The sequence below is a fragment of the Streptomyces albireticuli genome, assembly GCF_021228125.1.
Lineage (GTDB): Bacteria > Actinomycetota > Actinomycetes > Streptomycetales > Streptomycetaceae > Streptomyces > Streptomyces albireticuli.
Map to the genome: position 1 here is coordinate 1 of NZ_JAJQQS010000014.1, position 53344 is coordinate 53344.

Annotated in this window: 64 protein-coding genes (1 of these 64 cut by a window edge); 21 read left to right on the top strand and 43 right to left on the bottom strand. The window is 71.6% G+C overall.

The features are described from left to right. Positions 1–509 precede the first annotated feature (509 nt). From LUZ64_RS23850 to LUZ64_RS23860, 3 genes are read left to right on the top strand one after another with little or no spacing between them, the layout of a single operon-like run. The gene (locus tag LUZ64_RS23850) at positions 510–662 is read left to right on the top strand and encodes a hypothetical protein (RefSeq protein ID WP_170116844.1); all 153 of its coding nucleotides are present in this window, start codon (positions 510–512) and stop codon (positions 660–662) included. A 10-nt stretch (positions 663–672) separates the two neighbouring features. After that, a complete protein-coding gene (locus tag LUZ64_RS23855; RefSeq protein WP_095582910.1) occupies positions 673–1635 on the top strand; it encodes an MvdC/MvdD family ATP grasp protein in 963 nt (320 codons plus the stop codon). Continuing rightward, positions 1620–2771, top strand: coding sequence for a methyltransferase domain-containing protein (locus LUZ64_RS23860; RefSeq protein WP_232398703.1), 1152 nt, complete (start codon positions 1620–1622; stop codon positions 2769–2771). Before LUZ64_RS23855 ends, LUZ64_RS23860 begins: the two co-directional genes overlap by 16 nt. A gap of 274 nt (positions 2772–3045) precedes the next feature. Here LUZ64_RS23860 and LUZ64_RS23865 read toward each other — a convergent pair whose 3' ends face one another. Further along, a complete protein-coding gene (locus tag LUZ64_RS23865; protein ID WP_143593327.1) occupies positions 3046–3396 on the bottom strand; it encodes a hypothetical protein in 351 nt (116 codons plus the stop codon). Positions 3397–3458: 62 nt separating this feature from the next. Between LUZ64_RS23865 and LUZ64_RS37230 the strand changes: the two genes are divergently transcribed. Beyond that, positions 3459–3584 carry a hypothetical protein gene (locus tag LUZ64_RS37230; protein ID WP_267897193.1) on the top strand — a complete coding sequence of 42 codons (126 nt, stop codon included), beginning with the start codon at positions 3459–3461 and terminating at the stop codon, positions 3582–3584. Positions 3585–3631: 47 nt separating this feature from the next. Next, positions 3632–4063 carry a lamin tail domain-containing protein gene (locus tag LUZ64_RS23870; protein WP_095582908.1) on the top strand — a complete coding sequence of 144 codons (432 nt, stop codon included), beginning with the start codon at positions 3632–3634 and terminating at the stop codon, positions 4061–4063. Between the two features lie 58 nt (positions 4064–4121). On the opposite strand, the gene LUZ64_RS23875 is transcribed toward LUZ64_RS23870, so the two are convergent. The 28 genes from LUZ64_RS23875 to LUZ64_RS24005 all read right to left on the bottom strand — a co-directional run bounded on the left by LUZ64_RS23875 (position 4122) and on the right by LUZ64_RS24005 (position 18987). Then, positions 4122–4361, bottom strand: coding sequence for a hypothetical protein (locus LUZ64_RS23875; protein ID WP_095582906.1), 240 nt, complete (start codon positions 4359–4361; stop codon positions 4122–4124). Then, positions 4358–4660: a hypothetical protein gene (locus LUZ64_RS23880; protein ID WP_095582905.1), complete on the bottom strand. Its 303-nt coding sequence runs from the start codon at positions 4658–4660 to the stop codon at positions 4358–4360. The genes LUZ64_RS23875 and LUZ64_RS23880 overlap by 4 nt, the downstream gene beginning before the upstream one ends. A 60-nt stretch (positions 4661–4720) precedes the next feature. Beyond that, entirely contained in the window at positions 4721–5188 is a 468-nt protein-coding gene (locus tag LUZ64_RS23885) for a hypothetical protein (RefSeq protein ID WP_170116843.1), read from the bottom strand. A gap of 86 nt (positions 5189–5274) precedes the next feature. Beyond that, positions 5275–5496 (bottom strand): hypothetical protein, encoded by a 222-nt coding sequence (locus tag LUZ64_RS23890; RefSeq protein WP_095582904.1) that lies wholly within the window; start codon positions 5494–5496, stop codon positions 5275–5277. A 49-nt stretch (positions 5497–5545) separates the two neighbouring features. Continuing rightward, positions 5546–5935 carry a hypothetical protein gene (locus tag LUZ64_RS23895; RefSeq protein WP_143593325.1) on the bottom strand — a complete coding sequence of 130 codons (390 nt, stop codon included), beginning with the start codon at positions 5933–5935 and terminating at the stop codon, positions 5546–5548. A 36-nt stretch (positions 5936–5971) separates the two neighbouring features. Continuing rightward, complete coding sequence (locus tag LUZ64_RS23900) at positions 5972–6673, bottom strand: DUF7341 domain-containing protein (RefSeq protein WP_095582903.1); 702 nt, start codon at positions 6671–6673, stop codon at positions 5972–5974. A 431-nt stretch (positions 6674–7104) separates the two neighbouring features. Continuing rightward, positions 7105–7233, bottom strand: coding sequence for a hypothetical protein (locus LUZ64_RS37235; protein WP_267897192.1), 129 nt, complete (start codon positions 7231–7233; stop codon positions 7105–7107). Further along, positions 7230–7595, bottom strand: coding sequence for a DUF4326 domain-containing protein (locus LUZ64_RS23905; RefSeq protein ID WP_095582902.1), 366 nt, complete (start codon positions 7593–7595; stop codon positions 7230–7232). Before LUZ64_RS23905 ends, LUZ64_RS37235 begins: the two co-directional genes overlap by 4 nt. A 19-nt stretch (positions 7596–7614) precedes the next feature. Next, on the bottom strand, positions 7615–7800 hold the full coding sequence (locus LUZ64_RS23910) for a hypothetical protein (protein WP_095582901.1): 186 nt from the start codon (positions 7798–7800) through the stop codon (positions 7615–7617). Then, positions 7797–8105 carry a zinc finger domain-containing protein gene (locus LUZ64_RS23915; RefSeq protein ID WP_232398705.1) on the bottom strand — a complete coding sequence of 103 codons (309 nt, stop codon included), beginning with the start codon at positions 8103–8105 and terminating at the stop codon, positions 7797–7799. Before LUZ64_RS23915 ends, LUZ64_RS23910 begins: the two co-directional genes overlap by 4 nt. After that, on the bottom strand, positions 8102–8389 hold the full coding sequence (locus tag LUZ64_RS23920; RefSeq protein WP_232398706.1) for a hypothetical protein: 288 nt from the start codon (positions 8387–8389) through the stop codon (positions 8102–8104). The genes LUZ64_RS23915 and LUZ64_RS23920 overlap by 4 nt, the downstream gene beginning before the upstream one ends. Further along, positions 8386–9126 carry a zinc finger domain-containing protein gene (locus LUZ64_RS23925; protein ID WP_232398709.1) on the bottom strand — a complete coding sequence of 247 codons (741 nt, stop codon included), beginning with the start codon at positions 9124–9126 and terminating at the stop codon, positions 8386–8388. Before LUZ64_RS23925 ends, LUZ64_RS23920 begins: the two co-directional genes overlap by 4 nt. Next, positions 9123–10247, bottom strand: a complete 1125-nt coding sequence (locus LUZ64_RS23930; RefSeq protein WP_232398711.1) for a hypothetical protein — start codon at positions 10245–10247, stop codon at positions 9123–9125. Before LUZ64_RS23930 ends, LUZ64_RS23925 begins: the two co-directional genes overlap by 4 nt. Before the next feature lie 64 nt (positions 10248–10311). Beyond that, complete coding sequence (locus tag LUZ64_RS23935; RefSeq protein ID WP_095582180.1) at positions 10312–11991, bottom strand: DNA cytosine methyltransferase; 1680 nt, start codon at positions 11989–11991, stop codon at positions 10312–10314. Beyond that, positions 11991–12155, bottom strand: a complete 165-nt coding sequence (locus LUZ64_RS23940) for a hypothetical protein (protein WP_170116797.1) — start codon at positions 12153–12155, stop codon at positions 11991–11993. Before LUZ64_RS23940 ends, LUZ64_RS23935 begins: the two co-directional genes overlap by 1 nt. Further along, entirely contained in the window at positions 12152–12520 is a 369-nt protein-coding gene (locus tag LUZ64_RS23945) for a hypothetical protein (protein ID WP_095582179.1), read from the bottom strand. Before LUZ64_RS23945 ends, LUZ64_RS23940 begins: the two co-directional genes overlap by 4 nt. Continuing rightward, positions 12517–12903, bottom strand: coding sequence for an ASCH domain-containing protein (locus tag LUZ64_RS23950; protein WP_095582178.1), 387 nt, complete (start codon positions 12901–12903; stop codon positions 12517–12519). The genes LUZ64_RS23945 and LUZ64_RS23950 overlap by 4 nt, the downstream gene beginning before the upstream one ends. Continuing rightward, positions 12900–13367 carry a hypothetical protein gene (locus tag LUZ64_RS23955; protein ID WP_095582177.1) on the bottom strand — a complete coding sequence of 156 codons (468 nt, stop codon included), beginning with the start codon at positions 13365–13367 and terminating at the stop codon, positions 12900–12902. Before LUZ64_RS23955 ends, LUZ64_RS23950 begins: the two co-directional genes overlap by 4 nt. Further along, positions 13364–14236 carry a recombinase RecT gene (locus LUZ64_RS23960; protein ID WP_170116796.1) on the bottom strand — a complete coding sequence of 291 codons (873 nt, stop codon included), beginning with the start codon at positions 14234–14236 and terminating at the stop codon, positions 13364–13366. Before LUZ64_RS23960 ends, LUZ64_RS23955 begins: the two co-directional genes overlap by 4 nt. Then, complete coding sequence (locus tag LUZ64_RS23965; RefSeq protein WP_095582176.1) at positions 14233–15234, bottom strand: YqaJ viral recombinase family nuclease; 1002 nt, start codon at positions 15232–15234, stop codon at positions 14233–14235. The genes LUZ64_RS23960 and LUZ64_RS23965 overlap by 4 nt, the downstream gene beginning before the upstream one ends. Positions 15235–15638: 404 nt before the next feature. Beyond that, positions 15639–15785, bottom strand: a complete 147-nt coding sequence (locus LUZ64_RS23970; protein ID WP_170116795.1) for a hypothetical protein — start codon at positions 15783–15785, stop codon at positions 15639–15641. Positions 15786–15894: 109 nt separating this feature from the next. After that, positions 15895–16551 carry a hypothetical protein gene (locus LUZ64_RS23975; protein WP_211305059.1) on the bottom strand — a complete coding sequence of 219 codons (657 nt, stop codon included), beginning with the start codon at positions 16549–16551 and terminating at the stop codon, positions 15895–15897. Between the two features lie 100 nt (positions 16552–16651). Then, a complete protein-coding gene (locus LUZ64_RS23980; protein WP_095582175.1) occupies positions 16652–17038 on the bottom strand; it encodes a phiSA1p31-related protein in 387 nt (128 codons plus the stop codon). Beyond that, entirely contained in the window at positions 17035–17373 is a 339-nt protein-coding gene (locus tag LUZ64_RS23985) for a hypothetical protein (RefSeq protein ID WP_095582174.1), read from the bottom strand. Before LUZ64_RS23985 ends, LUZ64_RS23980 begins: the two co-directional genes overlap by 4 nt. Beyond that, positions 17370–17546 carry a hypothetical protein gene (locus tag LUZ64_RS23990; protein WP_170116794.1) on the bottom strand — a complete coding sequence of 59 codons (177 nt, stop codon included), beginning with the start codon at positions 17544–17546 and terminating at the stop codon, positions 17370–17372. The genes LUZ64_RS23985 and LUZ64_RS23990 overlap by 4 nt, the downstream gene beginning before the upstream one ends. After that, positions 17546–17800: a hypothetical protein gene (locus tag LUZ64_RS23995; RefSeq protein WP_095582173.1), complete on the bottom strand. Its 255-nt coding sequence runs from the start codon at positions 17798–17800 to the stop codon at positions 17546–17548. Before LUZ64_RS23995 ends, LUZ64_RS23990 begins: the two co-directional genes overlap by 1 nt. Further along, positions 17800–18612: a phage antirepressor N-terminal domain-containing protein gene (locus tag LUZ64_RS24000; protein ID WP_095582172.1), complete on the bottom strand. Its 813-nt coding sequence runs from the start codon at positions 18610–18612 to the stop codon at positions 17800–17802. The genes LUZ64_RS23995 and LUZ64_RS24000 overlap by 1 nt, the downstream gene beginning before the upstream one ends. 87 nt (positions 18613–18699) lie before the next feature. Beyond that, positions 18700–18987, bottom strand: a complete 288-nt coding sequence (locus LUZ64_RS24005; protein ID WP_095582171.1) for a helix-turn-helix transcriptional regulator — start codon at positions 18985–18987, stop codon at positions 18700–18702. A gap of 532 nt (positions 18988–19519) precedes the next feature. On the opposite strand from LUZ64_RS24005, the gene LUZ64_RS24010 reads away from it, so the two are divergent. After that, entirely contained in the window at positions 19520–19981 is a 462-nt protein-coding gene (locus LUZ64_RS24010; RefSeq protein WP_095582169.1) for a hypothetical protein, read from the top strand. 373 nt (positions 19982–20354) lie between these two features. Then, positions 20355–21587: a tyrosine-type recombinase/integrase gene (locus tag LUZ64_RS24015; RefSeq protein WP_095582168.1), complete on the top strand. Its 1233-nt coding sequence runs from the start codon at positions 20355–20357 to the stop codon at positions 21585–21587. Between the two features lie 129 nt (positions 21588–21716). Here LUZ64_RS24015 and LUZ64_RS24020 read toward each other — a convergent pair whose 3' ends face one another. Together LUZ64_RS24020 and LUZ64_RS24025 are read right to left on the bottom strand one after the other, a co-directional pair. Then, a complete protein-coding gene (locus LUZ64_RS24020; RefSeq protein ID WP_095582167.1) occupies positions 21717–24242 on the bottom strand; it encodes a bifunctional lysylphosphatidylglycerol flippase/synthetase MprF in 2526 nt (841 codons plus the stop codon). Continuing rightward, a complete protein-coding gene (locus LUZ64_RS24025) occupies positions 24239–25555 on the bottom strand; it encodes an alpha/beta hydrolase (RefSeq protein WP_211305058.1) in 1317 nt (438 codons plus the stop codon). The genes LUZ64_RS24020 and LUZ64_RS24025 overlap by 4 nt, the downstream gene beginning before the upstream one ends. A 264-nt stretch (positions 25556–25819) precedes the next feature. On the opposite strand from LUZ64_RS24025, the gene LUZ64_RS24030 reads away from it, so the two are divergent. Next, positions 25820–26779, top strand: a complete 960-nt coding sequence (locus LUZ64_RS24030) for a 2OG-Fe(II) oxygenase (RefSeq protein ID WP_095582166.1) — start codon at positions 25820–25822, stop codon at positions 26777–26779. 77 nt (positions 26780–26856) lie between these two features. On the opposite strand, the gene LUZ64_RS24035 is transcribed toward LUZ64_RS24030, so the two are convergent. Then, on the bottom strand, positions 26857–28341 hold the full coding sequence (locus tag LUZ64_RS24035; RefSeq protein WP_095582165.1) for an amino acid permease: 1485 nt from the start codon (positions 28339–28341) through the stop codon (positions 26857–26859). A gap of 614 nt (positions 28342–28955) precedes the next feature. Between LUZ64_RS24035 and LUZ64_RS24040 the strand changes: the two genes are divergently transcribed. After that, complete coding sequence (locus LUZ64_RS24040) at positions 28956–30050, top strand: PP2C family protein-serine/threonine phosphatase (RefSeq protein WP_095582164.1); 1095 nt, start codon at positions 28956–28958, stop codon at positions 30048–30050. 179 nt (positions 30051–30229) lie between these two features. Here the strand turns inward: LUZ64_RS24040 and LUZ64_RS24045 are convergent, their stop codons facing one another. The 3 genes from LUZ64_RS24045 to LUZ64_RS24055 form a co-directional block, all read right to left on the bottom strand. After that, positions 30230–31564 (bottom strand): lanthionine synthetase C family protein, encoded by a 1335-nt coding sequence (locus tag LUZ64_RS24045; protein ID WP_170116793.1) that lies wholly within the window; start codon positions 31562–31564, stop codon positions 30230–30232. Beyond that, complete coding sequence (locus tag LUZ64_RS24050) at positions 31561–31764, bottom strand: hypothetical protein (protein WP_095582162.1); 204 nt, start codon at positions 31762–31764, stop codon at positions 31561–31563. Before LUZ64_RS24050 ends, LUZ64_RS24045 begins: the two co-directional genes overlap by 4 nt. A 166-nt stretch (positions 31765–31930) precedes the next feature. Continuing rightward, the gene (locus LUZ64_RS24055; RefSeq protein ID WP_095582161.1) at positions 31931–32830 is read right to left on the bottom strand and encodes an AraC family transcriptional regulator; all 900 of its coding nucleotides are present in this window, start codon (positions 32828–32830) and stop codon (positions 31931–31933) included. A 237-nt stretch (positions 32831–33067) separates the two neighbouring features. Between LUZ64_RS24055 and LUZ64_RS24060 the strand changes: the two genes are divergently transcribed. Continuing rightward, complete coding sequence (locus tag LUZ64_RS24060) at positions 33068–34003, top strand: MBL fold metallo-hydrolase (protein WP_095582160.1); 936 nt, start codon at positions 33068–33070, stop codon at positions 34001–34003. A 78-nt stretch (positions 34004–34081) separates the two neighbouring features. Here LUZ64_RS24060 and LUZ64_RS24065 read toward each other — a convergent pair whose 3' ends face one another. The 3 genes from LUZ64_RS24065 to LUZ64_RS24075 all read right to left on the bottom strand — a co-directional run bounded on the left by LUZ64_RS24065 (position 34082) and on the right by LUZ64_RS24075 (position 38167). Next, positions 34082–35179 (bottom strand): COG1361 family protein, encoded by a 1098-nt coding sequence (locus tag LUZ64_RS24065; protein ID WP_095582159.1) that lies wholly within the window; start codon positions 35177–35179, stop codon positions 34082–34084. 356 nt (positions 35180–35535) lie between these two features. Then, positions 35536–36798 carry a cysteine desulfurase gene (locus LUZ64_RS24070; protein WP_095582158.1) on the bottom strand — a complete coding sequence of 421 codons (1263 nt, stop codon included), beginning with the start codon at positions 36796–36798 and terminating at the stop codon, positions 35536–35538. After that, positions 36785–38167: a family 2B encapsulin nanocompartment shell protein gene (locus LUZ64_RS24075; protein WP_095582157.1), complete on the bottom strand. Its 1383-nt coding sequence runs from the start codon at positions 38165–38167 to the stop codon at positions 36785–36787. Before LUZ64_RS24075 ends, LUZ64_RS24070 begins: the two co-directional genes overlap by 14 nt. 380 nt (positions 38168–38547) lie before the next feature. On the opposite strand from LUZ64_RS24075, the gene LUZ64_RS24080 reads away from it, so the two are divergent. Next, positions 38548–39516 (top strand): DUF4331 family protein, encoded by a 969-nt coding sequence (locus tag LUZ64_RS24080; RefSeq protein ID WP_095582156.1) that lies wholly within the window; start codon positions 38548–38550, stop codon positions 39514–39516. A gap of 197 nt (positions 39517–39713) precedes the next feature. Beyond that, positions 39714–40373, top strand: a complete 660-nt coding sequence (locus LUZ64_RS24085; protein WP_232398714.1) for an IclR family transcriptional regulator — start codon at positions 39714–39716, stop codon at positions 40371–40373. 124 nt (positions 40374–40497) lie between these two features. On the opposite strand, the gene LUZ64_RS24090 is transcribed toward LUZ64_RS24085, so the two are convergent. After that, entirely contained in the window at positions 40498–41217 is a 720-nt protein-coding gene (locus LUZ64_RS24090) for a DUF998 domain-containing protein (protein ID WP_095582155.1), read from the bottom strand. A 64-nt stretch (positions 41218–41281) separates the two neighbouring features. Continuing rightward, the gene (locus tag LUZ64_RS24095) at positions 41282–42343 is read right to left on the bottom strand and encodes a DUF6777 domain-containing protein (RefSeq protein ID WP_232398716.1); all 1062 of its coding nucleotides are present in this window, start codon (positions 42341–42343) and stop codon (positions 41282–41284) included. 511 nt (positions 42344–42854) lie between these two features. Between LUZ64_RS24095 and LUZ64_RS24100 the strand changes: the two genes are divergently transcribed. Both LUZ64_RS24100 and LUZ64_RS24105 read left to right on the top strand, forming a co-directional pair. Further along, positions 42855–44174 carry a streptophobe family protein gene (locus tag LUZ64_RS24100; RefSeq protein ID WP_232398719.1) on the top strand — a complete coding sequence of 440 codons (1320 nt, stop codon included), beginning with the start codon at positions 42855–42857 and terminating at the stop codon, positions 44172–44174. Further along, positions 44158–44862, top strand: a complete 705-nt coding sequence (locus LUZ64_RS24105; protein ID WP_232398721.1) for a hypothetical protein — start codon at positions 44158–44160, stop codon at positions 44860–44862. Before LUZ64_RS24100 ends, LUZ64_RS24105 begins: the two co-directional genes overlap by 17 nt. A gap of 101 nt (positions 44863–44963) precedes the next feature. On the opposite strand, the gene LUZ64_RS24110 is transcribed toward LUZ64_RS24105, so the two are convergent. Together LUZ64_RS24110 and LUZ64_RS24115 are read right to left on the bottom strand one after the other, a co-directional pair. Continuing rightward, positions 44964–45797, bottom strand: a complete 834-nt coding sequence (locus LUZ64_RS24110; protein WP_232398723.1) for a response regulator transcription factor — start codon at positions 45795–45797, stop codon at positions 44964–44966. Further along, complete coding sequence (locus tag LUZ64_RS24115) at positions 45794–47071, bottom strand: sensor histidine kinase (protein WP_095581114.1); 1278 nt, start codon at positions 47069–47071, stop codon at positions 45794–45796. Before LUZ64_RS24115 ends, LUZ64_RS24110 begins: the two co-directional genes overlap by 4 nt. A 257-nt stretch (positions 47072–47328) precedes the next feature. On the opposite strand from LUZ64_RS24115, the gene LUZ64_RS24120 reads away from it, so the two are divergent. The 7 genes from LUZ64_RS24120 (at position 47329) to LUZ64_RS24150 (ending at position 52988) form a co-directional block, all read left to right on the top strand. Continuing rightward, a complete protein-coding gene (locus LUZ64_RS24120; protein WP_232398724.1) occupies positions 47329–47661 on the top strand; it encodes a DUF4190 domain-containing protein in 333 nt (110 codons plus the stop codon). A gap of 80 nt (positions 47662–47741) precedes the next feature. Further along, entirely contained in the window at positions 47742–48917 is a 1176-nt protein-coding gene (locus LUZ64_RS24125) for a serine hydrolase domain-containing protein (protein WP_095581113.1), read from the top strand. Between the two features lie 153 nt (positions 48918–49070). After that, on the top strand, positions 49071–50060 hold the full coding sequence (locus tag LUZ64_RS24130) for a hypothetical protein (protein ID WP_095581112.1): 990 nt from the start codon (positions 49071–49073) through the stop codon (positions 50058–50060). 2 nt (positions 50061–50062) lie between these two features. After that, positions 50063–50425, top strand: coding sequence for a GntR family transcriptional regulator (locus tag LUZ64_RS24135; protein ID WP_095581111.1), 363 nt, complete (start codon positions 50063–50065; stop codon positions 50423–50425). Between the two features lie 175 nt (positions 50426–50600). Further along, the gene (locus tag LUZ64_RS24140; protein WP_095581110.1) at positions 50601–51290 is read left to right on the top strand and encodes a sporulation delaying protein family toxin; all 690 of its coding nucleotides are present in this window, start codon (positions 50601–50603) and stop codon (positions 51288–51290) included. 88 nt (positions 51291–51378) lie between these two features. After that, on the top strand, positions 51379–51996 hold the full coding sequence (locus LUZ64_RS24145; protein ID WP_232398728.1) for an SdpA family antimicrobial peptide system protein: 618 nt from the start codon (positions 51379–51381) through the stop codon (positions 51994–51996). After that, positions 51990–52988: a sporulation-delaying protein SdpB family protein gene (locus LUZ64_RS24150; protein ID WP_095581108.1), complete on the top strand. Its 999-nt coding sequence runs from the start codon at positions 51990–51992 to the stop codon at positions 52986–52988. Before LUZ64_RS24145 ends, LUZ64_RS24150 begins: the two co-directional genes overlap by 7 nt. Positions 52989–53067: 79 nt before the next feature. Here LUZ64_RS24150 and LUZ64_RS24155 read toward each other — a convergent pair whose 3' ends face one another. Further along, positions 53068–53344, bottom strand: the 3' end of a protein-coding gene (locus tag LUZ64_RS24155; RefSeq protein ID WP_095581107.1) for an SDR family NAD(P)-dependent oxidoreductase. 533 nt of this gene lie beyond the right edge of the window; the window shows 277 of its 810 coding nt (coding positions 534–810); its start codon lies beyond the right edge, outside the window; the stop codon is at positions 53068–53070.

Genomic DNA, 53344 nt, shown 5'->3' on the forward strand with positions numbered 1-53344 from the left:
CTCCGCGCGATGCTCCATCACCAGCCGCACAGCCTGGCTACGAAGCGTTGAGTCAATCTTCTTGGGCATGGCGCCCATCCTCTCTGCTAGCTCACAACGGAGCGGCAGAGAAGTCGGAACGGTTCACGTCGCTGGTCAGGGGGTTCGCTGGCCGTTTGTGCTGGTGGCTGGGTGTGCGGGTGGGGTCCATGTCGGCCCGGGGGTTGTCGCAGGGCGCGGGACTGTACAGGGGTGCTGGCTAGCGGTGCGGTCTTGCCGAAGAGCTTCCCGGCTCCGTGTGGGCCGGGGGTGGTTGGGTCAGCGCGGTGCTGATCCGGCCGAGTACGACCCGCTTGTGGCGGGTGCAAGTGCAGGCACGTTTTCCTCGACTCCTGATGGGAGTGAACATGCAGCTCATTACTCCTCTGCCTTTGGGCGGGGTGTCTCCGGTGGCACCGGCGCCTGAGGCGGTCCGGCCGTATGCGGTGACGGGTGCCCGGTTTCGGGCGCCGGCTGCGGCAGCTGCCCCGGTGACAGTGTTCGATCCGGTGTCGCAGACGGCGGCGCATACGGATGGGACCCCGTTGACGGCGATGGCGACGTCGCAGAAGACGAACCCGGATGGCGACCCGAAGAACCCGCCGCCGCACGATGAGGGCGCCGACCCAGGGTTCTTCGAGTGAGGTTCGGCGAGTGACCAGCACAGTGCTGGTGGTCGATGGCCCCCGCGAGGGGGCCACCGATCTTGTCGTTGAGGCGCTGGCCGAGGCCAGTGTCGATGTGTTCCGTATGGACATGGCGCAGTTTCCGGGTGAGCTGGAGCTGCGCGTCACGCATGGTACGGGGGGCGGCGACGTGTGGTTGGGTTCGCTGGCGACCGCATACCGGAGCGTGGAGCTTGGGGATATTGGGGCGGTGTACTGGAACCGTCCCGGCCCGTTCGTGTTCCCTGGTTTGTCGGAGTCGGATGCGCACTGGGCGCGGGGTGCGGCCCGGATCGGTTTCGGTGGGGTGCTGGTGAGTCTGGGTGCGCGGTGGATGAATCATCCGGGGCGGGCGTCGGCGGCGGAGTTCAAACCGTGGCAGCTGGCGGTGGCGCGCTCGGTGGGGCTGGAGGTTCCTCGGACGCTGGTGACGAATCGTGCGGATGAGGTGGTGCGGTTCGCGGAGGATGTGGGCGGCCCGCTGGTCACCAAGCCGATGGGCGTTCCGTACATCACTCATGCAGGTGGTTCGGAGACGATGTACACGCGGGTGGTGGATCTGGATCAGCTGGAGGGTGTGGAGGTGACGGCGCACCTGTTCCAGGAGCAGGTGCGTAAGGCGTTCGAGGTGCGTTTGACGTGTGTCGGCGGCCGGTGTCTCGGTGTGCGCATTGACGCCGGCAGTGATGTTGCTCGTGGGGACTGGCGAGCGGACTACGACGCGCTCACGTACCGCCCCATCTCCACGCCCCCGGCGGTGGCCGCCGCGGTGGGGGCATACATGGCGCGGATGGAACTTTCCTATGCGGCCTTCGACTTCATCGTCCGCCCTGATGGGCGGTGGACGTTCCTGGAGGCGAATCCGTCGGGGCAGTGGGCTTGGCTGGATTCCCCTACTGTGCCGATCGCTGCCACGATTGCCGGGACCCTGAGGGGATGGTGCTCACCGTGAACTGGAAGCCGTTGGCTCGCAGGCTTGCCGCAGGCCTGGAGGAGAGCGGGGACCTGGTCTCCGGTCAATGGAGTGAGGCGTTCGAGAGCACGCCTCGGCACGCGTTCGTTCCCGCGTTCTACCGGAACATGGGCGGGGCGCCGTCGGTGTGGCGTGAATTGGGGGTGGGGGACGGCCCGGATTGGCTGGAGCCGATCTACACGAACGTCTCGCTGGTGACTCGTCTGGACCCGCGTACCGTCCGACAGGTGGAAGGGGGGTGGACGGGTGTTCCGACGTCGTCGAGCACGCAGCCCAGTCTCACGGCTCGGATGCTGGAGGCGCTGGGCGTCGAGCCGGGGCACACGGTTCTGGATGCGGGAACGGGCACGGGCTACCAGGCCGCGCTGCTGGCTCACCGGCTCGGCACGGCCGGGCAGCTCACCACGGCGGATATCGATCCGGAGCTGACGGCCTCCGCCAAGGGGCGTCTGGAAGAGCTGGGGTACGCCCCGGTTGTGGTCGCATGCGATGTAACGGTGCACCCGTGGCAGCAGTTCGACCGGGTGATCGTTACCTGTGGGCTGTCCCGCATCACCGAGTCTCTGCGGGCGGCAGTGGCGCCGGGAGGGCGGCTGATCGCCAATGTCGGGGCTCCGCTGGGTTCCGGTCTGGTCGTCCTCGATGCTGATGGTGAGGGGGTGCTGGAGGGCCGGTTCCATCCCGGTGGCGGCTCGTTCATGCCCGCGCGCACTGATCGGTCCAGCTACCCACGCACCGGTGGTGACGCCCAGGCTGCCGGGGAGGAGGGTCCGGCTGGGGTGCCGGCGGACGTGTTCCTCGACTACCATTTCGCGTTCCTGCTGGCTGTGCACCTGCCAGGGGTGCAGGTCCAGTACGGCACTGATGACCAGGGCCAGGCTATGCGGCGGCTGGTCGTGCCTGGCGGCTCCAGCTCGGAGACGGTGTATCCGGAGAGCGGGCCAGCGTACTACCGGGAGACTGGGGATCACGGTCTCTGGCCAGCGGTCGAGCGTTGCTGGTCGTGGTTCGTGGAGCATGGTCAGCCTTCGTGGGATCGGTTCGGGCTGACGGTGACGCCGGACGGACAGCGGCTCTGGTTCGAGACGCCGAAGCAAGTGGTCGTGCAGGTCTGAGACTGCCGGGCGACAGCCGGAGGAGGACGACGAGGATGACGATTGAGTGTGATCCGGATGGCCAGCTTGGTTCGTGAAGTTCCAGGTGAAGCTGGCGCGTTCGGTGGGTCGGCCGACGGAGGATGCGCGGTGTCCGGATCATCCGGAGACGCGGATGACGCCGGTGCTGGGTCGGCGCTGGTTCTGCCCGGAGTGTGCGCGGCGGCCAGCGGCCGACTGAGTGGATAGCAAGCGAGCCCTCAACCCGAGCGGGTTGGGGGCTCTTTCGTGACTGCTAGCTGGCATCGGCTTCGGCGGCTTCGTCGATTTGCCGCTGGAGTTCGTCCCGCCCCTCCTCGTTGGCCCGCCGCACGCTGCTCAGGTAGATGTCGAGGTAGGCGTTCTCCGACAGGCCCGTGCACGCTGGTGGTCGGCTTCCGTCGGTGCTGGGTGTTGCGGCGTGACGTTCGACGTCGACGAGGATGTCCACGGCCTTGGTGCAGCGCTCGAGGGTATCCGTCGAGGAAGGTGTGGGTTGCGGGCTGGTGACGGTCGGAGCCGGGCTGGATGCGGTGTTGGCGGTGGAACAGCCGGTGAGCGGGGCGGCGGCGAGCACGACGATGGCCGCAGCTGTGGTGATTCGCATCGCGCCATGCTGCCGGGCGATTGGGCTTGTGCCGGGTGGTTCTGGGATTTCAGGTGATTGAGGTGGCGCAGGCGATGTTTGTGCGCCGGGTGGTGCGCGCCGTCGTCGTGGGGGTGGTGGGTGTGTCCGTATCCGGTAACCGGATGATCGTCTCCCTGGTGGTCGTGGCGGCGGCCGGGCCAGAGTGATCGTCCTGGCATTCGCCGGATCATCCGATCACCTCTAGGGGTTCACCATGTCCGCCACCCAGTTATTCGCGCGTACCGTCGCCGCTGCTGCCGCGGCCGGGGCTGTGCTCGCCGGCGGCGCCGTGCCGTCCTCCGCGGCCAGCCCTGCGGCCGGGTTCGGGGCGGTCCAGTACGACAGCCCCGGCAAGGACACCCGGTCGAACGCGTCACGGAACGCGGAGTGGGTGACCATCGTCAACAAGACGGGCCGCACGCTCGACCTGACCGGCTGGACGCTCTCGGACGCCGAGCGGCACACCTACCGGCTCCACCTGAAGCTCGGCGCGTACAAGGCGGTCCGCGTCCACACCGGCAGCGGCCGGGACACGGCCACCGACGTGTACTGGGGCTCCGGCAACTACGTCTGGAACAACGACCGCGACACGGCCACCCTGCGGGATGCCCGCGGGCGGACCGTGGCGACGAAGTCCTGGCGCTGACGCCACGGGCAACGAAGGAGGCCCCCACCCCCGGGAGCGGGGGGGCCTCGTCGTGTCGTCAGTCGATGGTGTTGAGCTGCACGAGGGTGATCGTGTCGACGCCGATGAGGATCACGGCGATGGTCCGGCCGGAGGCCATGGTGCGGAAGACGCCGTCGTCGACGCCGTAGGGGACCGAGTGGGCGATCGGGTCGGCGAGGGCGTCGAGGAGGCAGAGGGCCAGGTCGCGGCGGGCCGTTTCGGAGAGGTTCTTGTAGGCGGCGTGGAGGCTCGGGTCGATTTTGAGCCGGTAGGTCACGCGGCGCCTCGCTGGCTGAGGCCGGCGTCGGCCCGGAGTTCGTCCTCGGTCACGTTGAGGAGGCTAGCGAGGTAGGTGTCGGGGAGCTGGCCGTTCTGGCGAATCGTCTCCCGCAGCTGCTCGACGCGGTCTCGGCCAGCTTCGAAGTCCTCGATGAGCTGCACCCACCGGTCGAGGATGGTGGGGAGGTCGCGGACGTCGGTGAACGTCGCTTCGCGCATGAACGTCGCGCGCAGCTCGGGGTGGGGCAGGGCGTGGCTGATGCTGTCGATGGTCCACGCTTGCTGGCTGGTGTTCATTGGTCCTCCACGCCTTGGCGGCTCGCGTCCCTTGACATCACCGTGATATCACGGCGGGTATCAAGATCGGTTCGGTTGGGCCAGACCGTTGCCCCCTGCTGCTATGGCGGCGGCGATGGCGACCCATCCCTTATGCCAGGCCTGGTCCATCAAGTACCCGGCCGAGGGGTCGCGCTGAAGCCAGCCCGAGTGGCCGGTGGCGGCTGCTAACCGGACGATGCCTCGAGGGGCCGGGTCGGCCCAGTGGCCGCCTTGCCGGTCGGCGATGTAGTGCGTGCCGGCGGACACCGCGAGTGCGGCGACGGCCCGCCGCGGGGGGATGCGCAGGCCGAGGAACCGGTAGGCGGCGTAGAGGGCGGTCGCCTGGGTGGCGGTGTAGGTGGCGACGTGACGGAGGCAAGCAGCGGCTCCGTCACGTCCGGGCTTTCCCTTGGTGACGGCTTCGGCGTCCCGCTGGATCCAGTGATCAGCGACTTCGTGGGAGGCGGTCAATGCTGCGTATGCGGCGGCGAAATAGGCGGCTTTCATCGTGGATTCCCCTCACAGTGGGTATTCGCGCTATCCCAAGCCCCGGGGGCGAGGACGGGCTCCTCGCCCCCGGGCCGGTCGGCGGGTCAGATGTGCCGCTGGTTGTTGGACATCGGGAACCACTCGAGCGGGGCGTCCGCGAGCGGGGGCTCGCTGGAGTACTCCTCACTCCTCGTGGCAGCCTGGTTGCCGTGGTCCGCAGGCGGCTCCGGGTCGATGGGGTTGCCATACTTGTCGACGTAGCCCATGGCGTGTTCGTCCTTGTGTTCCTGGTACCAGTCCCGCTCATCCTCGTGGGTGTGGATCACGGTGTCCCTCTCAGCCTCAGGTTTCGGTTGTTCGTGGTGTCCTGGTCGTTCAGCGTCCGCGTCGTCGACTGGCGGACGCGTCTGCGTACCCGGCGCGCCTGCCACTGACTCGCAGCCCTCGCGCGTACTCCGGGATTTCGGCCACCTCTCGCAGAGCGGCGCGGATCTCCTCTGCGCCTGCCGGCGGGCGGCCGACCTCCTGCTCGTGCTCGGCGAGCAGTGCGTTTACCAGCTCGGTGAGGCGGGTGACGCGCTGTGCGATATCCATCTCTTCATCCCTTTCATGAAGGTTAATGGGCGGATGCGTTGGAGCGTCGGACGATGCGGACGCCGGGCGGGCGGAGAAGGGCCGCGGCTTGTCGCCGCCACCTTCCGGAGCGCCAACGCCATAGCTGCCCGCCTGGAACAACGCCGGCAGACCAATCAAGTCGAATCGCATCGATCCGCAGCCAGAAAAGTGCTCAGCTGTCGGTCTTCACGCCGCCCGCCGTTCCGCTACCGGCAGCCGGAGGGCTTCGGTGTGCCCGTACTGCTGGCCGCAGCCGCCGCACCGGGCGCCGGGGGTGCTGAGGGTGACGCGGAGGGTGCCGCCGCACGGGCAGGCGACGGTGACGCGGCGCTCGGGTGTCTCCCCGGTGACGAGGGCCCGCGCGTGGCCGGCGATCTGCCGGATCTCGTCGGCGAACTCGCGGACGGCAGGGTGCTCCTCGCAGATCCAGGCCAAGTTGACGCGGAGGAAGCGGGCGGCACCGTCGACCTGCTGCTCGATGCTCCCGCGGAACGGCACGGGCGCCCAGCCGAGGATCTCCCGGGCGTCCCGCTCCCACGAGGTGAGCACCCCCTCGATCCCGCCGCGGGCACGGAGGTCGAGGGCAGCCAGGTTGACGGGCAGAGGGGCGGTGCGGGAGCCGGGGCGCCCGCCGCCCCCGCACCGGCCAGGCTCCAGGGCTTCGGAAAGCTCCCGGTAGAGACCCGGCAGTTCGGCGAGGTGCTCGTCGACTTTCGCCCGGCATCCGTCGTGGACGCGGGCCCGGGCCAGCCGGTCGCAGATCGCGCAAGGCCAGGGCGCGGGGGCAGCGGTGTCGTACACGGTGTGCTCCTTGCGGTGGGGCGGGCGGATCAGGAGGAGGGCGTACAGCAGGGCCCGGCCGCGTGCGACGGTGTCCGAGTGGAGCATGGATGCCTCAAATCGCTGGCCGGGTTTTTGGTAGACGGCCGAACGGAGCGCGGGCGCCCCATTCCCCGTCCGGGCTTACACAGCGCCTTCGTTGAGCCGTTCAAGCCCGGCCACCTCCGCTGTCGGGCACGGCCACGGCGTGACGAGCCCCCGGCAGCAGCGGCCGTCCCATCCGGAGCAGTCGGCGCAGATCGTGATCCCACCGCGGGTCATGGGCCGGTGGAGCTTGCGGAGAGCCGCCCGCAGCCGCCGCACCTCCACCGAGGGCCGCCGACACCCCTCCCGAGGCCGTGGACGGCTCCCTGACGGCCTTTCGGCGAGGTTCCGGAGTCCGGCCCGCATCCGGTCCGCCTCAGCCGCTGAGAGGCCGCCGTGGCGTTCTGCCCGGTCGGTGAGGACCAGGAGCTGCTCCAGCGACGGCGGTGGCGCGGTCACAACAGCTCCCCGATCACGATCGGCACATCCTCGACGCCACGCTCCGGCTCGGGCGCGGGGAACTCCCAGTCCGGCAAGGGCTCGTCGTCCCACAGGCACGGCTCCACCCACCAGGTGGCACTCACAGCGCCTCACCAGCCGCGAGCTCCAGTAGGACGTCCGCGTGACACGGTTCCGTGGACTTGCACCAGCACATGAGGTCCCGGCCGGCGAGCTCGGTGCGGGCACGGTCGATCAGCTCGGGGTGCCTCTTGAGGTGGACTCGGTAGGCCTCGACTGCGGCTAGGCGGGCCTCCCGCTCGGAGGTGAACTCGAAGGCGAAGATGCCGATCACCCCGGCGCCGGTGCACTCGACCTGCCAGCTTCCCGTGCGGGGCTCCCAGACGACCCTCGACGGGTTGCCCCAGCGGGTACCGCGGCCGACGTACACGGCTCCGGTGGGCTTACGCCAGCCGTGATCACGACGGCGTTGGATTCGGGTGGTCATCAGGCGGCGCTCCTTCGGGTCAGGAGGCCGGGTACGGGGCGGAGATGCCGACGAGGGCGGCTTCGAGTTCGGCTCGGTGCTCGGCGGCCTGCGGGTCAGGTCCGGTCGGGTGCTGCGGGGCCCGTGGAGGGCCCTGGGCGGGTCGTGAGGCGCCGAACGTGCCCGTCGGCAACTCCTCGGCCAGCAACCGCTCCAGAGGTGTCACGTGAGGCTCCTCTCGGCTTCGGTCTGGCGCTGGGGGTGGACGGCTCCGTCGTGGAGGGGCCAGCCGTCGAGGTGGCATTCGATGCCGGGCTCGACCTGGCAGGCCGGGCAGCACGCTGACGTGCGGGCCCAGGCGGAGATCCGCTGCGGGTGGGGGGCGGGCATCCGGCGGCGGCCCGCCGGGGTGGTGCAGGGCTGGTGCTCGTGGGCGTCGCAGTGCGGGCAGGCGACGGCGCGGGCGGGGTGGTGCTTGGCGCGTATGAAGTGGCGGAGGTCGTCGGGCATCGGGGCGTTGTGCCGGGTCACGGGGTCTCCTCGTCGTCTCGGGCCATGCGGTGGCGGATGTGAGCGCGGTAGTCGTCGAGGGCTTCCTGCCACTGGGCGGGCGTTCCGGGGTCGGGGGCGGGGCCGGGTGGCCTGGTGCCGGGCGGCCACGCACCGGGGCGGTGGCCGGCGGTGCGGGGCGGTGCGGGGGCGGGCGGCTGGGTGCGGCGGGCCTTGCCGGCGGTGATCCGGGAGCGGACGAAGGCTCCGAGGTCGCCCTGGCGGTGCATGGCCGCGATGTCGTCGATGTCGAAGTCGTCGGTCACGGGGCACCGTCCTCGTTCACGATCTCCGCGTCGTGGATCTCTTCCTCGGCGGCTATGCGGGCGAGCGCCAGTCGGGAGGCCTCCCGCCGCCGCTCTTCCTCGCGGGCCCGCTCGGCGGGGTCTGCTACCGGCTGGCCCGCAGCGGCCGCGACCCGGGCCGGGTGGGGCTTGGGGCGGGGGCGGCCAATGGGCTGCTTGTCGGTCCCGCCGGGGAGCTTGCAGGGGCGACCCATCTCGGCCCCGCACTTGGGGCACGGGATTCCGAGCGGCCCGGTGCGGCGGACGCTGTCGCCAAGGTCGTCCTCGTCGGAGTCGGGCACGGGCCGGCCGACGCCGTCGAGCGCCTGGACGACGGTCAGGTGCGGACCGCCGGTCAGGGCGAGCCGGGCGGGCGGCTGCGGTACGCGGCCGGAGGCGAGGGCGTTCTGCTGTCCGCGGAGGCGGGCCAGGTACTCGCGGGGGCTCTCGTCGGCGACGGGCTCGTAGATGAAGTTCTCGAGCCGCTCGGAGCGGATGGTCTTGCGGATGCGGCGCACGTCGTGGGGCTGGATCCACAGTCGCTGACCGGGGTCCTTGGGCGGGGTGCCGTAGTACCGGTCGACGGCGGCGAAGGTGTCGGCGTCGAGGGGGATGTCGGCAAGGGCGGAGGCCCAGGCCATGGCGGCGGTGGCGGACGGCTGCCGGTTGTCGAAGGCTGCGCAGCGGGTGAGGAGGTCGGAGGCTTCGGATGGCTTCATGAGGGCTCCCGGGCTTCGAGGGCTCGGAGGTGCTCGGTCAGGGCTGAGTGGGCGGCGACTTTCGCGTCGGTGCCGGCGAGGGGCTGGCTGGTTCGCAGGCGCACGACGTTCCCGACGAGGGCTGGGTGGGCGTTCATGGCTTCGTTGACGAAACCGGGGATCGCGGAGGGTGCACTGCCCTTGGTCATCCAGCGGGCGAGGCCGGCCCGGATGTCGTCGGGGTCGATGCCCTCCTCGAGGAGGGTCTTGATCTGTTTCGCGGTCTGGCCGATCACGGAAGCGGGCGGCCGCTTGGTCACGCGGGCCAGCCACTCGCCGGTGATCGTCCGGGCTGTCGTCGGGGGACTGTCCGCGGGAGTGGCTTCTGCCGCTCCGACGCAGTCGGGCTCGTCGTCGGCGACGGCCTCCGGCTGATGGCTCGCCTCGACCACCCCCTCTTCTACGGGGCTGGGGACAGGGGTAGGGGTAGGGGAAGGGGCCGCGCGCAGCTGCGCGCCCGCGCGTCCGCGCGTAGAGGGGGTCCGACCCCCTTGGGGAACCCCCTTGGCAGGGGTATCGGAGGGGGTTGGCGAAGGGGGTTCGGAGGGGGTTCCGTAACCCCCTCCGGACGGGTCGGGGTCGGGGGTCTGGAAGGCGCCGCGGAGGGTGTCGATATGGGTGGATACCTGGCGCCGGATCGAGGGGCCTTCGCCGCTGCGGAGCCGGGTCGGCTCGTCGCTGAGGTCGTCCAGAGGGATGCGGTCGACCTCGGCGAGGAGGGCTTGCTGGAGGCGGCGGGAGGAGATTTCCAAGGCTCCGGACACCATGGCGCCCATGACTTTCGGCATGCGCCAGACGCCGTCGTTGCGGACGAAGGAGCGGATGAGAAGTTCTTCGGTGTCGTCGTCGACGACGATGAAGCGGGCCTCCTCAAGCGCGGCAAGGCGCTTCTCCAGCTCGGTGACGGTGAGCCCTTGGGCCTTGCGGGCCCACCGTCGCAGCGTGAGGTCGAGGAGGCCGGCGTGGTTCAAGTTCGGCTGCGAGATCAGGAAGAGGTAGAGGCGCTGTTCCCGCTCGCCGAGGGAGAGGAAGTCGGCGTCCTCCCAGATGCTGGCGAGAATCCGGCCGTGTCCGCGGGCCATGTCGTCTTCTTTCGAGCGGGAAGCGGATAGTTCGGTGGTGCGGGTGCCGGTCAGGCGCGGGCGGTCACGCGGCGGGGAGCTCGGGACCGTGGTCCTGGCGGGTGTGGATAACAGCCCGCAGCCGGGACCCGATCCAGGCTCCGACCTGCGGGGATACGGCGTTGCCGAAACCGTCGACCTGGTTGCGGGCGGAGCCCCAGACGATGAAGCTGCCCTTGTGATCGGCGAAGTCGACGTCGAAGCCGCAGCCGCGGCCGATTTCGTGGGCGGCCATCATGCGGAAGTAGCAGTCTTCGAGCGGCAGCTCGGCGAGCCTGGCTCGCCACCGGGTCGCGAGCAGCGCTTCGACCGCGCTGTTGTTGATCGTCCCGGCGGCCGTGAGAAGCCCCGGAATCTGCTCCGAGGTGACCGTCGGCATTGCCTCGCCGTGCACTGCGGGCCGGGTGTTCTTCCGGTACGGGATGACTCCGGAGGAGACCACCGCGAGCGTCTCCGAGCCGACCTGGGTAGGCAGCGGTTCACCGGCGCCGCGCGGGCCGCCCTGATAGTTGTCCACCGCCAGCAGGAGCGCCTTCTCGTGGGTGCTCGTTGCCGTGTCCATCGGCTGGACGATGTTCTTCCCGTCCCCGTTGTGGCGGTGTGCCGCGAACACTGCACCCGTAGTGAGAAGCGTGGTTTCCTGCTGGCTGGTCTGTGTGGCGAGCGGCTGCCACAGAAGGCGCTCTGAGCCGTGCGCGCCCTTCGCCGGCATGAGTACCGCGGGGAAGTCGGCGAACCGCTGGCGGCAGCGTTCGGCGCGGGCCATTGTCGTCGCCTTGAGCGGCTTCTCTCGGTCGCCGATGCGGGTCCCCAGGTCGGTCAGGTCCAGCGCGGCCAGCGACGGCGTCATCGGCGGGATCACCGGAGTACGGCACGATGGGCACCGGTACTCGTACTGCTTGCCGTAGCGCACTGATCCGGTGGGCGGGATACCGGTACGCCACGTCCAGATCGCCTCCACGTCTTTGTCGCAGCGGTGGCACCGCGATACCGGTCGGTGCTCAAGGTCTGGCGCAGGCAGGGACTTATCCCAGAACGCCCAGTAGGCCCGGTCACGCGACTGCGGCACTCCGAAGAACTGCGAGTTGAGGTACAGCACCTTGTGCCGGTAGTTGATCAGGTCGAACTGCTTGAGCCACCACCGGTAGGTGGAGCCGTCGCCGACCTTCGGGCGGCCGGGAATCGCCGGACCCCACGACGTCAGCTCGGTGGTGCATTCGACGAGGATCAGCCGCGGGTGGTGCTGGGCGGCGTAGTGCAGGACGCAGTTCGCGGTGGCACGGTCGCGCTCGGAGCGCGTCACTCGAGCCTCGAAGTCAGGATCCTCCAGCTCGAAAAGCGTCATACCCTGCTCGTAAGCCTTGATCGTGTTCGCCTGGGAGTGGTTGACGCAGCTCACGCCAGCGACCAGAAGGTCGGCTGCGGGAAGGTCCCGGGCGGAGTGATAGTCCGCCGCCTCGGGATCGACCAGGTCGGCGATCCAGTGTTCGGCGTCCGGGTGGTTCGCCTCGTGGATTTGGACTTTGTACTCGTTGTGGTTCGCGGCCATGATTGTCGTGAACCCGGCCAGTTCGATGCCGCGGGTCAGACCGCCGAAGCCAGAGAACAGGTCGACGGCGATGAGGTCGTCGTGGCGGAACCGGCGTCGCCTTGTGGCCGGCCGGTGCACGGCGTTGCGGCTCTCCTTGACGGATGCGCGGGCCATCACGCCGCCTCCTTCTGATGCTTGTCGAGGCGGGCGCGTTCGCGGGGGGTGAGGCCTCCGCGGACGGTGTTGCGGTGCAGGTGGGTCTGGCCGTGGGCCTCGGAGGCGGCGAGGTAGACGACACCGACGGCGACGAACGCCCAGAACCAGGCTGCGACGTTCATGCCGCACGCCCCTGGGAGCTGGCGGAGCGTGCCTTGGCGATGGCCAGCCCCTTCTCGGACAGCCGCCAGAGGGAGATGCGGTGGCCGTGGGTGCGGGCGGAGGTGGAGGGGACCATGCCGTTGGCGTGCTCGATGATCCCGGCGGACCGGAGAGCGTTGATCGCGGCGCCGAGGAACCCATGGCCCTGCTCCGGCAGCAGCTCGCGGAGGGTGTTGCAACTGAAGTCGGAGCGGGCGCGGCCGACAGCGAAGACGGCCTGTTCGACGAGGAACTGATCCCAGCTGGAGCTCTGGACGATACGGTAGAGGGGGATGTCCTTGTCGGCGGCGGCGAGACGCTCAGCAGGCGTGAGACGGCGGGTCATCGGGGATTCCCTTCGGTCTGCTGGGTGGCGCGGGTGGTGACGTCGTCGCTGGGGGTCCACAGTCCGAGGCGTCCTTTGCAGGGGACGGGCGTGGGCAGCGGTGTGACGTTGGCGAGGGTCCAGTGGTAGGTGTGTTCGTTGCCCCAGGGGCCGCAGCACTGGCCGTCGTCGCTGTAGTGGCAGTCGGTGATCGACGCGATGGCGAGGATGGCGCTGCGGATGTCGGGGCGGGGGCCGTAGATGGCGGCCTGCGGGTCGTGGGCTGCCCCTGCATGGATCAGCACGGGGCCGCGGTAGGTGGTCTTCCACGTGCGGTTTTCGGTGCGCTTCGTCTGGTGGATGATGGCGTCCGCCCACGGCTGTCGGATCGTGAGAGCCTTCATCGCGCACCGCCGGGCCTGCGCATGCTGGTGATCGCGATGGCGCCAGGCTCACCCTCGGGGACATCAACCATGCGCCACTGCCCCTCCCATTCGCAGCCGCACGGGTGGGCGGGGTGCGGGTGCCTGATGAACACGACGTGCTTGCGGACGGGGAGCGGCGTGCGGCATGTGACCGTCGAGGGCTCTTCGAGCGGGTCGCTGTGGAGATCGCGCCAGCCGAAGCAGCGCCGCATGTATTCGGTGGCGGCCTCGTACATGGCGGTCCACGTGTGGCCGTGGCCGAGCGCCACGAACGCGTCGGGCAGTTCGCCCTCTTTGCCGACGCCGGCCAGGTAGAGGCCGCGGTGGTTGATGAAGTCGTGGTCTGTGGCGTCCTTGCCAGCCGGGGCCCACAGGACTTCGTTGGGGCGCTCGACGCCCTGGTCGTCCTCGACAGTGTCGATCGTGTACAGGGTGCTGGTCATGACGTGTGGTCTCCTTGTGGGTGGTGGTCCGCCCCCGATTCCCGCGGGGCAGACCCAACGGGCAACTGGGGGTCAGCGTCGGACGTAGTGGCCGAGCCGACTTCCAGTTCGCCGGCGCTGTATGGCCCGGGGGCGTCGATGCTGTTGAGGGAGGCGTCGGTGCGGACGGTCCCGTCGTGGGCGGTGGCCTGGGCGAGCTCGACGGAGGTCGGCAGAAGCTTGAAGAGCTCCCGGACGCAGGTCTTGCGGGCCATGGCCTCGTAGTGGTCGCGCCAGGGGCCGCCGTTGGGGAACGAGGAGTGCTTGCGGTGCTTCTCGATGTCCTCCGGGGAGAGGACGACGAACGCGGAGCCGCCGGTCGTGGTGGTGGCGACGGCGTAGTACGCGATGGCCTTGCCGCGGCCTGTGAGTGCGGGCCGGTGGACGAGGCGCTGGTCGAGCCCGTACTCGTACTCGAAGAAGTCGCCGTCGTAGACGACCTGGGCGGAGAGCGACTTGGCCATCGGGCTCTGCCAGAACAGCTTGGCCATGCCGCGGTAGCCGAGGACGAACGTGACTTCCCCCTTGAAGGGGACGAGGTAGGCCTCGCCCGTGGGCCCGCCGGGTTCGACGCCGAGCTGGGAGCAGGTCATCAGGGCGCCGAGGAACGACTCGGGGGAACACTCGCCGAGCTTGGGGGTGCGACGCAGGGTGGTGAGGGCGATGCGGGCGATCCGGTCGGCGTCCATGTGCGCGGGCAGAGCGCGGGCGATCTCGGGCCGCATGCGGTCGATCTGGTGAGCGAGGGTCAGCGCCGGTTCGGTGGCCGGCTGGACCTGTCCGGCCTGCTGGGCGCGGACGGCGACGGCGTTGCGAGCGGTGCTGGTCACAGGTTCTCCAGGTGGACACGGAGGACGCGGGTGGGTTCGCCGCGGTAGGGCTCGGGGTCGAGGCCGGGGTCGGCGGCCAGAGCTGCCGTCTTCCAGCTGATCTGTCCGGGCTGAGGACGCCAGGAGTAGGCGAGTTCGCCGCGGGTGTGGACGTCGGTGGCGTCGCCGGCGATGGCCTTGAGCCGGTTCTCCGCCTCCAGCAGGGCGATCTCGGCGGCGGCGATCTCCTGCTTGGCGACGGCCCGCTGCTGGAGGAGCCACTCGACCTCGGTGGCGTCGGCGACGACCACGTCCCGGGTGGGGTGGGCGTGGAGGCGGTCGAGAAGCTGGCCGGTGGCGTGGGAGCCGTCGACCGGGGGCTGCTGCCGGGATTCGACCCAGCCCCAGAACTCCTCTGCGATCGCAGCGAGATCGGCGATTAGTTCCTCGTCGCGCTCCAGGCGGTGGACGAGGGTACGCTGCCCGCCAATCAGGGCCACGGTGTAGGCGTAGTCCCAGCCGGTCACGGCGAGGTAGTGCTGGACCTGGACCTGCACGTCGACCGGTGGCTCGTCGAGCCAGTCCTTGAGCGCGTAGGACGAGCGGGACTTCAGCTCGACGACACCGGGAAGGCCGTCGTCCTCGGTGACGCGGTCGAGGTTGGCGATCCACGGTCGGCTCGGGTGGCGGAGGGTGCCGGGGCCGTCGACGGCGAGGAGGCCGGTGAGGGCGGTGAAGCGGGTCGCGATGAGGGGTTCGAGGGCGTGGCCCATCAGGGCGGCCTCATCGAGCACCGGGTCGTTGCGGCGGGGCACCGGGCGGCCGACCTTGGAGAACCAGATCTCCAGCGGGCTGGTGTAGGGGTTGAGGCCGCAGATCGCTGCCATGTCCGAGCCGCCGAGACCGGTTCGGCGGACCGCGTGCCAGTCTGCGGAAGGTGCGTTGGCAGCGAGGACGATCTGGGCGCCGGAGGGGTAGGCGAGAGGCGGTGAGCCTCCGAGGGGGCCAGTGTTGCCCATGGGGTTTCCCTTCAGGGTGTGCTGAGGGAGGCCACCCCGCCCCGGAGAGGGGAGGCGGGGCGAGGTGGCCGGTCAGGTGGTGTGGGGGTCCGCCGCCGGGGCCGCTGTCATCCCCGGCGGCGGACAGATCACGGGGCTAGCGGTCATCCCACTCGTCGCCCGACCGGTCCGGCAGGCAGCCGAAGACGGCGACGATGACGGCGATGAGCCCGATGAGCAGCCATCCGGCCAGGGCGAGGCTCATGCCGCCCTCCTCTGCTGTGGAACGGCCGGCCGGGCCTGGCCGTAGGCGGGGTGGGCGAGCTGCTGGTCGAGCGGCACACACAGGTGACAGGCCCGCGGGTCGTGGCCGGTGCACCGGCAGTCCTCGAACGTGCGGCGGCAAGTGGGGCAACGGTGACGGTTCATGACGCACCGTCCCGGTGGTCGGCGCTCCCGACGCGGGCCTGCTGTCGGGCGGCGAAGCCCCTCGCCCAGATGCAGAACCGGACGACCAGGAAGGTCACCGCCCACAGCAGCAGGGTCCACAGGAGCATCTCGGTGTCGGACATCACGCACCCCCTTCCCGGTCGTTGTGGCGGAAGAGCCACACGAGCCAAGCCAGTTGGTGCCACGGCGTCGCCGCCAGGGCGACCGCCCAGAGGGCGAGGACGAACCAGATCACGCGGCACCTCCGGCAGCGGAGAAGGGCTCGGGGAGCCGGAGACTGTCCTCGGGAGCGGACACCGCGGGGCTCTGCTTCATGGCGTCGTACTGGGCAATGCCCCACACGATCGCGTGGCAGGCCCACAGGAAGTCCGGCTTGTAGTCGCAGAAGTCCCACTCCCAGACGTCGCTGAACTCGTAGCCGGAGTGAGCGAAGTCCTCCACGATGGTGCGGGCCCGGTGCTCGTCGCCAAGGTCCTCGTTGAGAACCCAGGTGCGGAGCGCCTTTCCCGTCCCGGGCGGGACACCATCCCAGCGGGCATCCGCGACGAACTGCTCCACGACAAGCTGCCGCAGCAGGGTCTCGGAGTACTCCTTCACCGAGTGCCGACCGCCACCAAGCTTCTCCGCCCAGTAGTGCGGGTTGATGCCGAAGTCTCGATCGGCGCGGAAAAACTGGAACATGTCGGTCAGGCGGCTGAAGACGTAGCCGTCTCCGACGTCTCCACGCATCGCCAGGGACCCGGGCCACGTGACCAGCTCGAACCAGTACTCCGAGCTGCGCGGGGCCATGAACCACAGGTGCCGGTACAGGCCGTCGTCGTGGAGCACCGTCATCTCGTGCTGGGCGGTGTCGCGCATGAAGCGCTCGGCGATCTCGTCGGTGCTCATCGGTCCCCCTTGCTGAGGTGGTGGCCGACTGCACACAGGGCGGCACCGGCGAGGAAGAGGAGCAGGCCAGCAGCGGCGGCCCTGACCGCGAATGGCGGGATCACGCGGCACCCCCGAAGACATCGCGCGGGCTGGGGGCGCGGAGGGCGCGCCGGTAGTCCTCGGCCCGCAGCGGGCGCTGTTCCGGCAGCAGCGGCCCGTGGAACCACCACAGATCGGTGAGCGGCACCGGCACCCGCTCGGCAGCGGCCATGTCCGGCTCGTCGCCCGGCCGGGGCACGAACCGCATCAGCGGGGACCCCTGGCCGTCGCGGCGCCCGGTCCACGCCCACCGGCCACCCGTCGCATCCACGAGCCGCCGACCCAGGTCGAACACAGTGCCGTCGATCTCGTGGGTCTCGTCAATCACCCTCACCAACTGCTGCCTGTCCCGGACCGGCAGACCCGGCCTGCCAGCCGCCGCGGTCAGATCGTCGAGGATGCTCACGACTCCTCCTGAAGGTCATCTGGGAGGAAGGCCGTCAGGCGCAGCTTGGCCCCGTCGAAGGCGCCGTCCGTGGTCAGCCACGTGCTCCCGCGCCCGCTTGCCGCCTTCACGGTCTCCGAAGCGATGCCCAGGGCCTGCCGCCACGTCTCAAAGGCTGCCTTCGTGCTGCCGGACGTCTCGTCGCCTAACGTCTCGGGGTGCAGCGAGACATCCAGTCGGCCCGGATAGATCGGCGAGATCTGCATGGAGGCAACGGGCAGGTTGCCGTGCTCCACCATCAGCCGGCGCAGCGCCTCTGCGGGAACCGACAAGTCGGCCAGGGTTCGGGTCGTCACGACGTGCCTCCGGTCTTGGGGTGGGCGATGCCCGGCAGGGGCACGCAGGTGTCCGGGTCCGGGTCGAGGAGATGCCGCTGCTCGGCGAGTCGGCCATCCGTGACAGGCATGGCCTGCTGCAGGGAGTCCAGGAGCATCGCGGCCGTCAGGCGCGGGTCGGTCGTCGTCGCCATCACCGGTCACCGCCGGCGGCCATGCGCTCCAGCAGACGAGCGGCATCGAGGAGGCCGATGTTCTCGGAGACCTGCGCCGCGGCCCGCGAGGAGGAGAAGGTCTTCTCGAAAGAGCGGATACCGAGAACCGCATTCGCGGCCTCGCGCAGCACCTCGGCGCGGTGGGCCTCGAGCAGGTCCTCCGCCGTCGCGTCGCCGACGGTGCTCGCCTCGGCTACCCGGAGGCCGGCCAGGATGTTGTCGCGGGCGCTCATCACGCACCCCCGAGCTGGGCCTGTACGGGGAACTGAGCGGCGTAGTGCCGGGCCCACGTCGTCTCGAAGACCGGGCGGTCCCGCTCCGTCCAGGCGTAGGTCTCACGCACGGATCCGTCCGGCAGGTCCGTCTGCCGCTTGCCCGGCTTCTTCCCATGCTCGGCCTCGTACAGGGCCGCGGCACGCCGGCCGAACCACGACTGGACCGTGGTGATATCCCTACGCTTCAGGCTCTTGGACTTCAGGAAGTCCGGCACGTACAGCGGGGCATCCAGCGGATCCACCTCGGGCTCCTCACCCAGGGCACGGGCCGCGACCAGGCGGGCCTTCGTCTCCAGCCAGGAGGCGTCTACGATGCCGGAAAGGACCTTCAGCACCTCGGCCTGGCTCTTCGCCTGGGAGATCAGCGAGTCGAGCTGGTCCCTCGAAGCGCTCGGGTTGATCGCGCCGCCCCGCGTCCAGTACGCCTCGATCACGTCGGCCGTCTCGGTTTGGAAAGCGATCAGGGTCTGGCGGTGCTCCTCGACGACGCGCTGCTCGTTGACCGTGGCCAGCAGCATCAGGAACGTGCGGACCGGGACGACGGCCATGAAGCGTGTCTTTCCGTCCTCCGCAACCATGGGGCTCTGCCCCACGGTTGCCCACGACCGCTCCTTGAGCTTCTTCAACTGGGTGGAGTAGTCGAGGCCGAGCTCCTCGATCGCGGGCCGCAGCACGATGTGCGGCTGGCCGTCGAGGTCGACGGTCTGGAGAGATCCGGCGGTCAGGTCGAGTTTCACGACCTCACGTGACGTGGGTGATGATGTGGACATGGTCCACTCCTCTTCTCGACGGTTTCGGTGTGGATCACAGGGCCCGCTGCCGGTGTGTGAGAGCCCGGCGGTGGGCCCGCATACCGCCTAAGCGGCGCGCTGGGCGGGACCGCGGGAGCCGAGGCGCGCCTCAGCGGGCCGCATCTCGGGCTTGGCCTGCTTCGCCCGCTCTTCTTGCTTGGCGATGTACTCGTCGATGGCTTCGACGCGCGCGACGACTCGCTTGCCGAGACGGAAGGACTCGGGCCCCTCCTTTCGCATGCGCCACTTGCGGTAGGTGGCGGGGGTGATTCCCAGCCGGGTGGCGATCCCGGGGCCGGCCTTTGTGTCCTGGATGTAGAGCAGACCTTCCGGCGGTGCGCTGGGTCCGGGCATCAGGGCTCCTTCGGGAGAGTGTGTGATTCTGGAGCCGATACGGTCTGATTCGGAGACGGTGGGGGCGCGAAGAGCACCAGGACGGCGACACCGACAGCCTCCGCGATCGCGTGGGCGATGGCCGGGTCACAGTCGACCTGCCTACCGCTGAGCAGGTGGCCGATCGTCGAGTGGTGGCTGAGTCCGACGGCCTGGGCGAGGGATCGCACAGTGAATGGGGTTCCCCGCCCGGGGTGGTGCATCGCGAACTGAAGCCACTCTCTGTTCCTGACCGCGTAGCGCACTCTCAACGTCTCTCCATCGGAACGAAATGGCTACCGACAGGAACAGTGAAGCAGGCCAAAGACGAAACGTCTACAGATCCGAACGGCTTGATGTGAAGTTTTCGCGGGAGGGCGGGCTGGATAGCATTGATCTGTAGACGAATCGTCTGCGACGGGGAATGGTTGTACGGCCTGGCCTGCGGCTCGCAGAGCCGGATTGGCCTACGAGAGAGACAGTCGGTGTGGGTGAGATGCGAAAGGATGAGCGCATGGAGGCTTCGGCCCCCAGTGGTGCCGGGCGTGACAACGTGACCCGCGAAGACCTTCCCGGCGAGCTGGCCCGTGACATGGACCGGGATCACCTCAGCCGCCTCGTCAGGGAGGTCAACGACGGCGGCGTCTCGTACCAGGGGATGGCCGACAAGGCGAAGGATCCCGAGTCGGGAGAGACCGTCTCCAAGGCGTACCTCCAGAAGATGGCCACCAACGCGGTCTTGGCAGCACCCACACCGGCCCGCCTGCGAGCGCTGGCGGCCGCTCTGGAGAAGCCCCTCTCCGTCGTGCAGCGCGCCGCGGCGATCCAGTACCTGGACTACCGGGCCACGGAGCTCGCGGGATACGACGAGGACGTTCGCGTGATCGTGGCCCACCTGGCCGGCATGGGGAAGTCCGAGCGCCGGAGGTGGCGCGCCATGGTCGAGGCCAGCGAGCGGGTCCCGGACGACGACTGATCATCCGTTGCGCTCCGAGGCGGAGACAGATCGTCTACAAACTGTTGTGAGATCAACCACAGCAGCGGTATCTTTCCGCATCCGAGCACGATTGACTCAGGGGACCCCCCACACCCCTGTGTAAGCGCATGGGGGTACACGATGCTCTCTGTCCGGTACGTGTATGGCGACGACCGCACGCTTGAGGAACCGGTCCAGATCATGGAATCGCGCGGCAAGGTCACGTTCGAGCTTCACCGGGGGCTCTTCCTCCCCGAAGGGGTAGCAGCCCTCAACTCTGTCACTCAGCAGATCCTGGCTGGAGGACAGTGGTTCCAACTGTGGAGAGGCGAGGTCGTGTCGATGCACTCGCCGGAGATCAGGGAGTTCCGCGATGGCCGGGTACATCGAGGACCGCTGGCTGACCAAACGTCCCGACCCTGAAACGGGCAAGAGACGCCGGACCAGCCGCTACGGGCAGGGGATGCGCTGGCGGGTAGCCGGCATCCCCGGGGTGCGGGATCGATCGTTCGAGCTCCTCGACGACGCGAAGACCTGGAAAGCGAAAACCCTGACGGACATGAAGCGTCAGGAGTTCATCGACGAGCGGGACGGCGTTATATCCGTTCGCGAGTATGTCGAGACTGTCTGGTGGCCAACGCGGCGCGACCCGGTTGGCACGGCCAAGGCGATGAAGACCAAGATCTGGAACCATCTCCTCCCCAACATAGGCCACCACTCCATGAACACCATCGACCGTGAGCACCTAGAGGCGCTGGTTGCCCGGTGGAGGGACTGCGGTTTGGCGGACAGCACCGCCGAGGTGGTCTGGATGCACGGCAGTTCCATCTTCAAGTCCGCGGTCGGGAAACGGGTGGCCCGCAACCCGTTCAGCCAACATCGCGACCTCAAGCCAAAGCCCGCTCCCAGTAAGGCTCGTGCGTGGCTGCCCGAGGAAGTGCACGCCATCCAAGCAGGTCTGGCGGAGCGGTACCGGATCACTGTCGACCTGGGTGTCGCGGCCGGCTTCCGTCAAGGCGAACGGCTCGGGTTTGATCCTGCCGACATCGACGAGAAGCGGGCGCTCCTTCTCGTTCGCCGACAGCTGCTGTGGGATCCCTCGAAGCCCTACTTCAAGCTGCCCAAAGGGCGCAAGGAACGCGAGGTGCCACTCTCTCCCGGCCTGCTGAAACGTCTGCTGGAGCACACGGCGAAGTATCCTCCGGTCAAGGTGACCTTGCCCTGGCACGGACCAGGCAACGGAGGGCGGCCGACCGTCACAGTGAACCTGATGATCAGCACTCATTTCGGCAACCCGGTCAACGCCTCACAGTTCAATAGGCGGAGCCTCAAGCCAGCCCTGGCTGCGGCTGGCATCATCGCCTCGGTTAGCGAAGACGGGGGGTGTGGAGGATGGGAGCCTTCCCGCGATGCCATGTCCCATCGCGATCGGCATACCTACGCCAGTGTGCAGCTGGCGGCTGGCGAGGATGTGGTCTCGGTGTCCCATTGGATGGGGCATTCTTCCCCCTTGGTAACCGTCAGGACATATGCGCACTTCATGCCTGACAAGGGTCGGCGGGGGCGGATCGCGATCGATGCATGGCTGAGCCAGAGCCAGTGCTGATTCTCCCCAGATTCTCCCCAGCCCCGAAAGTGATCACCTTCTCTTCGTCTCCTGGAGAGTCCCCTTGTCGGCGGCGATGATGTCGAAGTTGAGGCCACCGCGCCTGGACGCAAGCGTTTTGACCTGCGTCTACGACGAGAACTGCCGCATCAGGCGCACCCCCTGCGCCGCCGTCATGTGCGGCAGGTACGCCTTGCCGATCGCCCGTGTGATCGCCGGCAGTGCCGCCGGGTCCGGGTAGGTCATGTACATCGGCCGGTACTCCGGCTGGAACTTGGCCTTGAAGGCCAGCAGGGAGCGGAAGCCGTAGACCGGTTCCAGGACCCTGCCGCCGAGGTCGAGGATGCGCTGGAGCGCGGCCGGTGGTTCTTCCGTGGCCTTGCGGGCCAGGGGGGCGCCGGAGAGGCTGAGGAAGCGGGCGCCCTCCTCCTGGAAACCCAGGGCGGCGGAGGCGATGAGGAATTCCATGGAGCCTCGGAAGCCGCTCGTCCGGCGGCGCATGAAGTCCAGGGTCCAGCCGACGGGCTTGCCGTGGCCGTACACCGGCATCCAACTGGTGATGCCGTGCACGGTGCGGTCGGAGTCGACGGCGAGGAGGCAGCGCACCGAGGGGTCGTCGAGTTCGTCGAGACCGCCGAGGGTGAAGCCCATCTCCGGGAGGCCCTTGTCGGCGACCCACTCCTCGGAGATGGAGCGCACCTGGTCGGTGAGGGCGACGGGGGCGTCGGGGTAGGACCACCACTCGGCGGTGATGCCCTCCTTCTTGGCCTTGTTGAGCGCGGTGCGGACGTCCTGCCACTTCTTGCCGGTGAAGGCGAGGTCGGGCAGGGGGACGACGGTGTCCTCGGCGACCTGCACCGACCGCCAGCCGAGCCGTTCGGACGCCTCGCGGGTCTCCTCGCCGACGCTGTAGAGGCAGGGGGTCCAGCCGCGTTCGTCGCAGTACCGGGAGAAGCCGGCGACGGCGGCCGCGCGGGCGTCGGGGGCGCCGAAGGGTTCGCCCGTGGTCAGGGCGACGGTGGCGACCACCCGGTAGGCGACGGCGGCGCGGCCGCGGTCGTCGAACCAGTAGTAGTTGCCGTCCCAGGTGGTGAGGTACGACAGCGTCGAGCCGCCCTGTTCGATGAGGAGCCGCCGGGCCCGCACGGCCGCGTCCGCGTCGGTGTGCAGCCGGGGACGGCGGAAGGTGAAGAGCAGGGCGATCAGGGTGACGAGCCAGAACAGGAGGCCGCAGTACTGGAAGAGGGCCTGCGCGGTGCCGCCGACGGGCACGGGCCAGTCGGCGAAGGCTCCGACGAGGGTGGGCGGGAGGAACTCCGAGGGCAGCCCGGACAGCAGCAGGCCGAGGGTGGCGTCGGGGTCGTACTGGCCGCGGACGGCGTAGCCGATGCCTACGTACGCGACACAGGCCACCAGGAGCGCGCCACCGGTCACGGCCGCGAGCCGGCGGATCGTCGAACGCGGCAGCCGCAGGTCGAAGCGGGCGCGGGTGACGATCAGGAGGGCGACGACGAGGACGGGCAGCAGCATCTGTTCCGCGAACGCCTGGGCGTAGGTGGAGCGTTCGGTGGGTTCGGCCCAGCCCGCGGGGTGGCTGAGGAAGTCGTTGAGCCAGTACGAGAAGAGGGCGATCCAGGCGAGGTGGACCAGGATCGCCAGGGCCCAGGCGAGGCGGAGCCCACGGCGCAGGCCCTCGGCGAGGACGAGCATCAGGGCGGGCACGAGCACGGCCATGACGGTGGCCGGGGAGTCGTAGAAGTTCCGCAGGGCGTGGGTGAGGTGGCAGTCCGCCGTCGAGGCCGCGCAGGCGTCGGCGACCTCCTGGTCGGTGGGCTGGACGGAGACGTAGAGCTGGAAGGAGTTGAGGGGGCCGTAGGAGTCGCGGTAGAGGATAGCCACCATGGGGCCGATGGCCGCGGCGGCGACGACGAGCGCGACCAGGACGCGGGCCTCGGTGTGGGAGGAGTGGCGCAGCCGCCAGGGCCCGGACCGGTGGTACATGGCGGCGCCGGCGACGAGGCCGACGACGGCGCCGCCGAGCCGCAGCACACCCTGGAGGTGTCCGACGTAGAGGGCCATGACCAGGGCGAAGGCGACGATGGCGAGCCGGGTGCGGCGGCGCCACAGGGCGGTGAGGCGGTAGCTGAGGACCCCGCCGACGGCGAGCGCGCCGACGCTGGGCGTCACGGCGCGGTAGCCGGCGAGCTCGTCCAGCCACCACTCCCCCGCCAGGGAGCCGGCCTTGACGACGCCGACGCCGAGGAGCGTGCCGAGGATCTGGCCGCCGAGCAGGACGGCGGCGGTGCGGGCCACGCCCAGACGGCGCTCGGCGGGGGTGACGAGGAGGAGGACGAGGAGGGTGGAGCCGATGTAGCCGCCGAGGCCGGGGCACCAGAGGAGCGAGCTGGCGGGCGTCCACCAGCGGCCTTCGGCGAGCGCGGGGACGCCGACGGCGACGGTCTCCATGCGGTGCCGGTGGGGGCCGGAGCCGAGACTGCCGGTCACGGCTCCGACGATCCACAGCACCGCGAGGAAGGCGAGGGTGAAGGGGGCGTGGCGGACGGGGGCGAGGAGCCTGTCGAGGGTGACGTGCCAGGTGTGCGTGCCGTCGCCCCGGGTGGGGGCGTCGGGGGGCGGTGCGGTGGCGGCGGTCATCGGATCAGTCCCGTCCGGCGGGAGATCCACGGCAGTTGCCTCTCCAGGCCGGGGCGCCACACCTGCCAGCTGTGGCCGCCGGGGAGCAGCACCCACTCGGCCCGCATGCCGGCCTTGACCGCCGCGTCGTAGACCTTGCGCTGCTGCGGCCGGTACGTGCCGTCGTCGCTGCCCGCGACGAAGGCGGCCTCGGTGTCGGGGAAGCGCTGCCGGGCGAGCACGTCGAGGGGGTTGGCCTTCTCGAAGGCGGCGGTGTCGCCGCCGAAGGCCTTGTCGACGGTCTTCCGTCTGCTGCCGAGAGTGGGGGCCTCCTGGCCTGAGATGTCGTTGACGACGCCGTAGACCTGGGGTGCGTTGACGCCGAGCTGGATGGAGCAGGTGCCGCCGAAGGAGATGCCGGAGATCGCCCAGGAGGTGCGGGCGGTGGCGACCTGGAGGTGGGTGCGGATCCAGTCGGGGACGTCGGTGGCGAGGTAGGTCTGGACGTTGCCGAGCCGGGAGTCCATGCAGAGGGTGTTGGCGAACTGGGAGCCGAGCGGGTCGACGACGACGACCACGGGGGCGAGGCCGCGGTGGCCGGCGGCGAAGGCGTTCATCATGTCGAGGAGCCGGCCGGAGTTGATCCAGTCGTCGGGGGAACCGGGCTGGCCGGCCATGAGGACGATGACGGGGAGGAGGGGGCGCGGCGTGGCGCGGTAGGCGGGCGGGAGGTAGACGAAGGCGCCGCGGGCGTCGAAGCCGGAGCGGGTGCCGGGGATGTCCGACTTGGAGAGGGTGCCGTTCTCGGGGAGGCCGTGCGGGGGGCGCCAGACGTCGGCGACGGTCTTGCCGGGCGGTACGGGCAGCACGGGTTCGGTGCGTCCGGTGGCGTCGGCGAGGCTGGTGGTCTTGGTAAGCCAGGAGTTCAGGGCGGTGCGTGCGGTGGGGTACTGGTCGAAGTGCTTGTTGATCTCCGAGGCGCCGAGGAGGACGGTGAGGACGGCGGCGAGCACGGCGCCCGCCCAGTACCGGGGGCGGAGGAGCGGAATCCGGAACGCGGCGAGACAGACGCCGAGGACGGCGATCCCGGCCCAGATCACCACATCGGTCGGCAGCGGGTCGGGGAAGGGCTGCCACCAGTCGTCCACGGCGGTGCGCAGCAGCCAGGTGAGGACGGCGGCCAGCAGCACGGCGAGCGGGGCCCAGCGGGTCCACCAGGTGCGGCGGCGGGAGAAGAGCAGTACCGCGAGCGCGCACAGGCCCGCGACGAGCAGGGCGACCGGGATCCATCCGCTCACCAGGGACCAGTCCAGCGGGCCCGCCGCCATCCGCATCCGTCGCACCACGTCCGTGTGGGGATATAGGGGGTGAACGGGTCGCTCTGCCTTGAGCTACGGCCCCTGGGGGAGTGGAGCCGGGTGGACTTGAACGCACCATCTACCCGTTCGAAAATAACGCTACTTATCAGCTGATAGGCGGCAACCCGGGCGCCGCCGTGCGGGGGGGACGCTGGCGTGTTCGGGGCCTTGTGACGGCCCTGGGGCGGCGTTTTGATACTCGGCATTCAACGGAAGCGTTCTCCTCGAAGGAGATGCCCCATGCCCATGTCCTCGGCGCGGAGCGGCGGAACGAGCGCGCTCGACCTCCCGAGAACCCCGACCGGATTCCAGCAGTTCTCGCACGCCCTGCGGGCGCGTACCCCCCGGCGCGGCGCGACGCTGCCGGCGGAGCCGCGGTGGCGGAGCGAGTTCGTGGACCGGGCGGCGGCCGGGCCGCGCGTCACGCTGCGGGAGTTCGGTTACGGGAGCGGCGAGCTCAGCACCTGGCGGGGGCGGCCGGACGACACGGCCGTCGTCGGTCCGCTCCAGCTGCTCACCCAGGAGGGGCTGGCCTGCCTGACCGAGGTGTGCGACGCCCTGGAGGGGACGGCGGGGCACAGCCGGTTCATCGCGACGCGGCGGCTGCGGAGCGCGGACCTGCTCTCGCCGTTCATCAACAACATGATCCGCGACCGGGCGTTCCTGGTGACGTGCTCCCGGCTGGTCGGCGTCCCGCTGATCCCGCACCCGCTGCGCATCCCCACCGCCCAGATCAACTACGGCAGCGGTCAGGGGCGGCCGGAGATCGTGCGGTGGCACCGCGACGGCATGGACTACGTCTTCACGATCCAGCTGAACGGCTACGAGGACTACGAGGGCGGCCGGTTCACCTATTTCCAGGGGCGTACGGACGAGTTCCCGGAGGCGGAGCCGGGGGACGCCCGGATCCGCGAGGCGGCGTGCGGGGAGCGCGGGGCGACGCTGTTCCTCCATGGGAGCCGCATCTTCCACGCGGTCACGCCGGTGACGAAGGGACGGCGGGTGGTTCTGGTGATCTCCCTCTTCTGTCCTTATTTCGCCCGGCAGGACTCCAACACCTTCTGGCACCTGGCGGGTGACGACGGGATCGCGGCGACGGTGCCGCACTGGCTGCGGCTGAAGTGGCCGGTGCGCAACCCGGCCGTGGACTTCAGCCTGCGGGCCGGGAGCCCGGTGGTCACCTGGGACGACCTCGGGTAGCGGAGCGCCCCGGCGCGAGAACGCGAGGAGCCGGCCGCCCCCGGAGGGACGGCCGGCTCCTCACTGGAGAGGGGAGGCTACTGCTTGGCCCCGTCGCGCTCCAGCTCGGTCTCGCGCTTGATCCGCGCGACCTTGCCGCGGACGACGAACCAGCCGCCGACCAGCGCCGCCACGATCAGCGGCAGGCACAGCACGGTGGTGCGGCCGGCACCGGGCTCGGCGGCCATCAGGCCCAGCACCGAGGCCAGGAAGAGCAGCGTGATGATCTGGGTGTACGGGGCCCAGGGCAGCTGGTAGGACGGGCGGGTGAGCTTGCCCTCCTTGGCGCGCTTCCAGAAGAGCAGCGAGCAGAGCATGATCATGCCCCAGGTGCCGATGATGCCGATGGCGGCGAAGTTCAGCACGATCTCGAAGGCGTCCGCGGGGACCACGAAGTTGAGACCGACGCCCAGCACACAGAAGAACGCGGTGAGCAGGATGCCGCCGTAGGGCACCTGCCCCTTGTTCATCAGGCCGGTGAACTTCGGCGCCGAGCCCGACATGGCCATCGAGCGCAGGATGCGGCCGGTGGAGTAGAGGCCCGAGTTGAGGCTGGAGAGCGCCGCGGTGAGGACGACGAGGTTCATCACGCCGGCCGCGTAGGGGACGCCGATCTTGCCGAGGACGGTGACGAAGGGGCTCTCGTCACCGGTGAAGGCGTTGTACGGCAGCAGCAGGGCGAGCAGGATGACCGAGCCGACGTAGAAGAGGCCGACGCGCCACATGATCGAGTTGATCGCCTTCGGCATGATCTTCTCGGGGTTCTTGGTCTCACCCGCGGCGACGCCGCACAGCTCGACCGAGGCGTAGGCGAAGACGACACCCTGGATGACGAGCAGCATCGGCATCACACCGGAGGGGAAGACGCCGCCGTTGTCCATGATGTTCGCGATACCCGGGGTGCTGCCACCGACGTCGTGCTGGGTGACCAGCAGGAAGATGCCGATGAACATGAAGAGGACCAGCGCGCCGACCTTGATGATCGCGAACCAGAACTCCATCTCGCCGAAGTACTTCACCGAGATCAGGTTCACGGTGAGGACGACGGCCAGGGCTATCAGGGCGAGCACCCACTGGGGGATGTCACTGAACATGCCCCAGTAGTGGGTGTACGTGGCGACGGCCGTGATGTCGGCGATGCCGGTGGTGGCCCAGTTCAGGAAGTAGAGCCAGCCGGCGGTGAAGGCGCCCTTCTCCCCCATGAACTCTCGCGCGTAGGAGACGAACGCGCCGGAGGACGGACGGTAGAGCACGAGCTCACCGAGTGCCCGGACGACGAAGAAGGCGAACACTCCGCACACCGCGTAGGCGATGAAGAGCGAGGGGCCCGCGTTGGCGAGGCGGCCACCGGCGCCGAGGAAGAGGCCGGTGCCGATCGCCCCGCCGATGGCGATCATGTTGACGTGGCGGGACTTGAGGTCCTTGCTGTAGCCGGCGTCGCCGGCGTCGACGTGTGGGGACGCCGTGGCCGGGGCGGTGACGCCGGGCTCAGTGTCGGCCGCAGTGAGGGTGCGGTCACTCATGTATGTGTTCGCCTTCGCTGGAGGGGGGAGCAGGACCGATCCCGCCCGGGGCTCAGGTCCGGCTGGCGACGCCGGCTGACGGGTGGGTTCGGGAAGTGTGGACCGGTGGACCGACGGGACGTCCCGGTGCCACGGCGCGCCTCGACGAGGTCGCGCCGCCGCGAAACGGAGACCGGGAGCTACCGGCCGGACCCTTCACCGCTTAAGCGCGGCTGGGGGACCGTGCCTCCCGTACGGCTGACAGGCCTGCCGTGGCGCACCAGCGCCCCACGGCAGGGGTGGGCACCGATTCCCTGGCGCTCACGCGCCGCGGTGCTCCGCCGCCTGTCGGACAAGTCCATGCGGTGAATAGTGAGAGGCTCGCAAGGAATCCGTCAAGAGTTTACGGAATATTGACATTACCGGGCACTCACGCTAGCGAACCGCCGGTAAGTGTTTCGACGGGGCTTTTTCCGGGGAGAGAGCTGTGCCGATTCGCAATGCACCTACATAGGTGTTCCAAGCACCTATACGGACGCCCGGGCGTCGAATATATAGATGCCCTTTACATCGAATGCCGTCCGGCCCTGTCGCCGCGCCGGGCACGGCGGCGCTCCCTATGGTGGACGGCAATCATGAAGCATCCGCCAGGCCGGAACGGGCCGCCCGGGACGCCCCGTCTCCCCCGCCGCGCGCGCCGGCTCGTCACCGCCGGCTACGCGCTGCTCGCCCTCGCCGTCGTGACGGACCTGGCGTCCAACCCCGACGTCACCCTCTCCCCCGTCCTCGCCACCGCGCCGGTCCTCGCCAGCGTCGGCACCCGGCGCCCCCGGGTGCCCCTGACCACCGGGCTGGCCGCCACCCTGCTGATCGTCCCGCTGCTGGGGTTCTCCGACAGCGAGGTCCCCCTGGCCGTCCACATGACCTCCGGCTTCGCGGTGCTCGCCGTCACCTGCGTCAGCACCGCGAACGTCGTCCTGATCGCGACCCGGGAGCGGGAGCTGCTCCAGTCGCGCTCCGTGGCGGAGGCGGCGCAGGACACCCTGCTGCGCCCGCCGCCGGAGCGGGTCGGCGGGCTGCGGACCGCCGTGCGGTACATGGCCGCGGCGGCGGACGCCCGGGTGGGCGGGGATCTGTACGAGGCGCTGGCGACCCCGTACGGCACCCGGCTGCTCGTCGGCGACGTCCGGGGCAAGGGCCTGGACGCCATCGCCACCGCGGCCGACGTGCTCGGTACGTTCCGGGAGGCCGCCCACGTCGAGGCCGACCTGGCCACGGTGGCCGGCCGCCTCGACGGCGCCATGAGGCGGCGCCGGCCGCGCGAGGAGTTCGTGACCGCCGTCCTGATCGGCGTGCCGGAGGGCGGCGGCCCGGCCGAGATGGTCAACTGCGGACACCTGCCGCCGCTGCTCCTGCGCGACGGCCGGGTGACGGAGGTGGAGACGCCCGTCCCGCAGCCTCCACTGGCCCTGCTGGAGCTGACCGGTGACGTCTATCACCGCCGTACGTTCGCCTTCGAGCGGGGCGACCTCCTGCTCCTCTACACCGACGGGGTCACCGAGGCCCGCGACGCGAGCGGCGATTTCTACCCGCTGGCCGAGCGGCTGGCGGGGATGCCGGAGACGACCCCGGAAGCGCTGCTGGACCGTGTGGTGGCGGATCTGGTGGCCTACGCGGGTAGCGACCTGTGCGACGACGCGGCGCTGCTGGCCGCCCGCAGGGAGGCGTAGCGGCGGACGGCCGGCGGACCCCCGCGAACGACTCCCCCAGAGCCGTTGACTCTTCTCTATCGCCCCAAGAATTCCCTTGGAAGCATTCCAATATTGGTCGATATTCCTTAGATATCTCACAACCAAGACCAGTGGGCCTTGGATTCACCATTCTCCGGCCCGCCGGTCACGGGTCGCCCTCAGGCCAGCAGGAGCGCCCGGTCCCACCGCGTGACGGGCGCGGTGTCGGTGGCGAAGGTGTGGAGGGCCAGTGCCACGCCCGCCGCGCCGGTGAGGAATCCGGCCGGGTCGCTCGTCTGCTCGCCGTGCGCGAGGGGCGGCCGGAGTCCGAAGGAGTCGTCGATGTCGGCGAGGTCCAGGACGCGCTCGGCCAGCCAGGGCAGCTCGGCGCGCAGGGCGGCGTCCCGGGTGTCGTCGGCCATGCGCCACGTCGCCTGGAGCACCCCGCTCCACCCGTGGCACAGCCCCGCGTCCGTCAGCCGGCCGCCCGCCGGGCCGACGTAGGCGCGCCGCGCGCCCGCGAGGGCGGCCCGCCAGGCGGCGACGGCGCCGTCGCGCCACTCGGGGACGTCCAGCGCCCGTCCGGCCAGGAACAGGGCGCGGGCGATCCCCACGGTGCCGTGGCACCAGGAGGGCCTGCCCGGCCCGCTCTCCCGGGGGACGGCCGCCCCGCCGGGGCCGAGGACGAGAGTGCGCGGCCACCAGCTCCCGTCGTCGCCGTGCTGCCGGACGCCCATGAGCCACTCGGCGAGCACCCGCACGGCCCGCTCGTGGCCCGGGACGGTCACCCCGGCCTCCCAGGCCAGGGCGAGCAGGGCCAGCGGCCCGGGGGCGCCGTGCGCCAGCCCCGTGCGGGCGTGCCCGGCGCCGGACGGTCCGGGCGCGGGCCCGTCGGCGGCCGCGTCCGGCGGGTCACCGGTCCACCAGCCCGGGAGGGCCCGCCCGTCGACCCGTAGCGGCTCGGTGAGCGCCGTGAGCGCGGTCAGCACCTCGGCGAGGGTGTCGCAGCCGCCGGGCCGCTCGTCGAGGAGGTGGGCGCCGAGGCCCGCCAGGCCCGAGATGACGTCGTAGGTCCCGGCGCTCACGCATTCGCCGTCCTGCGGGCGGCGCCGCCGCTCCCGGGCGACGAGCACACGGGCGTACGTACGGACGTGACCGGCGAGGCGCTCGGCGGCCCTGAGAGGACGGCCCACGACCATGGCGGCCCGGGTCATGGCGAACGACAGGGCGGGCACGCCCCGGTAGAGCCCCGGGGTCGCCCGCGCGACGTGCTCCGGGGCGGCGTGGGCGAGGCCGACGGCGTCGCTCAGCCAGTGGTGCGCGGCGCGCAGCGCGCGGTCGTCGCCGCTGCCGCGCTCCAGGTGCAGCAGGGCGATGCCCGGCGCTCCGTCGCTCAGGGTGAGCGCCCTCGCCGGGCGATCGTGGTGCGGCAGCCGCTCTTGGACCTGCCGGGGGTCGTGGAGCCTTTCCGCGAGGTCCGCGGAGAGGACGGCCGCTCTTCGCCGTGGGGTCACCGGCGCCCCGCTCCCGGTCGCCGCCCGGCGCGTACGGATCCGCGCGGCGGACGGAGTGCCGGCGTCTCGGCCTCCTCCGGACCGGGGTCACAGAGGCGTCCGGCGGCGAGGTGGGCGGGGACGGACGCGTCCGCCGCGCCGGTCCCGTCGAGATCGGGTACCGCGATCCCCTCCACGTCCAGGTCGAACAGGATCTCCACGAAAAACTCCTCGGTCGTCCGCCGGCGCGGCGGTCGGGATGTCCGTGCCGGTACGGAAGAACCCTAGGGAGCCGCGTTGAACCTTTGATCAACAATCGATCAACCCTTTCCGCCGCCCGTACATCGGCGCGGACTCCACGCCGGTCGCGAAGGGCCCGCGCACCGCTCAGCCGACCGCCGCGGTGACCGCCGCCCGGTCGCCGGCGCTCTCCTGGGCGTCGCGCCGGTAGCGGCCGGCCGGGACGCCGTACGCGCGCTTGAAGGCGTGCGCGAAGGCGAACTGCGAGGTGTAGCCGATGCGCTGGGCGACGGTGGCGAGCGGTGCGTCGGACTCCCGCAGGATGCTGGCCGCCAGGGTCAGCCGCCACCAGGTGAGATACGTCAGCGGCGGTCTGCCGACCAGGGTGGTGAACCGCCGGGCGAACGCGGCGCGGGACATGCCCGCCCGGGCGGCGAGCCCGGCCACCGTCCAGGCCCGCGCCGGTTCGGCGTGCAGCGCGCGCAGGGCGGCGCCTACGGCGGGATCGGCCAGGGACCTGCACCAGCCGGTGCCGGGCCGGGCGGTCCGCTCCTCGTACCAGGCGCGCACCAGGTAGATCAGGAACAGCTCCAGGAGCGCGGGCAGGGCGATGTCCGTGCCCGCCCCGGGCGACCGCAGTTCGCCGGCGAGGAGGGCGACGGTCGCGCGCACCGACGCGTGCCGCCCGGAGCCCGCCGGGAGGTGCAGGACCCGGGGGAAGTCGGCCAGCAGCGGGTGGGCGCGGGCCTGGTCCAGCTGATACGCGCCGCACAGGAGCACGGTGGGCGAGGCCGTGCCGGCCGGCGTGGAGGACGCCCTGAGCGTGTGGGCGCCACCGTGCGGCAGGAACACCGCGTCGCCGGCGCCCAGCCGCACCGGCTCCGCGCCGTCGCCGGGCAGCAGTTCGCAGCTTCCCTCCAGTACGACGTGGAACCCCGCGCCGGCGAAGGAGTCCAGGTCGACGCGCCAGTTTCCTTGACGCTCGGTCAGGGCGGCGTAGGGGTGACCGGTGCGCAGGGCCGCGAGGGCATCGCTGAGTACGTCCATGCGTCGAGTATGCGTACGGCGACGGGCGGGGCGGTTCCGGGCCGGTGCGGTCGACGTGCCGGTGCCCGTTCCGGATCGGTCCCGGCAGCGGCCCCGGGTCCGTTTCGCATCGGCCCCGGTGTCACTCCCGCATCAGTTCCGTATCGGTCCGGGCCACGGCTCCGGTGAGACGATGACGCAAAGACAGGGCACTTCTGGCTATTGGCCGTTCCGGCGGCGTTGCCTAGCGTCGTATCCATGCAGACGATCACTCTGGGCGACGTAGAGATAACCCGCGTCGTGGAATGGCACGCGCCGATCGCCCCCACCACCGCCATCTTTCCTTCCAGCACCCCGGAGATGTGGCAGGAACACAAGTCCTGGCTCGCGCCGGACTTCTGGGATCCGGAGACGGACGCCCTCGTGGCCACCGTGCAGACGTGGGTGCTGCGCAGCGAGGGGCGGACGATCCTGATCGACACCGGCGTCGGCGACGACAAGGACCGGCCGGACATGCCCTCCTGGTCCCATCTGCGGACGGGGTACCTGGACCGGCTGGCGGCCGCCGGTGTCCGCCCGGAGGACGTGGACGTCGTCGTCAACACCCACGCGCACTCCGACCACGTCGGCTGGAACACCCGGCTGGTGGACGGCGAGTGGGTGCCGACCTTCCCGAACGCGACGTACCTCTTCTCCAAGGCCGACTTCGACTACTGGAACCCGGCCAACGGGCACACGCCGCGCGGGACCCTGGGCGACATCACGGTGGCGCAGGCCGGCGGCGGCATGTTCCAGGACAGTGTGCTGCCGGTGCACCGGGAGGGGCTCACGGTGCTCTGGGAGGACGGCTACCGCATCGACGGGAATCTCGCCCTGGAGCCCGCGCCCGGCCACACGCCCGGCAGCGCGGTGGTGCGGCTGGCCTCGGGCACGGACCGGGCGCTGTTCATCGGCGACCTGGTGCACAGCCCGCTCCAGTTCGCCGAGCCGGACTGCGAGCCCTGCCTGAGCGAGGACGAGGAGCAGGCCGTCCGCTCCCGCCGCCGCGTCCTGGCGGAGGCCGCCGACACCCGGGCCCTGGTCTTCCCGGCGCATCTGTCGGGCCACGGCGCGGCCGAGGTGCGGCGCGAGGGCGGCGGCTTCGCCGTGGAGCGCTGGGCGGCCTTCGACCCGGAGTTGAACGGGCTCCGCTGACGTACGGGCGGGTGGCGTCATGCCGGGTGGCGCGCCCTCAGGCCGCCACCGCCCGCGACCGGTTCACCCGGTCGTGACTCACTTCCCTCCCTTGATCGTGAAAGGAAGCTCCTGGGAGAAGTAGGACAGGTCGCCGTTGCCCGCCGTCACGCCCGCGTCCGCGGCGGTGACGTCGCGGGGCGCGGAGCCGGCGACGGCGACCCGCAGCCGGTAGGTGGCGGTGGCGCCCGGGGCGAGCGGGCCGTTCGTCGCGGGGCGCAGGGTGGCGCTCATACCGGGGTCGCAGCCGCCGGCGACCAGCGCCACGCGCTCCCAGCCGTGGCCGGGGCGGTACTGCTGGAGGTCGATGTCCTTGGGGGTCAGGGCGTGGCCGTTGCCGGCGCCGTAGGCGAAGTAGGAGGCGTACGGCCGCGGGTAGGCGCGGTCGGTGGTGTTCTTGACGGTGAGGGTGAACTCGCCGGCCGGGCCGCCGCGGGTGAGCGTCGTCCCCTGGTGCCAGCCCCCGACGGAGGCCTCGGGCCGGGTCGTGGTGGCCGTACGGGCGGGGGCCCGGTAGGTGTGGCCCTTGCCGTCGGTGACGGAGGCCGTCACGGTGAAGGTGCCGGGGCGGTCCAGGTCCATGAACCGCAGCGCCACGGTGTGCGGCTTGGTGGCGCTCGCGGAGGTGGTGAGCGGGAAGGTGAGGACCGCGTGCTGCGGACTGCCGGAGCCGCTCGTGCCGGCCGTCAGATCGACCCAGCGGTGGCTCTCGGGCACATAGCGCTGCACGGCGAGGGAGTCGGTGCTGAAGCCCCGGCTGGTGACGTCGAGACGGACGGTGCCCTTGGAGACGGGCGTCCGCAGGGTGACGGAGGATTCGGTCCACAGGCCGATGGGGGCCTGCGCGGGCAGGCTGTGGGAGATCCGCTCGGCGGCGGTGCCCACCGCGGTGGACCGGGGGCGGACGGCGTCCGCCGCCGCCGTGGCGGCCGTCACGGACGCGGACTTCGCCGCGTCACGGGCGTTCCCGCCGCCCTCGCAGCCCTCGGACGGCTTCGCGACCGCGGCGGCCGGTATGGCGGCGGCGGGCCCCGCGCTCCCGGCGACGAACGCCAGTCCCGCCGCCAACGCCAGCACCGACCCCACAGCGGCGCCCCGCACGCCCGGCAACCGCCGCTGTGTCACTCTCTGAGTCATTTACCGCCCCCTGCTTTCGGGTTGTCCGCACACGCGTACGCATCTGGTGTACGAGATTGTCCTACACGGCTGATGGTTCCCTGTACCACCGGGAGTACCGCGAAATCCCGTCAAGGCCCCACGGGTTGTCTCCCGCCGGCCCGGCCGCCGTCCGCCGGAACGTGCTCGCGCTCATCCTGCCACTGCGGGTCGGGTGCCCGTCACGGTTGTGGGCTCGTGGCGGGCCGTCAGGTCCATGAATCCGTGGGACCCCCGCTCCCCTTCCTCCTGGGACGCGGCGGGCCCGTCCGTCCCGGCTCCACGGCCGGAACGGACGGGCCCGGACGGCTCCGGGCGCTTCGGGCGGCTTCCGCGGGCTAGCGGCCGCTCGCCACGAGCGCGCGCAGTGACGCGGCCAGCCGGTCCACCTCCTCACGGGTGTTGTAGAGCGCGAGGGAGGCGCGTGCCGCGCTGGCACAGCCGTAGTGGCGCAGCGAGGGCTGGGCGCAGTGGTGGCCGGCGCGTACGGCGATGCCGTCCTGGTCCAGCCATCGGGCGATCTCCACGGGGTCGTGGCCCGCGAGCGTGAACGTCAGTACGGCGATCTTGTCGGGGGCGGTGCCCAGCACCTCCAGGCCCGCGACGCCGGCCAGGGCCTCCCGCGCGTAGCCGAGGAGTTCGGTCTCGTAGGCCGCGACGGCCTCGTGGCCGAAGGAGGTCAGCCAGTCGATGGCGGCCTTCATGCCGACGGGTCCGGAGATGTGCCCGGTGCCGGCCTCGAAGAGGTGCGGGACGTCGGCGTACGTGGTGCGTTCGAAAGACACTTGGTCGATCATGTTGCCGCCGCCCTGCCACGGTGGCATGTCCGCCAGCGCCTCCGGCTTCCCGTAGAGGGCGCCGATGCCCGTCGGGGCGTAGAGCTTGTGCCCGGAGATGGCGTAGAAGTCGACGTCCAGCTCCTGGACGTCGACGGGGAAGTGCGCGACGGCCTGGGCGCCGTCGACGAGCACCTTGGCGCCGTAGCGGTGGGCCAGCGCCGCCATCTCCCGTACGGGCGGGACGGTGCCCAGGACGTTCGAGGCGTGGCTGACGGCGACCAGCCGGGTGCGGCAGGAGAGCAGGTCCGCGAAGGCGTTCTGGTCGACGCCGCCGTCGGCCGTGAGCGGGATGGGCACGACCCGGGCCCGCCGTTCCTTGGCGATCAGCTGCCAGGGGACGATGTTGGAGTGGTGCTCCAGGGAGGAGACGAGGATCTCGTCCCCCGGGCCGAGGTTGCGGCTCCCCCACGTCCGGGCGACGAGGTTGATCGCCTCGGTGGTGCCTCGGGTGAAGACGATGTCCTCCGGCGAGGAGGCGCCGAGGAAGTCGGCGACCGTGGCGCGGCCGCCTTCGTAGAGCTCGGTCGCCTCGCGGGCCAGGGTGTGCGCCCCGCGGTGGATGTTGGAGTTGGAGTGGCTGTAGTAGCCGGCCAGCGCCTCGATCACCTGGCGCGGCTTCTGGGTGGTGGCGCCGTTGTCGAGCCAGGCGAGCGGGTGGCCGTTGACCGTGCGGTGCAGGATCGGGACGTCGCGGCGGGCCCGCTCGGGGTCGAAGCCGGCGCCACGCGCGGGCGGGCGTTCCCTGACGTCAGGAGTAGTCATGGTACTTGGACACCTCGACGTTCTGGAGCACGGCGACGGCGTCCTCGACCAGGACCGCGGCGTTGAAGTAAGCGGTCATCAGGTAGGAGGTGATGCCCTTCCGGTCCATGCCCATGTTGCGCATGGCCAGGCCGGGCTCGATCTCGTCCGGGACCTTCGCGGGCCGCAGGCCGACGACGCCCTGTTCCGCCTCGCCGGCGCGCACCAGCAGGATCTCGGTGGTGCCTGCGCCCTCGGGGCCGGATATGCGGACCTTGTCGGACGGGAGCAGCGGCACGCCGCGCCAGGTGATCAGCGGGCTGCCGTACCGGGTGTCCATGACCGGGGGCACCCCCCGCCGGGTACATTCGCGGCCGAAGGCGGCGATGGCCCTGGGGTGGGCGACGAAGAAGCACGGCTGCTTCCAGACCTTGGCGAGGAGCTCGTCGAGGTCGTCGGGGGTCGGCGCGCCGGTGCGGGTCTGGACGCGCTGCCCGGGGGCGACGTTGTGGAAGAGACCGAACTCCGGGTGGTTGAGCATCATCGACTCCTGGCGCTCGCGGAGCGCCTGGACGGTGAGGTTGGCCTGGGCCCGGGTCTGGTCGATGGGCTCGTTGTAGAGGTCCGCGACGCGGGAGTGCACGCGCAGCACGGTCTGGGCGAGGCTCATGTGGTACTCGCGCGGCACGTCCTCGTAGTCGACGTAGGTGCCCGGGAGGTCGGGCTCGCCGACGTGTCCGGAGGCGAGGTCGACCGGCACCTCGGAGCCGGGGGCGGGCTGTTCGGTGGTGGTGTACGTCTCCAGGGCCGCGCGCAGCGTCTCGTCGCGGTCGGCCAGGCGGGCGAGGTCCGCGCGGTCGGCGCAGAGGGCGATGCCGGGGGTCAGCGCGCCGACCCGGTGGGGGTGGGGCGTGCCGCGCGTCCAGGCGTCGAGGTCGAAGAACTGCCCGTCGCCGATGACCTCGACGACCGCGTCCTCGCCGTAGCGCCCGGTGGTCCGCTTCTCGGCGCGGCCGCGTACGAGCACCCACAGCCGGTCGGCCGGGTCGCCCTCCTGGACCAGCTGCCGGCCGGCGTCGAAGGTGACCTGTGTGAAGGCGCCGGCCAGCTCGCGCAGCAGGTCCGCGTCGGCCTCGCGGAGGTAGGGCACCTCACGCAGGTCCTCGGGGACGATGTGGTGGGTGTCGCCGTCCTGGTAGCTGCTGACGCGGTCGTCGCCGAGGATGAACGTACGGCGCCGGTTGACCCGGAAGACGCCGGACTCGACGTCCACCCAGGGCAGGGCGCGCAGCAGGTAGCGCGGGGTGATGCCGCGCATCTGCGGGGTGGTCTTGGTGGTGGTCGCGAGTTGCCGCGCGGCGTCCGGGCCGAGACTCAGCCTGTCGTTCATGAGGGTCCTCCTCGAAGAAGTGGCGTGCGCCCGGATCGCGGACGGTCACGCGCCGATCGAGGGTGATCGTCTTGGTGCGCTCCACTCGCTCACAAGACGACATGTTTTCGCAACAGTCCTAAAGTAATCCCCTTACATATAAGCAAAGTTGATACAGCGCCGAACCGCCGCCGGTGCCGGGCCCTTGAACAGGTCCGATGATCCGCACCACCGGTCACCCCCTTCCGCACCCCCGGCCGACCGAAAGAAAATGCGCCCGTGCGCGAACGACCGGAAGCGACCCCAGGAACCCCGGATTCCATCGGGCCAGGCGAGTGACGCCGGAGGCGTGTGTGGCTCGCCGCCGTGTACCGCCGGGGCCGGCGCCCCATGCTGAGCCCATGTCTCATCACCTCAGCGGGCCGAACCTGCGGTCCCCCATGGACGACGCCCGGCTCGACCTGACCGATCTGTTCGCGTTCACCGTGCCCGGCGGACGCACCGTCCTGATCATGAACGTCAACCCGGTCGCGCCCACGGGCGGCAGCGCCTTCCACCCGGACGCGGTCTACCGCGTCGACGTCGACACCGACGGCGACCACCGGGCCGACGTGGCCTTCAGCTTCCTGTTCTCCGCGCCGCGCGACGGCCGGCAGACCGCCACCGTGTACCGGGCGACCGGTGCGGCGGCCGAGGCGCACGAGGCGTCCGGCGAGAAGATCGTCACCGATGCCCCGGTCTCCTTCGGCCCGGAGCCCGTCGTCGTCGAGGCCGGCCCGTACACCTTCTCCGCGGGCCTGCGCAGCGACCCGTTCTTCGCGGACCTGGACGGCATCGTCAAGGACTTCCAGTGGACGGGCGTGGACTGGGGCGCCGACAAGAACGTCTTCGGCATCGTCCTGGAGATGCCGGACGACGCGCTCGGCCTCGGCCCGGCCATCGGCGTCTGGGCCCGGGTGAGCCTCCGTCAGGACGGGCGGCTGAAGTCCGTCGACCGGGGCGCCCACCCCTCACTGACCGCCTACTTCAACGCCGAGGACGTCAAGGACGCCTACAACGAGGGCGAGCCCGCCCAGGACTGGGACACCTACCGGGAACCCTGGAGCAAGGTCCTCCAGCACACCGGGGGCTACGATCCGCGGGCCGCCGAGGAGGCGTTGCGCACCATCCTGCCGGACGTCCTGCGCTACGACCGCGACAGGCCCGCCGCCTACCCCAACGGGCGCGCCCTCACCGACGACGTCACCTCCGCGCGCCTGGCCATGATCTCGGGAGGCAAGGTCACCGGCGACCACATCGGTCCGCACACCGACCTGCTGCCCTCGTTCCCCTACCTCGGCACGCCGCATCCCGTGCCACCGGCCGGATGACCCGGGCCGCGGGCGGCGGGGCGGCACGCCACCGACGGGCCCGCCCCGGCGCCCTCCGCGACGCGCCCGGGCGCCCTCCGGGGCCGGACCGGTGGACACCCGGTTCCCCCGGCCGCTCCCCCGGTCGGTGGACAGCGGACCGGCCCCGGGGCTCCTTACGGTGGACGGTGAGCTGCCCCGAAAGGAGCGTTTCCCCCATGAACCGGTCCCGAGCACTCGCCGGCAACACCGCGGCGGCGCTGCGGCTGCTGGCCCAGCACCCGGACGACGGCGTGACCGTACGCGGTCTGACCACCACCCTGCACCTGCCCGCCCGTACCGCCTGCGCACTCGTCGACAGCCTGCGGGCCGAGGGCCTCGTCCGCCACGACCCGGGCACGGACGTCCTGCGCCCGGCCGGCCCCCTGGCCCCCGCCACCGCGCCACCGGACGCGAACCTGCTGCGTTCCTCCGCCATGAACTGGGCGGACCGGCTGGCCGCGCACAGCGGCCTGAGCGTCCTCCTCGCCGTCGCCCTCCCCGACGGCGTGCGGATCGTGCACCACGTCTTCCGCCCGGACAACAGCCCGCAGCGCCTGCTGACGGGCGAGACGCGCCCCGCCGGCTGCGCCCTGGCACGGGCCCTGGCCGCCCCGCACGACAGGCGGTGCGTCTACGCCCCCGAGGGCCCGGGCACCGGCTCGCTGGCCGTCGCCGTCGGCCACCCCGACCCCGTCCCGTACGCCGCGGCGCTCGCCCTGACCGGACCCCGCGCGCTGCTGGACCCTTCCACCGGCCGGAACGGGCGCTACGAGGCGCTGCTCCGGGAGGCCGCCGACGCGATCGCCGCGGAGCCGGGCCTGACACCGTCGCGGTGAGGCGGGGCCGTGCTTCCGTCCGGTGGGACCTGGCCGTGATCCCGTCGCGGTGCGCCCCGGCCCTGGTCCCGTCGCGGTGCGCCCCGGCCGCGGGCCGTGACCGCCCACCCGGCACGGCGGGCGGTCACGGGCCGCCCGGCCGGGGAGCGGGGTCCGGGTCCGGCTCCGGGCGGCGGGCCGTCGCCAGGAGGATCAGCCACACCCCCACGAGCACCAGGTGCGCCCGCTGCGGAACGCCGTGCCAGCCCGGCCGGGCGAACAGCGGACCGACGGTGGTCAGCGCGGTCAGCAGGGCGGCGCCCAGCACCCACGGACCCCAGCGGCGAAGCGGCGGCCACCCGGGGCCCCGGAAGGCCGCCGTGACAAGCAGGGCCATCGAGCCGAACAGCGCCGCGTGCGCCAGGGCGCTGGTCGCGGTGTGCCAGGGGTTGACGGCCTCGCAGGCGTGGTTGACCGACGGCGCGCAGCGCATCGGCACGACCACGTCGGCCACGGACGACGCGGCGAACGCCACCAGCGCCCAGCGTCCGGCGCCCGCCCAGGTGCCGGCGGCCGGGCCGTGCCGTACGGGCAGGAACAGGGCTCCGGCCGCGACGAGCAGCGCGGTGAGGATCTCGATGCCGCCGAACAGCGTGTGGAAGGGCTGGTCGGCCGCGTAGAGCTCGCTGACGTAGGAGTGGCGGGGGTCCAGGCCCGTGGGCAGGACGGCCTCCAGCACCCAGGCGTTGTAGAGCACCGCCGCCGCGACGAGCGCCCACCCGGCGCGGGCCGGTCGGGCCGCCGGTCCCGCCCGTGCCCGGGCGGCGGACCCGGCGCGACCGGTGGCGGTGGACGGTTCGGTCATCGGAGGCGGCCTCAGGCCGGCCGCGCGCGGCGGTACGGGCGGCCCGGGCGCCGCCTCACGGGGGTCATGAGGGGGCTCCCGGTCCGGCGAGGGCGGCGGGCGGCCCGTAGGCCGGACCCGGGGCAGGCTCGGAGGGCGTCTCAGTGATGGTCGGGGGCGGCGTGGTGGTGACCCGCGGCGAGACGCTCGGCGTGTACGGCTTCTTGGAGGGCGTGGGCCCGGGCGGCGCGCTGGGGGCCTGCGGAGGCGCCGTCGTCATCCCGCCGCGGGGGCGCGAGACGGGGCGGTCCTGGTCGCCGTGGGTGCCCACCGGCCGTTCGAACCACTCTCCGGTCCGGGTGTCGTAGAGGACGAGGACGTCGAGGGCGTCGCCCGCCTCCGAGACCACGACCACGTCCGCCGCCCGGTAGGCGGTCCAGGACTGTCCCTTGGTCTTCGGGGTCCCCTTGGCGGCGACCGGCGGGCCGAGCGGGTTGCCGCAGGCGCAGCGCACCCGCGGCAGGCCGCGGTCGTCGACCAGGACGGCCGTGCCGGCCTGGAGGACGGCCTGATAGGTGGTGGCGGAGCCGTTCTTGTAGCCGTGGTTGGTGACGCGGGTGTCGGCGCGCAGTTGTGCGGACGTCAGACCGCGCAGGTAGGACGGGATCCGGTCGGGGGTGATCTCGGCCGCGCTCGCGAAGGCGCGCCCTTTGGCCTGGTCGTCGGTCAGATAGCTGATCTGGCGCTCCACGTCGCAGCTCGCCTGGTACTGGGTGCCGCCGTAGAGGCCTGCCGTGGCGCCCCCGATGCCGCGGGTGCCGCCCGTGTCGCTCGGGGCGGGGGCGGGGGCGGCCGTCGCCTCGGCGCCGGTGTCCTTCGCGGTCGAGGGGGTGAAGGGGTCGTTCCCGTCGGCGGCGGCCGCCTGGAGGAAGACCTCACCCGATCCGCCGTCCGAGCGCAGGAAGAACACGGCGAGGGCCGCGGCGACGACGACCGTGCCCGTGAGGAGGGCGATCCTGGGCGCGGACTTCCACCACGGGGAGCCGTCCCCGCGGCCGGGCCCGGGGGCGGCGTGGCCACCGGTCGGCGGGGCGGGCGGGCCCCCGGGGGCTCCCGGACCGCCCGGGCCGGCGGGGGCTCCTGGCACGGTTTCCTGACCGGACGGCAGGTCCGCCCGGGTCGGCTCGGGGGGACGGGAGGCGCCGGATCCGGGGCCCTGGCCGGGGCCTTGACCGGGGCCCTGACCGGGGCCCTGACCGGACAAGGGGCCCGACGGCGGGCCGGTGGGGCGGTTCTCTGACGGCGGTTCGGACGACACGGCCCTCTCCTGCGTTGGCGGTGATTCTTCTCTTTTCCCGCTTCTGCCTGCTCTGCACCTGATGCGCCCCCATCGGCCATTCTGTGCCGCAGACCCTCGGGTGCCGCAAGCGGACGTCCGGGGCCGCCCGTCCGACGGGTGGGCCGCCGTCCGGAGGCTTACGTTGAAGCTCCGGGCCGTCCGCGCCCGGTGGCGAAGGCCCACGCCCCAGGGCGGTCGAGTCGGGCGGAGGCCATGGGCGAACGGACCGGGCGGACGCCGTGAGCGAACGGGTAACCGGTGGGAGCGGGCGAAACACGCACCATCGCCCGACCACTGACCGACAAGTGACGGAGGCAGCGTGAGTCAGCCACCGAGTGCCGCGCCGGAGCCGCCGCGGCACGCCCTGCGCGCCTGGTGGGACGCGTTCGCGGCGGTCGCCGCGGGCGTGGCCGCCCTGTTCGTGACCGCCGCGCTCGGCCTCTGGGCGGCCGGTGCGACCGGTCTGCCCGGCGGGTTCCCGGCCGTCGTCGCGGCGACCGTGGTCGCGGCGGTGGGCGGCACGGTCGAACTGTCCGGCGGCGCGGGCTTCCTGGGCAGTACGGCGGCGGGGCTGGACGTCGTGCCGCTGTCGGTGACGCTGGCCGGCGCGGTCGTGACGGCCGAGGTGTTCCTGCGCCCGCTGCGGCACCGGGCGGTGGCGAGCGGCCGCGAACTGCTCGCCCGCGTCGCCCGGACGGCCCTGCTGTGGCTGGTCGCGCTCCTGCTGATCTGTCTCGCCGCCCGGCACACGTTCCGCGTCGACCTGGGCGGCACGGAGGTCGGGGACCTCGGGGACCTGGGCGATCTGGGGGACATCGGCGACGCCCTGGGCGTGACGCCGGAGGTGGGGTTCCGGGCCGCGGTGGGACCGACCGTCACCCTGGGGCTTATGTGGCTGCTGGTACTGCTGGCGGTGGCCGTCGCCGTGTCCCGCAGGACACCGCTGCCCTCCCGGCTGCTGCGTTTCCAGGAGCCGGTCCGGCCAGCCGCGTTCGCGATGCTCGCGGTCCTGCTGTCCTACGTGGTGCTCGGTCTGGTCGCCGGAGTGGTCGTGCTCCTCGTGCGCGGCCACCCGGCGGAGACCGCCGCGGTCCTGCTGCTGGGGCTGCCCAACCTCGCCTGGCTCGCCTTCGGCGTCGGTCTCGGCGGCACCTGGGACGGCCGGGCGCCCGACATCGGCCTGCCCGTGCCCAAGGCCCTCGCGGCGGTGCTGCGGGAGCGCGACGGCAAGGGCGCGGTGAACCTCTCCTCCCTCGCCCAGCAGGACGGCCGTGCCTGGCTGCTCCTGGTGGTCGCGGCCCTGGCCCTGCTGGCGGCCGGTCTCCTCATGGCCGTCCGCTCGTCCCCGCGCACCCGCTCCTGGCAGCACGGCGCGCGGCTGGCCGTGGCCCTCGCCGTCACCCTCCTGGTGATCGCCGCCCTGACCGGCATCACCGCCCGCTTCGGACTCTCCCTGCTGGGCATCGGCGACCTGGGCGCCTTCGGTGGTGAGGTGTCGCTCCGGCCACGGTGGCTCCCGCTGCTGGGCCTCGGGCTGCTCTGGGGGCTGATCGCGGGATTCCTGGGCGGCGTGCTCGCCCGACGGGTACGGCGCCGGGGGGATATGGCGGAGGTGACGGAGGGTGCACGCGAACCCTAACCACGCGGTGCGGGAACGGACGCCGCACGAGGTGGGTCTGCACGTAACGCACCTGGACGCGCTGCCCAACGGGCGGTTCGTCCTGCAGGGTCACGACGCCGCGGGAGAGCGGAACGCCCAGATCTACGGCCGCGACGGCCGGCGCCGGCACGGCTTCGCGATGGGGCGCGCGGTCGGGTTCATGATGGGGGACCGTCGGCACCACATCTGGAGCGCCTACTTCGACGAAGGCGTCTACGTGGACCCGATCAGCGCCGCGGGTCTGGTGCGCTGGGACAGCGGAGGCAACAGCCTGTGGAGGTACGCGGCTCCCGAGGGGGCCGAACACATCGATACGGTCTACGCCTTCAATGTCGGCGACGGTGTCGCGTGGGCCTGCTACTACCCGGCGTTCGCGCTGCTCGAGGCCCGTACCGACGGGCACGTCCGGCTACGGAGGACGCCGGTGTCCGCACCGGCGGGCATGGCCGTCCACAAGGACGAGATCCTCACGCTCGGCGGCGACCGGCGACATGACCTGCTCCACCGCTGCCGCCTGACCGGCGACGAAGCCCTCCTGATCGAAGAAGCACGCCTGACCTTCCCCGACGGCGCACCGCTCAAGCGGTACGCGCGCCCCGTAGGACGCGGGCGGCATCTGTACCTGCGGGGGCCCTCGCCCCGGCAGTGGTACGTGACGGGTCTCTAGCGCGTCCTGCCCGGGCGGGCGGCGGCGATCGGTGTGAGCCGCCCCGCTCGGGGCGGTCACGGGCGGCCGGCGCCCGGGTACGCGCGCGTACCCGGGCCGCGTCAGCCCGCGAACCCGGGCACCACCAGACCGGACTCGTACGCGATCACCACCGCGTGGGTCCGGTTCTGCGCGCCGAGCTTGGTCAGCACGTTCCCGACGTGCGTCTTCACCGTCTCCAGGCTCACCGTGAGGGACGCCGCGATCTCCGGGTTGGACAGACCGGTCGCCATCAGCCGCAGCACCTCCTCCTCCCGCCCCGTCAGCGCCGCCCGCGGCAGCGCCTCGGCGGATTCCAGCGGGCGGGCGGCGACCATCCGGCGCAGAGCCGCCGGGAAGAGGATCGCCTCGCCCGCCGCCACCACCCGTACCGCCTCCGCGATCCGCTGGACCGGAAGCCGCTTGAGCACGAAGCCGCTGGCCCCCGCGCCGAGCGCGGCGGTGACGTAGTCGTCGTTCTCGAAGGTGGTGATGACCACGACCTTCGGGGGCCCGGCGGGCCCGGCCGGCCCGCCCAGCAGCTGCCGGGTGGCCTCGATCCCGTTGCACCGCGGCATCCGCACATCCATCAGGACCACGTCCGGCCGCAGCCGCCGCGCCTGCTCCAGTGCCTCGACGCCGTCCACGGCCTCCCCGACCACCTCGATCCCCGGCTGTGCCGCGAGCAGTACGCGCAGACCGCTACGGGTCACCTCGTCGTCGTCGGCGATCAGGAGGGTGACGGCGGTGCCGGCGGGACCGGTGGCAGCGGCGGTAGGGGGAGGAGCGGGGAGTGTGACAGCGGGGCCGGCGCCGGGGCGGGTCATGACGGGTGCGCTCGTGCCGGGGGTGGTCGCGACGGGTGCGCTCACGCCGGAGCCGGTCGCGGCGGCCGCGCGCGCGGCGGAGTCGATCATGCCGACAACCGTACCGGCAGCCGGACCGCCAGCCGCCAGCGCTCCGGCCCCTCCGGGCCGGCCTCGATCTCGCCGTGCAGCAGCCGTACGCGCTCGGCCAGCCCGGGCAGGCCGTGCCCGGACGTCGGGAAGACGCCGTGGACCGGGCCCGCCTCCGCCCCCGCCCTGGTGCGGTTGACCACGCTGAGCTCCAGCCCGTCCGTCGCGGCCGCCACCCGGACCTCGATCGGACCGCCCGCCCCATGCCGCAACGCGTTCGTCAGCCCCTCCTGGAGGATCCGGTACGCCGCCCGGGAGAGCGTTCCCCGCACCCGCGTCAGCTCGCCCGACAGCTCGGGCTCCACCACCGCGCCCGCGTGCCGCAACCGCTCCAGCAGATCGGGCAGGTCGGCCAACGTCCGGGTGGGCGCCGTCCCCGCCTTCTCCTCACGCAGTACGCCCAGCACGTAGTCCAGGTCCTCCAGCGCGGCCCGCGCCGACTCCTCGATGCTGCGCATGGCGGCCCGTGCCGCCACCGGGTCGGCGGCGAGCACCTCCCCCGCCACCGCCGCCTGGATCGTCGTCGCCGTCAGCGTGTGCCCGATCGAGTCGTGCAACTCGTGGGCGAGCCGGTTGCGTTCGGCCAGCGCCAGCTCCCGCTCGGCCGCCAGCGCGAGCCGCTCCGCCGCCGACGGCCCCAGCAGCCTCGGCGCCAGCCACCGCAGGGCACGCGTCACCACCAGGCATCCGGCCGCCGCGGACAGCACGCAGCCGAACGCCGCCACCCAGCTCTGCCAGCCACCACCGGCGACCCGCGCCGACCGGCCGAGGAGACTCAGCCCCGCCTCGGCACCGAACGGAAGGGCCAGACCCATGAGGAGCAGCAGCCCGCTCACCATCACCCCTGTCCACCCCAGTGCCACATGCAGCAGCAGCCACAGAGGGGTCCGCCAGCGGTCGGCGCCGGGCGGCCCGGTGGGAGTGGGCGCGGTGCCGGGTGAGGCGGCGGGCCGGCGACGTACGCCCGCGGGGTCGGGCAACGGCACCCCCAGCATCCGGCGGGCGCACACGATCAGCGCCCGCCGCGTGGTGCGGGCCAGCCCGGTCGCACCGATCAGCACCGCCCACGACAGCAGCGTCAGCCCGATCCGCACACCGTAGGGAGCGGACCTCCACACCAGCGCCGGAAGCGTCGCGAAAGGCAACGGCAGAAGGCTCGCCGACGCGCCGCACCACGCGAACAACGCACCCGAATACGTGGAGCCGCGCAACAGCGACCGAATTCCCCTGATCATGATCGGCCAGTATGCCCGGATGGTCCGCCGAAGACCTCCCTCGATCGGGGGAGTGCTCTTTCCCGCCTTCCCGCGATGCGCACCCGGGACTCCGAAAGCCAGGATCGTGCCCTGAGCAATTGACCGGAGGACGGCTGATGAACACACGAGGGATGAACACACGGGGGATGGAGACGTCGGAGATGTCAGGGGCGTCGAGGGTGTCGGGGATACCAGGGACGGAGATGCCGCCGCGTCACACGGCATCGGCCGGGAGCGTGCCGGCAGGGCCGGCCGGCGGGAACGGCCTGGCCGTGGCCGCCATGGTGCTGGGCATCACCGGCCTGGTCACCTCGGTCCTCTTCGTGGGCGGTCCGCTAGGCGTCCTCGGTCTCGTCCTGGGCCTCGTCGCCCTCATGAGGGCCGGGCGGACCGGCGCCGGCCGGGGACAGGCCGTCACCGCCGTGGTGACCTCGTCGCTCGCGATCATGGTGTCCGTCCTGGCCGCCCTCTTCATGGTCTGGTTCGCGAACAAGACGCAGGACTGCTACCGGCCCGACAGCTTCCGGCAGTACAAGCAGTGCGTCCACCAGCAGCTCCGCGAAGGCTGAGCGCAGGCACCTCCCCCTCCCGTCAGGTCCCGGCCGGTCGGCCCCTGACGTCTTCCCGATGAATCCCTAGGAGTCGGCTCATGCGTGAGCGCGGTATGTGGCAGAAGTTCCGTTCCTCCGAGCGACGGCCGGGCGGCCGGCGCGGAGCCGTGCGGGCCGCGGCCGCCGTGGCCACGCTGGGCGTCATGACGACGGGCGTCCCGGCCTCGCCCGCGGCGTCCGCCGGCGCGGGCCCGGACACCGTCCGGCAGGGCCTGAGCTCACTGGTGCGCGCCGACGGCCTGCCCGCCGCGCTGGCGAGCGTCCAGGACCGCGAGGGCCGTACCCGCACCTACACCGCGGGGGTGGGCGACCTGGCCACCGGTTCGAAGGTGCCCAGGGACGGGCAGGTGCGGATCGGCAGCAACACCAAGACGTTCACCGCGGTGGTCGTACTGCAACTGGTCGGTGAGGGAAAGGTGGACCTCGACGCCACGATCGACACCCATCTGCCGGGCCTCGTCCGCGGGGAGGGCATCGACGGGCGCCGCATCACCGTCCGTCAGCTCCTCCAGCACACCAGCGGGCTCCCGAACTATGTCGAATACCTCGGTGACGACGTCCGGTATTACGAGCCCCGCGAACTCCTGGACCTCGCTCTCCGGCACAAGGCCCATTTCGCCCCCGGGGCGAAATGGGAGTACAGCAACACGAATTACGTGCTGGCCGGCCTCCTCGTCCAGAAGATCACCGGAAGGCCGCTGGCCGAGGAAATCGACCGGCGCGTCATCCGGCCCGCCGGGCTGCGCCACACCTACTTCCCCGCCCCCGGTGACGTGACCATCCGGGAACCCCACCCCAAGGGCTACTACCAGGAGGCGGCGGGCGCGCCGTTGCGCGACGGCACGGAGCTGGACCCCTCCTGGGGCTGGGCGGCGGGCCAGCTGATCTCCACCAACTCCGACCTCAACCGGTTCCACGCCGCGCTCCTCGGCGGCCGCCTCCTCCCGGCGGCCCAGCTCGCCCTAATGCGCACCACCGTCCCCGCCGGAGAGCCCTTCGCCTCCGGCGCCCGTTACGGACTGGGGCTCGTCAGCACACCGCTGTCGTGCGGAGGCGTGTACTGGGGCCACGGCGGCAGCACCACGGGCTACGAGACCCGGGGCGGCGCCACCGACGACGGCCGCGCCGCCTCCGTGGCGGTGACCACGCAGCCGACCGACAAGGGGACCATGAAGCGCGTGGAGCGTGTCGTGGACACGGCCCTGTGCCGCTGAACCACGGCCGGGCGCCGGTGCGATGCGAGTGATCCGCGACGCTTCCGTCGGCTCGTCGCGGAACCGGGCCTCCGGGGCGCGTCCGCGCCGCCCATGAACATCTTCCTCCGCGAGACTTGTTCTATTACTATGCGAACAAATGGAGGTGTTGTCATGCCGCGAACCCGGCACCTGCCCGTCAACGCTCGTCGCTCCCTGGTCACCGTCACACCGTCCCTCCTGGCCGCCGCCGGCGTCCTCTCCGCGTTCCTCTCCCTGCGCGACCGTCTGCCCGGGAGGATGGCCACCCACATAGGCCCGGGCGGGGAGGCCGACGGCTTCTCGGGGCAAGGATCCTTCCTCGCCGTCGCGTTGGGCGTGCTGATCGGTGACGCGGTGCTCTTCGGCGGGCTCGTCCACTGGATGCGGACGAACCCCGGACCTCAGCGGGTGATCGCCGTCATCGGCGGTGCCGTCGCCGTGCTGACCGGGTGGCTGGTCGTCGCCGTGCTGCTGGCCAACGCCGATGTCGACGACCCCGAGTCGGTCACCTTGCCCGGCCTTCAAGCCGCTCTCGCCTTCGGAGCCGCGGCGGTCTACGCGGCACTCGGCTGGCTGATCTGCGGCCGGGTCGAGGAGGGCGAGGCCTCTTCGGAGCCCCCGGCCGACGCCGCGCGCCTCTCGCTCGGCGCGTCCGAGACGGCCGTCTGGTCCCGCACCACCGGATCCCGGGTGCTGCCCGCCACCGGCGTACTCGTGCTGGCCGCCGGCCTCGTCGTGGGGATCACCACCGGGTGGCTGTCCGCCCTGCCCATGCTGGTCACCGGTGCCCCCCTGGCCCTGCTGACCGGGGCGCGCGTCACCGCCGACCGGCGCGGCATCACCGTGGCACCCACTTTCGCCTCCTGGCCCCGTCTCAACATCCCGCTGGAGCGCATCGCCGAAGCGGGCAACCGTCCCGTCAGCCCGTTCCGCGAATTCGGCGGCTGGGGCTACCGGATCCGCCCCGGGGCCAGCGGCATCGTGCTGCGCACCGGCGACGCCCTCGTCGCGACGCTCGCCACCGGCAAGGAGTTCGTCGTCACCGTGGACGACGCCGCCACCGCGGCGGCACTGCTCAACGCCCTGGCCGACCGCGAACGCCGGACTCCCGCCGGAGGGTGACCGTGCTCTTCCGTGTCGACCCCTCCCTGCCGCTCTCGCTCGGCGACCAGATCGCCGCCGCCGTCCGCGGCGCCATCGCCGACGGCTCCGTACACACCGGTGAACGTCTGCCTCCCGCCCGCGAGGTCGCCCGGTCGCTGGGTGTCAACATGCACACGGTACTGCGTGGTTACCAGCGGCTGCGCGACGAGGGGCTGATCGAGCTGCGCCGGGGCCGGGGAGCGGTCGTCACCGGAGGATCTCCCGCCGGACGGGCCCTGCTCGTCACCCAGGCCCGCCGGCTGGTCGCCGACGCCCGCGTGCTCGGACTGAGCGACGACGAGTTGCTCGCCCTCGTCCGAAAGTCCCTCACCGACGGAACCTGAACTTCCGTACATGGGCGCCGATTACGACATCAAGAACGCATAAGAAACCCCCGACGACCGGCGATCTTGCTTCCCGGCAGTGGAAAAGTTCCTCGCCGATGATCACGTGTCCCGTGGGCAGCCGACCGGTCGGCTGCCCACGGGACCGCCACACCACAGTCGAGGGGGAACTCCCATGAAGATGAACCGGCGCACCGCCGGCATCGTCGGTGGCCTGACGGCCGCGGCGGTCTGCTTCACCGGCGTCACGGCCGCCGCCGCACCGAGCACCACCGACCACGCCAGGACCGTCAAGGCCGCGCCCGCCAAGCCGGGCCCGAGCGCGACCGAGGACGGCAAGGCCGTCTTCAACGGCCTGTTCTTCGGCCAGGGCAAGGTCGGCGCCGACCTCGCCAAGAGCCCGATGTTCAGCGAGATGCGCAAGGAACTCGCCAAGGCCGACGCCAAGGACTCCGCACGCGTCGCCCGGGCGGTCGACGACGCCATCGAGGCGAAGTACCCCGGCTTCTTCGCCGGCTTCGCCAAGAAGACCCGCAGCGGTGACCCGCGCAAGGTCGAGTCCGCCGTCAACGACGCGCAGACCAAGCTGCTGTCGATCGCCGAGAAGACCGACGCCGAGGACTCGGCGCAGCCGGTCCGGAACGGCCAGATGTGCGGCACGTTCGTCGCCGTCGCCGGCGCGGTCGTCCACGTCGCCGCCGCCGTGACGGCCGCGGCCGCCGCGGTCACCGTGACCGTCGCGGTCGGCGCCAACTTCGTCAAGGCCAAGAACTGGTTCTGGAGCGTGGCGCCCCAGGGCGACGACACCGCCCTCGGCCACGACGAGGCCGTCGCCACCGTGACGAACATCCTCAAGGCCGCCTGACCCAGGCACGGCGGAACAGCATCTCCGTGGGCCGGGCCACGCCGGCCGCCCGGCCCACACCCAGACCACCCACGACCGGGATGACGACGTGATACGCCCCCAAGGAACCCCAGGGTTCCGCAATTCCCTCCGCAGAGCCACGCACGGGACCGCGCCGCACCGCGTCCAGGTCTCCGGGCGCTCGGTGCTCGCCGTTGCCGCCGTCTGGAGCGTGGTGTTCCTCTACGTGGCCCAGGTCCACGTGCCCAAGAACGTGATCTCCCTGCCCGGCCAGAAGCAGGCCCGCTCCACCGTCGCCGACGTCGCCCCGCAGGGCTGGGCGTTCTTCACCAAGTCGCCCCGGGACGTGGAGGTCCTGCCCTACCGGCAGGCCACGAACGACACCTGGACCTCCCTGGCCCTCACACCGCACTCCAGTCCCCGCAACGCCTTCGGCCTCGACCGCGCCTCCCGTTCCCAGGGCATCGAGATCTCCCTCCTGCTCAACCTGGCCGAGAAGAAGGACTGGAAGGAGTGCGAGGAGGAACTCGCCGACTGCCTGACCGGCGCCCGGCCCACCCGGAACGTCGACAACCCCTCCCCCGAACCGACGGTCTGCGGCCGCGTCGCGCTCGTCCAGGAGAAGCCCGTCCCCTGGGCCTGGCGCGACCTCGTCGACGAGCGCGCGACACCCGAGCGCTTCCTCACCCTGGACGTCATATGCTGACCCGCGCCCGCGGCATCCCGCTGCCCTGGAGCAACGCCTACGGGCTCGCCCGCACCCTGCTCGCCCTCGGGACGGCGGGCACGCTGGCCTTCAGCAGCACGGCCACCCTCTTCCGGCCCGTCGTGACAATCGGCGCGTACCCGTTGTGCCAGGGCATGAGGGCCGGCGGCGCGTTCTGCCTCGTACCCCGGGGACAGTTCGACCTGCTGCGATGGCTGTCCGTGGTGATCCTGCTGGTCGTCGCCTCCGGCTGGCGACCGCGGTTCACCGCCCTGCCGCACGCCTACATCAGCTTCAGCGTCTTCTCCGGCATCGCCATCGGTGACGGCGGCGACCAGATCACCTGGATCCTTTCCCTGCTGCTGGCGCTCGTCGCGCTCGGCGACGGACGACGCTGGCACTGGCAGACGCCCGAGAGCCCCGCGGCCGGCGTGCCGTCCACCCGTGCCACCCGCGGCTGGGCCCTCCTCGGCACCAGCGCGTGGACCGTCGCCCGCCTCCAGATGGCCTTCCTTTACTTCCAGGCGAGCGTGGCCAAACTCCCCCACACCGAATGGGCCGACGGCAGCGCCATGTACTACTGGGCGAACAACTCCTCGTTCGGTTTCCCCGAGTGGCTGCGCCCCCTGACCGACCCGGTCGTCCGCTCCCCCGCCGGTGTCGCCGCCCTGACCTGGGTGCCCGTCGCCCTGGAGCTCGCCCTGGCCGCGGCGCTCCTGATGCCGCAACGCAGACGGTGGGCGCTGCTGCCGCTGGGCATCGCGTTCCACCTCGGCATCGCCGTCCTGATGGGCCTGTGGAGTTTCGCCTTCGCCATGTGGGCCGGCCTCTTCCTCCTGCTGACCCCCGTCGGACACGGCTTCCCGCTGCTCGCCACCGGCCGTTCGCGACGGAAGGCGACGGCATGCGCCTCCGCGCCGCCGGACGACAACTCACCCGCGACCCCGGGGGCCGCCTCGCCGCCGACCGCACCTCGGCCGCTGGTCTCGTAGCCCGCGCCCGCGCATACGGCGGTGGGGCCGGGCTCCGCACCCGAGGAGGGTGTGGAGCCCGGCCCCATGCCGTGGAGGCTCAGGCGGCTTTGGCGAGCAGCTGGTCGGCGAGCTTGCGCAGGCGGCGGACCGTGCGCTCCTCCATGGCCACCGGGGCGGCCGGGGAGAGCGCGGTGCGGTCGTAGTAGGCACCCGGGACGACCTCGGTGGCCGGGTCGCACAGGCGCGCGACCCGCTGCGCGCCGTCGGCGGCGGGGTCGCCCTCGTGCGCGTAGAGCGGGAGCAGGGCCGTGTCGCAGATGCCGGGGTGGACGCTGACGGAGGTCCAGGGGGCCTTCTCACGGGCGGAGATCGTC

What these genes read in the sequence shown, in the direction of transcription:
- LUZ64_RS23860 (WP_232398703.1), top strand. Translation starts at nt 1,620, where the DNA reads ATGGTGCTCACCGTGAACTGGAAGCCGTTGGCTCGCAGGCTTGCCGCA.
- LUZ64_RS23865 (WP_143593327.1), bottom strand. Translation starts at nt 3,396, where the DNA reads ATGCGAATCACCACAGCTGCGGCCATCGTCGTGCTCGCCGCCGCCCCG.
- LUZ64_RS23870 (WP_095582908.1), top strand. Translation starts at nt 3,632, where the DNA reads ATGTCCGCCACCCAGTTATTCGCGCGTACCGTCGCCGCTGCTGCCGCG.
- LUZ64_RS23880 (WP_095582905.1), bottom strand. Translation starts at nt 4,660, where the DNA reads ATGAACACCAGCCAGCAAGCGTGGACCATCGACAGCATCAGCCACGCC.
- LUZ64_RS23885 (WP_170116843.1), bottom strand. Translation starts at nt 5,188, where the DNA reads ATGAAAGCCGCCTATTTCGCCGCCGCATACGCAGCATTGACCGCCTCC.
- LUZ64_RS23895 (WP_143593325.1), bottom strand. Translation starts at nt 5,935, where the DNA reads ATGCGATTCGACTTGATTGGTCTGCCGGCGTTGTTCCAGGCGGGCAGC.
- LUZ64_RS23900 (WP_095582903.1), bottom strand. Translation starts at nt 6,673, where the DNA reads ATGCTCCACTCGGACACCGTCGCACGCGGCCGGGCCCTGCTGTACGCC.
- LUZ64_RS23905 (WP_095582902.1), bottom strand. Translation starts at nt 7,595, where the DNA reads ATGACCACCCGAATCCAACGCCGTCGTGATCACGGCTGGCGTAAGCCC.
- LUZ64_RS23925 (WP_232398709.1), bottom strand. Translation starts at nt 9,126, where the DNA reads ATGAAGCCATCCGAAGCCTCCGACCTCCTCACCCGCTGCGCAGCCTTC.
- LUZ64_RS23930 (WP_232398711.1), bottom strand. Translation starts at nt 10,247, where the DNA reads ATGGCCCGCGGACACGGCCGGATTCTCGCCAGCATCTGGGAGGACGCC.
- LUZ64_RS23935 (WP_095582180.1), bottom strand. Translation starts at nt 11,991, where the DNA reads ATGGCCCGCGCATCCGTCAAGGAGAGCCGCAACGCCGTGCACCGGCCG.
- LUZ64_RS23940 (WP_170116797.1), bottom strand. Translation starts at nt 12,155, where the DNA reads ATGAACGTCGCAGCCTGGTTCTGGGCGTTCGTCGCCGTCGGTGTCGTC.
- LUZ64_RS23945 (WP_095582179.1), bottom strand. Translation starts at nt 12,520, where the DNA reads ATGACCCGCCGTCTCACGCCTGCTGAGCGTCTCGCCGCCGCCGACAAG.
- LUZ64_RS23950 (WP_095582178.1), bottom strand. Translation starts at nt 12,903, where the DNA reads ATGAAGGCTCTCACGATCCGACAGCCGTGGGCGGACGCCATCATCCAC.
- LUZ64_RS23955 (WP_095582177.1), bottom strand. Translation starts at nt 13,367, where the DNA reads ATGACCAGCACCCTGTACACGATCGACACTGTCGAGGACGACCAGGGC.
- LUZ64_RS23965 (WP_095582176.1), bottom strand. Translation starts at nt 15,234, where the DNA reads ATGGGCAACACTGGCCCCCTCGGAGGCTCACCGCCTCTCGCCTACCCC.
- LUZ64_RS23970 (WP_170116795.1), bottom strand. Translation starts at nt 15,785, where the DNA reads ATGTCCGACACCGAGATGCTCCTGTGGACCCTGCTGCTGTGGGCGGTG.
- LUZ64_RS23975 (WP_211305059.1), bottom strand. Translation starts at nt 16,551, where the DNA reads ATGAGCACCGACGAGATCGCCGAGCGCTTCATGCGCGACACCGCCCAG.
- LUZ64_RS23990 (WP_170116794.1), bottom strand. Translation starts at nt 17,546, where the DNA reads ATGGCGACGACGACCGACCCGCGCCTGACGGCCGCGATGCTCCTGGAC.
- LUZ64_RS23995 (WP_095582173.1), bottom strand. Translation starts at nt 17,800, where the DNA reads ATGAGCGCCCGCGACAACATCCTGGCCGGCCTCCGGGTAGCCGAGGCG.
- LUZ64_RS24000 (WP_095582172.1), bottom strand. Translation starts at nt 18,612, where the DNA reads ATGTCCACATCATCACCCACGTCACGTGAGGTCGTGAAACTCGACCTG.
- LUZ64_RS24005 (WP_095582171.1), bottom strand. Translation starts at nt 18,987, where the DNA reads ATGCCCGGACCCAGCGCACCGCCGGAAGGTCTGCTCTACATCCAGGAC.
- LUZ64_RS24010 (WP_095582169.1), top strand. Translation starts at nt 19,520, where the DNA reads ATGGAGGCTTCGGCCCCCAGTGGTGCCGGGCGTGACAACGTGACCCGC.
- LUZ64_RS24015 (WP_095582168.1), top strand. Translation starts at nt 20,355, where the DNA reads ATGGCCGGGTACATCGAGGACCGCTGGCTGACCAAACGTCCCGACCCT.
- LUZ64_RS24020 (WP_095582167.1), bottom strand. Translation starts at nt 24,242, where the DNA reads ATGACCGCCGCCACCGCACCGCCCCCCGACGCCCCCACCCGGGGCGAC.
- LUZ64_RS24025 (WP_211305058.1), bottom strand. Translation starts at nt 25,555, where the DNA reads ATGCGGATGGCGGCGGGCCCGCTGGACTGGTCCCTGGTGAGCGGATGG.
- LUZ64_RS24030 (WP_095582166.1), top strand. Translation starts at nt 25,820, where the DNA reads ATGCCCATGTCCTCGGCGCGGAGCGGCGGAACGAGCGCGCTCGACCTC.
- LUZ64_RS24035 (WP_095582165.1), bottom strand. Translation starts at nt 28,341, where the DNA reads ATGAGTGACCGCACCCTCACTGCGGCCGACACTGAGCCCGGCGTCACC.
- LUZ64_RS24040 (WP_095582164.1), top strand. Translation starts at nt 28,956, where the DNA reads ATGAAGCATCCGCCAGGCCGGAACGGGCCGCCCGGGACGCCCCGTCTC.
- LUZ64_RS24055 (WP_095582161.1), bottom strand. Translation starts at nt 32,830, where the DNA reads ATGGACGTACTCAGCGATGCCCTCGCGGCCCTGCGCACCGGTCACCCC.
- LUZ64_RS24060 (WP_095582160.1), top strand. Translation starts at nt 33,068, where the DNA reads ATGCAGACGATCACTCTGGGCGACGTAGAGATAACCCGCGTCGTGGAA.
- LUZ64_RS24065 (WP_095582159.1), bottom strand. Translation starts at nt 35,179, where the DNA reads ATGACTCAGAGAGTGACACAGCGGCGGTTGCCGGGCGTGCGGGGCGCC.
- LUZ64_RS24070 (WP_095582158.1), bottom strand. Translation starts at nt 36,798, where the DNA reads ATGACTACTCCTGACGTCAGGGAACGCCCGCCCGCGCGTGGCGCCGGC.
- LUZ64_RS24075 (WP_095582157.1), bottom strand. Translation starts at nt 38,167, where the DNA reads ATGAACGACAGGCTGAGTCTCGGCCCGGACGCCGCGCGGCAACTCGCG.
- LUZ64_RS24080 (WP_095582156.1), top strand. Translation starts at nt 38,548, where the DNA reads ATGTCTCATCACCTCAGCGGGCCGAACCTGCGGTCCCCCATGGACGAC.
- LUZ64_RS24085 (WP_232398714.1), top strand. Translation starts at nt 39,714, where the DNA reads ATGAACCGGTCCCGAGCACTCGCCGGCAACACCGCGGCGGCGCTGCGG.
- LUZ64_RS24090 (WP_095582155.1), bottom strand. Translation starts at nt 41,217, where the DNA reads ATGACCGAACCGTCCACCGCCACCGGTCGCGCCGGGTCCGCCGCCCGG.
- LUZ64_RS24110 (WP_232398723.1), bottom strand. Translation starts at nt 45,797, where the DNA reads ATGATCGACTCCGCCGCGCGCGCGGCCGCCGCGACCGGCTCCGGCGTG.
- LUZ64_RS24115 (WP_095581114.1), bottom strand. Translation starts at nt 47,071, where the DNA reads ATGATCAGGGGAATTCGGTCGCTGTTGCGCGGCTCCACGTATTCGGGT.
- LUZ64_RS24125 (WP_095581113.1), top strand. Translation starts at nt 47,742, where the DNA reads ATGCGTGAGCGCGGTATGTGGCAGAAGTTCCGTTCCTCCGAGCGACGG.
- LUZ64_RS24130 (WP_095581112.1), top strand. Translation starts at nt 49,071, where the DNA reads ATGCCGCGAACCCGGCACCTGCCCGTCAACGCTCGTCGCTCCCTGGTC.
- LUZ64_RS24140 (WP_095581110.1), top strand. Translation starts at nt 50,601, where the DNA reads ATGAAGATGAACCGGCGCACCGCCGGCATCGTCGGTGGCCTGACGGCC.
- LUZ64_RS24150 (WP_095581108.1), top strand. Translation starts at nt 51,990, where the DNA reads ATGCTGACCCGCGCCCGCGGCATCCCGCTGCCCTGGAGCAACGCCTAC.